This is a genomic window from Lentzea sp. CC55 (assembly GCF_021056325.1).
Lineage (GTDB): Bacteria > Actinomycetota > Actinomycetes > Mycobacteriales > Pseudonocardiaceae > Lentzea > Lentzea jiangxiensis.
Genome location: NZ_JAJCXE010000013.1, coordinates 2,040 through 59,710 on the forward strand (window position 1 = coordinate 2,040; position 57,671 = coordinate 59,710).

The window sequence follows — 57,671 nt, forward strand, 5'->3', positions numbered from 1 at the left end:
CCCGCGCACCACGGCCTCGGCCACGGTCCGCACGGTCGACTCGTCGTGCAGGTGTTCGGAGTAGAACCAGGACAGCACCAGTTCGCCGTCCTCGACGCCGCCGACGACGTCGAGCTGGAACGGCCGCGGGCTGTCGGCTGCCGGGTCGGCTCCGCGGTCGTCCAGGCGGCCGCGAACCAGGCCCTCCTCGGCCGCCGCCACGTCGAACCGGCCGTGGTAGTTGAAGCTGACCGGCGGCAACGCGGACCCGGTCAGGGAGTTCGCGCGGAGCTGGCGCAGCGCCTCGAACCCGAAACCGCGGCCGGGAACGGCCCGCAGCTGCTCCTTCACCGACTTGAGCACCACGCCCCAGTCGCCGGCGGGCACGGTCAGCGCGACCGGGTACTGCGTAGTGAACCAGCCGACCGTGCGCGAGGTGTCGACGCCGTCGAGCACGTCCTCACGGCCGTGGCCCTCCATCGTCACGGCGACGCGGTCCCGTCCGGTCCACGCCGACAGGGCCCGGCCGAGCGCGCTGAGCAGCACGTCGTTGACCTGCGTGCGGTAGACGTCCGGCACGCGGTGCAGCAGGGCGTCGGTGTGCTCCCTGCCCAGCCGCACCGACACCACGCGCGTGGATCCGGCGGTGTTGGGGCCGTCGCGGTCCACCGGCACGTCGCCCGGCACGCCGAGCGCGGCGGTCCAGTGCGGCAGTTCGGCGTCGAAAGCGCCGGAGCGCACGTGCTCGGCGAGCCGGTGGGCCCACTGGGTGAACCGGGTGCCGACCGGGTCGAGGGTGATCCGCCCGCCCGCCACGGCCTGGCGGTAGGCGATCTCCAGGTCGCCGAGCAGGATCCGCCACGACACGCCGTCGACGACGAGGTGGTGCACCACGAGGCTCAACCGCTTGCCGGAGAACACCAACGCGCGCATCACCGGACCGCGGCTGATGTCCAACCCCGCCCGGGCGGCCGTGACCAGAGCTTCTTCCTCCACTGTGGACACGTCGTGGCGTTCCAGCTCGACCACGGCGTCGGCCACGTCCTGGACCCACTCGTCGTTCACGCGGGTGAAGCGGGTGCGCAGGGCCTCGTGGTGCGCCACGACCGCGGCCAGGGCGCGCTCCACCGCGTCGACGTCGGTGTCGTCGGCCAGCTCCAGGTGCACCGACATGGTGAAGTGGTGCGGGTCGTCGGTGTGGGAGTCGAGGTACCACCGCTGGATCGGCGTGAGGGGCGCCGGCCCGGCGATCTCCGGCAGTGCGGTCTTCGGTTCGTTCGTGCGGACGACGGTGGCCAGCTCGGCGATGGTCTGGTGGGTGAACAGGTCCCTGGTGGCCAGCTCCAGGCCGGCCTGGCGGGCCTTCGACACGACCTGGATGCTCAGGATCGAGTCGCCGCCCAGGCCGAAGAAGTTGTCGTGCACGCCGACGCGGTCCACGCGCAGCGCCTCGGCCCAGACCCGCGCCAGCTGGAGTTCGACGGCGGTGCGCGGTGCCACGTGGTCCTGCGACCCGCCGGCGTCGGGGGCGGGCAGGGCGCGGCGGTCCACCTTGCCGCTGTCGGTCGTGGGCAGCTCGTCGAGCGGCACGAACAACGACGGCACCAGGTGGTCGGGCAGCCGGAGCTTCAGCCGCGCCCGCAGTTCGCCCACCTCGGCGGTTCCCACGACGTAGCCGACGAGGCGGTGGGTGCCCGGTTCGACCTCCTGCGCCACGACCACGGCCTGCTCCACCCCCGGCAGGCCGGCCAGCGCGGCCTCGGCCTCGCCGGGTTCGACGCGGTAGCCGCGGATCTTGACCTGGTCGTCCGCGCGGCCCCGGTACTCCAGCACGCCGTCGGCGGTCCAGCGGACCAGGTCGCCGGTCCGGTACATCCGGCTGCCGGGCGGCCCGAACGGGTCGGCGACGAACCGGTCCGCGGTCAGGCCCGGACGGTTCAGGTAGCCGCGCGTCACCTGGTCACCGGCCAGGTGCAGCTCGCCCGGCACGCCGACCGGCTGGGGCCGCAGCCCCGCGTCGAGCACGTAGGCGCGCAGACCCTGCCCCGGCGTGCCGATCACCGGCAGGTCCCGGCCGGTGATCTCGGTCCACACGGAGTCCACGGTGCACTCGGTGGGGCCGTAGAGGTTCACCGCGGTGACGCTGTCGGCCTCGGCGAGCGCACGCCACAGCGGCTCGCCGACGGCCTCGCCGCCCAGGGCGAGCAGCAGCGGCCGTTCGAGCACCCCTTCCGGCAGGAGCTGCCGCAGGTAGGACGGCGTGCAGCTGAGGAAGTCGATGCCGTGCAGGGCGATGTGCTCGACCACGGCCCGCGGGTCGAGCCGGACGTCGTCGTCGAGCAGGTGCAGCTCGTGGCCCGCGGCCAGCAGGAGCAGGCCCTCCCAGGAGGCGTCGAAGGTGTACGCGGCGGTGGCGATGCCGCGCAGCACGGTGCCGTCCCGGGGCAGCAGGCGGGCGTGGTGGTCGGCGACGAGCGCGGCGAGGTTGCGGTGCTCGACCACGACGCCCTTGGGACGGCCGGTGGAGCCGGAGGTGTAGATGACGTACGCGGCGTGCTCCGGCCGCAGCGGCGCCGTGCGGTCGGCGTCGGACGGATCGGTCGCGGGACGGGCGGCCACGGCGGGGTCGTCGAGCCGCACGTGCGGCAGGTCGCCGTGGACGCTGTCGTCCGCCACGACCACGAGCACCGGCCGGGCGTCGTCGAGCACGAACGCGATCCGCTCCGCCGGGTGCTCCGGGTCGACCGGCAGGTACGCGCCACCGGCCTTGAGCACGGCCAGGATCGCGAGCACCAGCTCGGCCGAGCGGGGCAGCGCCAGCGCCACCACCGATTCCGGCCCGACGCCCGCGGCGATCAGGTGGTGGGCGATCCGGTTGGCGTCGGCGTCGAGCTCGGCGAAGGTCCACGACCGGGCGCCGTCGACCAGCGCGGTCGCGTCGGGCGTGCGGGCGGCGCGGTCCTGGAAAACCTCGTGGTAGGCCGGTGCGGGGCCGGCGGTGCCGGTGTCGTTCCACCTCTCCAGCACGTTCACGAGCTCGTCGCCGGTGAGCAGCGGCAGGTCGGCCACGGCGAGGCCGGGGTCGGCGGTCGCGCCGTCGAGCAGCACGCCGACGTGGGCCACCAGCCGCTCGGCCGTGGCGGTGTCGAACAACGCGGTGTCGTAGGTGAGCACCGCCTCCAGCCGGCCGTCGACCTCCTGGAACTGGAACGACACGTCGAAACCGGCCGCGACCGACGGCGGCGGCAGCTCCTCGACCCGCAGACCGGGCAGGCGCGGTTCTTCGCCGCCCGTGTTCTGCAGCACGACCATCGCCTGGAACAGCGGGGTGCGGCTGGGGTCGCGCACGGGGTGCACCTCGTCCACAACCCGTTCGAACGGCACGTCCTGGTGGGCGAAGGCGTCCAGCACCGTCTCCCGCACCTGGCCGAGCAGGTGCCCGAAGCCCTCGCGCGGGTCGACGTCGCAGCGCAGCACCAGCGTGTTGACGAAGAACCCGACCAGACCCTCGAGCTCGGTGCGGTCACGGCCGGAGACGACCGTGCCGACGGCGACGTCGCGCTGCCCCGACCACCGGGAGAACACCGCCTGGCACGCGGCGACCAGCGCCATGAACAGCGTGCCGTCGTGCCGGCGGGCCAACGCCCTGAGCCGCTCGGTGACCTCGGCGGGCACCTGGAAGTGCACCAGCGCGCCCTGCTTGCCCCGGGTCGCCGGCCGGGGCCGGTCGGTGGGCAGCTCCAGCGGCCGCACGCCGTCGAGCGCACGGCGCCAGTGCGCCAGGTGCTCGCGCAACGCCTCCTCGGTCGAGGAGTTCCGCTGCCACACCGCGAAGTCGGCGTACTGCACCGGCAGGCCGGGCAGCTCCGCGTCCCCGCCGCACGTCGCGGCCTCGTAGCAGGCGCCGAGCTCACCGAGCAGCACGCCGTTGGACCAGCCGTCGGTGACGATGTGGTGCAGCACGAGGGAGAGCACGTGGTCGTCCTCGCCCAGCCGCGCCAGCAGCACCCGCACCAGCGGGCCGCGCCGCAGGTCGAACGGCGTGGTGGTCTCGCGGGTCAGGACGTGGGCCAGTTCCTGGTCGGTCACGTCCACCACGGGCACCTCGACGGGCCGCGGCGGGTGCACGACCTGCACACCGCGCCCGTCGACGGTGTCGAAGGTGGTGCGCAGCGACTCGTGCCGCGCGACCAGCGTCGTCAGCGCCGCGTTCAGGGCGTCGACGTCCAGGGGGCCGCGCAGCCGCAGGATCGACGGCGTCAGGTACTCGACGCCTCCGGGTTCGAACTCGTCGAGGAACCACAGCCGCTGCTGGGCGAACGACAACGGCAGGCCGCCGTCGCGCGGCACCACGGGGATCTCGGCCAGCCCGGCCTTCGCCGACTCCGCGACCAGCGCGGCGATCCCGGCGACGGTCGGGTGGGTGAACAGCGTCCGCGGCGACATCTCCACGTCGAACGCGGCCCGCAGTCGCGAGATCACCCGGATGCTGAGGATGGAGTCGCCGCCGAGCTCGAAGAAGTCGTCCCGCACACCGATGCCGGGCACGCCCAGCACCTCCGACCAGATGGCCGCCACCTCGCGCTCCACGTCCGTGCGCGGTGCGACGTGCTCGGTGCGCGCCCCGGTGAAGTCGGGCGCGGGCAGGGCGCGGCGGTCGACCTTGCCGTTGGCGTTCAGCGGAATCGCGTCCAGCTCGACGAACGCCGCCGGCACGAGGTAGTCGGGCAGCCGCTGGGCCAGCCACGTCCGCAGGTCGGACGCGGCACCCGTCACGTAGGCGACGAGCCGCTGATGTCCCTCGTCCTTCCGTGCGATCACCACTGCTTCGCGGACGTCGGGGTGCTGCGTCAGCGCGGCCTCGACCTCGCCGGGCTCGATCCGGAAGCCGCGGATCTTGACCTGGTCGTCGGTGCGGCCCAGGTAGTCCAGTGTGCCGTCGGCCAGCCACCGGACGCGGTCGCCGGTGCGGTACATGCGGTCGCCGGGCTCGCCGAACGGGTCCGCGAGGAACCGGTCGGCGGTCAGGCCCGGACGGCCGAGGTAGCCGCGGGCGAGCTGGGCGCCCGCGAGGTGCAGTTCTCCCGGCACGCCGACGGGGACCGGCTCCAGGTCCTCGTCCAGCACGTAGGCCCGCGTGTTGGGCAGCGGGCGCCCCACGACCGGTCGCCCGGTGCCGGTGATCCGGCCGGACAGGGCGTCCACTGTGGACTCGGTCGGACCGTAGAAGTTGTAGCTGACGGTGCCCTGCACCTCCGCCAGGCGCCGCCACAGGTCCTCGCCGATCGCTTCGCCGCCCAGCATCAGCACCTTCGGCCGGTGCTCGCCGTCCACCAGCCTGGCCTCCACCAATTGCCGTGCGTAGGACGGGGTCAGGTCCAAGAAGTCGATCCGGTGATCACGCACGTACCGCACAAGTGCGGACGGGTCGAGCCGCACGTCCTCGTCCAGCACGTGCAACTCGTGACCGTCGGCCATCAGCACGATGCCTTCCAGCGACGTGTCGAACGAGAACACCGCCGACAACGCCACCCGCAACCGGTGGCCGCGGGCGAAACCCTCCCGGTGGGACACCAGGAGGTTCACCAGGCTGCCGTGCTCGACCACCACACCCTTGGGCCGCCCGGTCGAACCGGACGTGTAGATCACGTACGCCGCCTGTCCCGGATCCACCGGCTCCAGGTCGGCCGGGTCGTCGGACTCGGGCAACTCGCCACGCACCACCAACACCGGGTTCGCGTCCCGCAGCAGGAACTCCACCCGGTCCGCCGGCAGCGACGGGTCGACCGGCAGGTAGACCCCGCCGGCCTTCCAGATCGCCAGCAACGCCACCACGAACTCCACCGACCGCGGCAACGACAACGCCACCGCACGTTCGCGGCCCACGCCCGACGCGACGAAAGCACGCGCCACCCGGTTCGCCCACGCGTTCAGCTCCGCGAACGACAGCGACCGGTCCCCCACCACCAGGGCGGTGGCGTCCGGAGTGGACAGCGCCTGGCTCTCGAACACCTCGACGACCGACTTCTCCGCCACCTCGGTGGCCGTGTCGTTCCACTCCACGAGGACCTGGTGCCGCTCGTCACCGGTCATCAGCGGCAGGTCCGACACCTGTCGTGCCGAGTCGGCGGCGATGGCGTCGACGAGGAGCAGCAGCCGGTCGGCGAGGCGGTGGACCGTGCCGGCGTCGAACAGGTGCGGGTCGTAGGCCAGGTCGAGGCGGAGGCGGTCGTCGAGCACGGCGCTGAGGGTGAGCGCGAAGGTCGTGGTGTCGCGGGCCTGCACCTCGGTCGCCCGGATGCCGCCGACCTCGGCGACGTCGTTGAGCGGGTAGTTCTCGAACACCACGGCGCTGTCGAACAACGACGACCCCGCGGGGACGTCGCTCCACGACCGCAGGTCGGCCAGCGACACGAAGTCGAACCGGCGCGACTCCGTCTGCGCCGCCTGCACCTCGCCCAGCCAGGTTGCGACCTCGGCGTCGGCGCGCACGGCGACCCTGGCCGGCACGGTGTTGATGAACAGGCCGATCATCTGCTCCACGCCCGGCAGCTCACCGGGGCGGCCGGACACCGTCGTGCCGAACACGACGTCGGACTCGCCGCTGTAGCGCGAGAGCAGCAACGCCCACGCACCCTGCACCACGGTGTTGACGGTGAGGCCGTGGCGGCGGGCGGTGCGGCGCACCCGGTCGGTCTGCTCGGCGGTCAGCGCCACCGGCACCGCCGTGGAGGACTCCGTGGCGTGGTCACGCGCGGGCGGGCGGTCGTAGGGCAGGGCGGTGGGCGCGGAGAAACCCGCCAGCACCTCACGCCAGTGGCGTTCGGCGTCGGACCGGTCCTGCGCGTCCAGCCAGCGCAGGTAGTCGCGGAACGGCCGCCGGGACACGACCTCCGGCGCGCCGCCCGCCGTGATCGCCCGGTACTGCTCGCACACCTCGGCGAACACCTGCGCGAGGCTCCACCCGTCCAGCAGCACGTGGTGGAACGTCCAGACGAGCAGCACCTCGTCGCCGGACAACCGGGCCAGGTCGATCCGCATCAGCGGCGCCCGGCGCAGGTCGAGGTCCTGCGCGCCCAACGCTTCCAGCTCGCGTTCACGATCCTCTTCGGACAGTGCGCGCCAGTCGTGGTGCGTGGCCGGCAGGTCGACGTGCGAGCGGATCACCTGCACGGGCCGCTCGACGCCTTCCCAGACCAGGGCGCCGCGCAGCACCGGCGTGCGGTCGACGACGCGCTGCCACGCGGTGGCGAGGGCCCGTTCGTCGGTGACGCCGGTCAACCGCAGGCGCACCTGGTCGAAGTAGGCGGTGGACGACGGGTCGGCCAGGCCGTGGAAGAGCATGCCCTCCTGCAGCGGCGTCAGCGGGTAGACGTCCTCGACCTCGGCACCGGTGCCGGCCAGCCGGTCCACCGCCGCCTGGTCCAGCCGAGCCAGCGGGAAGTCCGACGGCGTGCGGCCACCGGCACCCGACTCGGCGCAGTGCGCCACGATCTCCGCCAGTCCACGCATCATCGCGTCGGCCACGGCCCGCACCGTCGGCTCGTCGTGCACGCGGCCGGAGTACAGCCAGGTGAGTTCCAGCCGGCCGTTCTCCACCAGACCGACGACGTCGACCAGGTACGCGCGGGCGTTGCCGGGAGCGCTGTCCCGGCCGAGCGGGGCGCGGCGAGCGCGGACGAGCCCGTCGGCCCCGGCCGCGACGTCCCACTGGCCGTGGTAGTTGAAGCTGATCAACGGGTGCGGGTCGTCCCGCAGTGCCGCCGCCGGGGAGCCGGGAGCGGACAGGTGGCGCAGCGCCGCGTAGCTCTGGCCGCGGCGTGGCAGTGCGCGCACCTGCTCCTTGACCGACTTCAGCACGGCGCCCCAGTCGCCCTCCGGCACGTGCAGCGCGAGCGGGAACTGGCTGGTGAACCAGCCGACGGTGCGGGAGAGGTCGAGGTCGTCGGGTACGTCCTCGCGCCCGTGGCCCTCCAGGCCGACCAGCACGCGGTCGTGCCCGGTCCAGCCGGCCAGTGCCCGGCCGAGGGCACTGAGCAGCACGTCGTTGACCTGCGTGCGGTAGACGCCCGGCACCTGGTGCAGCAGCGCGCCGGTGTCGGCGGCGCTGAGCCGCACGGTGACCGACCGGACGTCCTCCGCGGGGTCGCCGTCGCGGTCCACCGGGATCCCGGCGGGGGCGGAGGCGGCGAAGCCGGTCCAGTGGTCGAGGTCGGCGTCCAGCTCACCCGCGCGCACCCGGTCGGCCAGGCGGCGGGCCCACGTGGCGAACGCGGTGGTCACGGGTTCCAGTGCGATCGACTCGCCGCGCAGCACCTGGTGGTAGGCGGTGTCGAGGTCGTCGAGCAGCACTCGCCAGGACACGCCGTCCACGACGAGGTGGTGCACGGTGAGGAAGAGTCGGCGGCGGCCGTCATCGAGGCGGAACAGCAGGGCTCGTAGCAGGGGGCCTTCGGCGAGGTCGAGGCTCGACTGGGCGGCGAGGGCGGCCTCGTCGCAGGCGTGGTCGTCGAGGCCGGTCAGCACCTGCAGGACGCCGGTCGGCGCAGTGGGCGCCAAGTCCTGGACCCAGCGGTCGCCGTCGCGGGTGAAGCGGGTCCGCAGCGCGTCGTGGTGCGCGACCACGGCGTCCACGGCGGTCGCCAGCGCCCGCTCGTCCACCTCGGGTGCCAGCTCCACGTGCGTGGACATGGTGAAGTGGTGCGGGTTCGCGGGCGCGGTCTCGAAGAACCACTCCTGGATCGGCGTCAGCGGCGCGGGCCCCGCGACCGGGGCGTCCGGCGTCTGCTCGGCCACGGCGGTCGCGACGGCGGCCAGCTCGGCGACGGTGGGGTGCAGGAAGACGTCCTTGGACGACAGGCGCAGGCCTGCCCGGCGGGCGCGGGCGACGAGCTGGATGCTGAGGATGGAGTCGCCGCCCAGCTCGAAGAAGTTGTCCTCGACGCCCACGCGGTCGACGCGCAGCACCTCGGCCCAGACGCGGGCCAGCTCCCGTTCGACCGGCGTGGTGGGCTCGACGTGGCGGTCGGCCGCCGTGCGGGCCTCGGGGGCGGGCAGCGCCCGGCGGTCGACCTTCCCGTTGCCGCTCAACGGAAGCGCGTCCAGCTCCACGAACGCCGACGGCACCATGTAGTCGGGCAGCTCGCGGGTGAGCCACGTGCGCAGCTCGGCGTGTGCCGGGACCGTGCCCGCCGCGGGCACGAGGTAGGCGACGAGCTGCTTGCGGCCGTCGTCGGTGCGGGCGACCGTGATCGACTGGACGATGTCGGGGTGGCGCACGAGCAGGGCGTCGATCTCCCCCGTCTCGACGCGGAAGCCGCGGATCTTGACCTGGTCGTCGGTGCGGCCGACGAACTCCACGACGCCGTGCGCGCGCCAGCGGCCGATGTCGCCGGTGCGGTACATGCGGGAGCCGGGCGGGCCGAACGGGTCGGGCAGGAACCGCTCGGCGGTCAGGCCCGGCTGCCCGAGGTAGCCGCGGGCCACGCCGGCGCCCGCGAGGAACAGCTCCCCCGGCACTCCGGCGGGAACCGGGCGCAGGCCCCGGTCGAGCACGTAGACGGCCATGCCGTCCAGCGGCCGGCCGATGGGGATGACGTCGGGCACGGTGTCCGTCATCGGGAACGACGTCGCGAACGTCGTGGTCTCGGTCGGGCCGTAGCCGTCGACCACCGTCAGACCGGGGCAAGCCTCGAGCACGCCGCGCACGGCCGCGGCGGGCACCACGTCACCGCCGGTCCACACCTCCCGCAGCCCGGCGAACGCCTCCGGCGCCTCCTGGGCGACGAGCCGGAACAGCCCCGCGGTCAACCAGATCGCGGTCACGCCGCGGCCGGCCGCGTCCCTGATCGCCTCGGCGTCCACGTCACCCGGCCGCGCCACCACGACCTGACCGCCGCGCAGCAGCGGCACCCACAGCTCGTAGGTGGAGGCGTCGAACGCCGACGGCGAGTGCAGCAGCACGCGGTCGTGGGCCCCGCCGTCGAAACGGGAGTCCAGTGCCAGCGCCACGACGTCGCGGTGCCGCACGGCCACCCCCTTGGGCGTGCCGGTGGACCCGGAGGTGTGCATGACGTAGGCGAGCTGGTCCGGGTGCGCCACGACGGCGGGATCGGCCGCGCCGTCCCGGGCACCGTCGATCCGTACGGTGTGGACGGAGCCGACCAGGTTCTCGTTGCGCGCGTCGGTGAGCACGACCGCGATCCCGGAGTCGTCGACGACCCGCCGGATGCGGTCGGCCGGCGCACGACCGTCGAGGGGCACGTACGCCGCTCCGGCCTTGACGATCGCCAGCTCGGCGACGACCAGATCGGCGGACCGCTCCACGAGCAGCCCCACCCGGTCCTCCGGCCGCACGCCGAGCTCGACCAGCTCACGGGCGAGCCCGTTGGCCCGCGCGTCCAGTTCGGCGTAGGTGAGGGTCGCGTCGCCGGAGATCACGGCGGGCGCGTCCGGCGTCCGGCGCACCTGCTCGGCGAACAGGCCGGGGATCGTCGCCTCGACCGGGGCGCGACGGGCGTCGTTCCAGGCCACCAGCACCTGGTCGCGTTCGGCCTCCGACAGCCACGGCAGCTCACCCAGCGGCCGGTGCGGATCGGTCGCCACGCCGTCGAGCAGCCTCACGAGGTGGCCGGAGAAGCGCTCGGCCGTGGCGGCGTCGAACAGGTCGGTGTTGTACTCCACCACCCCGTCCAGCAGGCCGTCGCGCTCCTGGAACTCGACGGTCAGGTCGAAGATGGCGTCCCGCCGGGCCAGTCCGACCCTCTCGACCGCCAGGCCCGGCAGCCGCGGCGGGGTGCGTTCGGCGTTCTGCAGCAGCACCATCACGTCGAACAACGGGTTGCGGCTGACGTCGCGGTCCGTGTGCAGGGCGTCGACCACGCGCTCGAGCGGGACCTCGTCGTGGGCGTACGCCTCCTTGACGTTCTCCTTGACCTGGTCCAGGAAGTCGGCGAAGGAAACTCTGCTGTCCACTGTGGACCTGAGGACGACGGTGTTGACGAAGAACCCGACCAGCCGTTCCAGCCCCGGGCGGTCGCGGCCGGTGGTCACGGTGCCCACGGCCACGTCGTCCTGGCCGGCGTAGCGGGCCAGCAGCGCCTGGCACCCGGCCATCAGCACGGAGAACAGGATCGTGCCGCGTTCCTGGGCGAGCGCGCGCAACGCCGCGGTGGTCGTGGCCGAGACGGTGAACCCGTGCGTCGCACCGTTCGTGGTGCGCACCGGCGGACGAGGACGGTCGGTGGGCAGCTCCAGCGGGGTGGTGCCGCTCAGCCGCCGCGTCCAGTGCTCGACCTGGCCGCGCAACGCGTCACCGGACAGCCGTTCCCGCTGCCAGGCGGCGAAGTCGGCGTACTGCAGCGGCAAGGCGGGCAGTGCGGCCTCCCGTCCGTCGACGGCCGCCCCGTACAGCTCGCCCAGCTCCTCGGTCAGCACGCCCATCGACCAGCCGTCGGTGACGACGTGGTGCGCGGTGACGAGCAGCACGTGCTCGTCCTGGGCCAGCCGCACCAGCAACGCGCGCACCAGCGGGCCGCGCCGCAGGTCGAACGGCCGGGAGTACTCCTCGACCAGCAGCTCGTCCAGGTCGCCGGGCGGCTCGGCCACCGGCAGGGCGAGGTCGAACGGCGGGTGCACGACCTGCACACCCACCCCGTCGGCCTCGTCGAGCGTGGTGCGCAGCGACTCGTGCCGCGCCACGAGCCCGGTCAGCGCCGCGGACAGCGCGGCCACGTCCAGGTGTCCGGTCAGGCGCAGCGCCAGCGCGCTGTTGTAGCCGGAGCCGCCGGGCTGGAAGCCGTCCAGGAACCACAGGCGCTGCTGCGGGAACGACAGCGGCAACGGCCGGGTCCGGTCGGCCGGTCTGATGGCGTCGGCCTGCTGCGAGCGGCCGGAGAGGCGGCGGCGCATCTGCTCGCGCAGGTGCGGGGGCAGCGCGGCGATGCGGTCCTCGATCGACGACGACATGGTGGTGTCTCCTCACAGTTCCTGGGTGGCGCCGTCTTCGAGGGCGAGGCGTTCGAGCTCGAGCAGGATCTTCTCCTCGACCAGTCCCGCGAGGTCGGCGACCGTGCGGGCGGTGAGGACGTCGTGCGGGGTCAGCGGCACGTCGAAGGCCGCACGGCAGCGGGACGTGACGAGCAGGCTGCGCATGGAGTCGCCGCCGAGTGCGATGAAGTCGTCCTCGGCGCCGACGCGCTCCACGCCCAGCACCTCGGCCCAGATCGCGGCCATGACCTCCTCGGTCTCGGTCCTGGGCGCCACGTACCGGGCGGCGGGCGCGGTCACCGACGGTTCGGGCAGCGCGGCGCGGTCGACCTTCCCGTTGGCGCTCAACGGCAACGCGTCGAGCACGACGAACACCGAGGGCACCATGTAGTCGGGCAGGGACCGTCCCGCGAACTCCGCCAGCTCCGCCGGTTCCGGCGCGCGAGCCGGGTCGGCGGGCACCAGGTAGGCCACGAGCCGCTTGCCGCCGAGGTCGTCCTCGCGGACCACCACGACCAGCCCGCCCACGCCGGGATGCCGTGCCAGCACCGCCTCGACCTCACCGAGCTCGATGCGGAAGCCGCGCAGCTTCACCTGGTCGTCGGCGCGGCCGGCGAACTCCAGCACGCGACCGGGCAGCCACCGCACGACGTCGCCGGTGCGGTACATCCGCTCCCCCGGCGTGCCGAACGGGCAGGCGACGAACCTGGAGGCCGTGAGGCCGGGCCGGTCGAGGTAGCCGCGGGCCAGGCCCGCACCCGCGAGGTAGAGCTCGCCGGGCACACCGATCGGCACCGGGCGCAGCCGGTCGTCCAGCACGTACGTGCCCATGCCGTCGAGCGCGGAGCCGATCGGCACGGTGTCCGGCACGTCGTCCTGGCCGGTCATCCGGTACGAGGTGGCGAACGTCGTGGTCTCGGTCGGTCCGTACCCGTCGACCACCACCAGACCGGGGCAGGCCGCCAGCATCCGGCGGACCGCGGCGGCGGGCACGACGTCACCGCCGGTCCACACCTCGCTCACGCCCGCCAGGCAGTCCGGCGAGTCCTGCGCCAGCACGCGGAACAGCCCCGCGGTCAGCCAGAGCGCCGTCACGCCGTGCGCGGTGACCAGCTCGCGCAACGCGGCCGCGTCGAGGTCCTCCGGCGGAGCGACGACCACCCGCCCACCCCGCAGCAGCGGCACCCACAGCTCGTAGGTGGACGCGTCGAACGCCAGCGGCGAGTGCAGGAGCACGGTCCGGTGGGCCGGGCCGTCGAACCGGGAGTCCAGTGCGAGCGCGGCGACGTCCCGGTGCCGCACCGCGACACCCTTCGGCGTGCCGGTCGAGCCCGAGGTGAACTCCACGTAGGCGAGTCCGTCCGGGTGCGCGGTGACCGCAGGCCGATCGGCCGACGTCGCCCCGTCGGGGACCAGGACGTGGCCGTCGAACGGAACGTCCGCGTCGGTGATCAGCACCCGGCTCCCGGCCTGCTCCAGCACCAGCCGCCGGCGCTCCCGCGGCGCCCTGCTGTCCAGCGGCAGGTACGCGCCGCCCGCCTTGAGCACGGCGAGCACCGCGACCACGACGTCAGCGGATCGGCGCAGCAGCACGCCGACGCGTTCCTCGGGCCGCACGCCGAGCGAGATCAGCCGCTGCGCCAACCGGTTCGCGCGAGCGTCCAGTTCGGCGTAGGTGAGCGACGTGCCGCCGGCGACCACGGCCGCCACGTCGGGCGTCCGGTCCACCTGTGCGGCGAACAGCTCCGCGACGGTCGCGTGCGGAACGCCGACCTCCCCCCGTTCCGGGAGGACGAGCCGCCGCTCGGCCTCGCCGAGGACGTCGACCTCGCCCACCGCCCGATCGGGATCGGCGGCCAGGCCGAGCAACGCCGTGGCGAGGTGGCCGGCGACGCGCTCGACCGTGGCGGGGTCGAACAGCGCCGGGTCGTAGCTCAGCCGGAACTCCAGCTCCTCACCGGGGCGAACCCCCACGCTCAGCGGGTAGTTGGTCGTCTCCACGGCGTCCAGGTCGCGGACGGTGACGCCGTGGGTGGCGACCTCGTCGACCGGGTAGTTTTCGAACACCACGATGCTGCTGAACAGCTCCGTGCCGGTCCACGACTGCAGGTCCGCGAGCGACACGTGCTCGAACCGCCGGGCCTCGGCCTGGTCGGCCTGCAGGCGCCTCAGCCACACCGCGACCGGCTCGTCCTCCGCGATCGCCGTCCGCACCGGCAGGGTGTTGATGAACATGCCGGTGATGGCGTCCGCGCCGGCCAGCTCGACCGGGCGGCCGGACACGGTGGAACCGAAGCACACGTCGGTCTGCCCGCTGTAGCGCGACAGCAGCAGCGCCCACGCGCCCTGCACCACGGCGTTGAGCGTCAACCCGTTGCGCTGGGCGAAGTCGCGCAAGCCGGCGCCGGGCAGCTTCATCGTGGTCCACTCGGCCGAGCGGGTGGCGTGACCCGGTTCGGCGGGCCGGTCGAGCGGCAGCGGTGTGGGGGCCTCGAACCCGCGCAGCGCCTGCCGCCAGTGCGCTTCCGCCTCGGCCGGGTCCTGTGTGGACAACCAGCGCAGGTAGTCGCCGAACGGGCGGCGGGACGGGAGCCCGGGTTCGCGTCCGGCGGTGAAGGCCGCATAACAGGTGATCACGTCGTTGAGCACCTGGAACGTGCTCCAGCCGTCGAGCAGCACGTGGTGGAACGTCCACCCGACCCGCACGGCCGTGTCCGACTCGCGCGTCAGCTCCAGCCGCATCAACGGCGCGGTGCCGAGGTCGAGTTCGCCGTCGCCGCGCGGAAGATCGACCTCGCGGCAGACCACCTGCACCGGCCGGTCGACGCCCTCCCACACGACGCGGCTGCGCAGGATCGGCGTGCGTGCCACCACTTCGCGCCACGCACGCTCCAGCGCCCCGACGTCCGTGACGCCGTCGAGGACGAAGGAGAGCCGTTCGGTGTAGAGGCCTTCGTGGCCGTGGGACAGGCTGTGGAACACCATGCCCGCCTGCATCGGCGTCAGCGGGTAGACGTCCTCCACGTCACGGCCGTCCCCGACGATCCGGTCCACCGCGGCCTGGTCCAGGCCCGCCAGCGGGAAGTCCGACGGCGTCCGGCCACCCGCACCCGGCTCGGCGCAGTGCGTCACGACCTCCCGCAACGCCGACGTCATCGCCTCGGCCAAGGCCCGCACGGTCGCCTCGTCGTGCACCTCGGCGCTGTAGTACCAGGTGAGCTGGAGCCGCTTGCCCTGCACCGCACCGACGACGCCGAGCAGGTGGTGCCGAGGCGTGTCGGGCGCGGCGTCCGCACCCAGTCCACCGATCGTGCGGAACGCTTCGCCGCCCGCCGCACCGTCGAACTGCCCGAGGTAGTTGAACGCGACAGCCGGCCGCACTCCGCCGTACCGCGCGCCGTGGCCGATGCCGCGCCGGGGCACCGCGCGCAGCCGTTCCTTGGTCGCCTTCAGCACCTCGCCCCAGTCCCCCGCCGGCACGTCGAGCGCAACCGGGAACACGGAGGTGAACCAGCCGACCGTGCGGGACAGGTCGACGCCGTCGAGGAAGTCGCCGTCGCGGCCGTGGCCCTCCAGGTCGACCAGCACCCGCTCCCGGCCCGTCCACCCCGCCAGCACCCGTCCCAACGCGCTGAGCAGCACGTCGTTGACCTGCGTGCGGTACACGGCGGGCACGTCCTGCAACAGCGCCCTGGTCAGGCCGGCGTCCAGCTCGACCGTGACGCCGCGCACGGAACCGGTCGTACCGGTGCCGTGGCGGTCGACGGGCACGCCGGGGTCGCCGGTCACGCCCGCCCAGTGGTCGGCCTCGTCGTCGAAGCCTCCGCCGTCGGTGTACTCGGCGAGGCGCAGCGCCCACTCGCGGAACGACGTCGTCTTGGCCGCGAGGACGACCTCCTCACCGCGCCGGGCCTGGAGGTAGGCGGTCTCCAGGTCCTCCAGCAGCACCCGCCACGACACCCCGTCGACGACCAGGTGGTGCGCGGTGAGCCGCAGCGTGCGGGACGTGAGCGTGGCCCGCAGCAGCGGTCCGCGGCTCAGGTCGAATCCGGAGTCCACTTCGGACAGGACGTCGGCGGGTCCGACCGGCGGGTTGTGCTGCCGCCACCCGGACTCCGTGCGCTCGAACCGCATCCGCAACGCGTCGTGGTGCTCCACCAGCCCCGCCAGTGCCTTGCGCAACGCCGCCGCGTCGACCTCGTCGGTGAACTCGACCTCGACGAACTGGTCGAAGTGCTCGGGATGCGGCGGTGCGGTGTCGAGGAACCAGCGCTGGATCGGGGTCAGCGGAACCTCGCCGGCCACCGGACCCTGCGGCACACCGGCCGCGGTTTCGGCAGCGGGCACGGCCGCCGCGAGCGCGGCCACCGTGGGGTGGGTGAACAGGTCCCGCGGCGCGAGGCCGTACCCCGCCTGCCGGGCGCGCGACACGACCTGGATGCTGATGATCGAGTCACCGCCCAGCTCGAAGAAGTCGTCCTCGACGCCGACCCGCTCGAGTCCCAGCACCTGCGCCCAGATGTCCGCGAGCACGCGCTCGGCCTCCGTGCGCGGCTCGACGTGCCGGGCACCGGTCGTCTCCCACTCCGGCGCGGGCAGCGCCCTGCGGTCGAGCTTCCCGTTGCCGGTCAGCGGAAGGCGGTCCAGGTGCACGAACGCCGAGGGCACCATGTGGTCGGGCAGGGTCCGCGCCAGGAACGCGCGCAGGTCGGCGCCCCGGCCGCCCACGACGTAGCCGACGATGACGTTGCGCCCCGCGTGCTCGCGGACCTCGGCGACGGCGGCGGTCACGTCCTCGTGCGCTTCGAGCGCGGCCTCGACCTCCCCCAGTTCGATGCGGAAGCCGCGGATCTTGACCTGGTGGTCGGCGCGGCCGAGGTAGTCGAGCCGGCCGTCCTTCCAGCGGGCCAGGTCGCCCGTGCGGTACATGCGGGAGCCTGGTGCCCCGAACGGGTCGGCGACGAACCGGGACGCGGTCAGGCCCGGCCGGTTGAGGTACCCGCGGGCCAGCCCGGCGCCGGCGACGTGCATCTCACCGACGACGCCGGGCGGCACCGGCCGCAGATCCTCGTCGAGGACGTACACGCGCAGGTCCGGGATGGGTTCGCCGACGGTGCCGTCGGCGGGCGTCCACGTGACGTGCACGGTGGTCTCGGTGATGCCGTACATGTTGATCAGCTCGCCGGGACCGGTCCAGGCCGCCAGCTTGCGCACGTCCAGCGCCTCACCGCCGAAGACCACGTACCGCAGGGAGAGGTCGCGCGGTTGTTCGGCGATCAGCTGGTAGAACGCCGACGGCGTCTGGTTGAGCACCGTGACCCGTTCCCGCGCCAGCAGGTCGGCGAACTCGCGCGGCGAGCGCGACACCTCGTGCGGCACGACCACGAGCCGCCCGCCGTGCAGCAGCGGGCCCCACAGCTCCCACACGGAGAAGTCGAAGGCGTAGCTGTGGAACAGGGTCCACACGTCGTCGGCACCGAACCCGAACCAGGCGTCGGTGGCCGAGAACAGCCGGGCCACGTTGGCGTGCGGCACGACGACGCCCTTGGGCCTGCCGGTGGAACCGGAGGTGTAGATGACGTACGCCGGGTTCTCCGGCCGCAGCACCACTTCCGGTGCCGTGGAGGGCATGCCGGACAGGTCCGGCAGCTCGGTCAGCACGGCCACCGGCCGGGTGTCCTCGACCATCCCCGCGACCCGGTCCTCCGGGTAGGAGGGGTCGATCGGCAGGTAGGCCGCGCCGGACTTGAGCACGCCCAGCACCGCCACGACCAGGTCGGTGGACCGCGGCAGCCGCAGCGCGACGTACTCCTCCGGTCCGGCACCGCGTTCGAGGAGCAGGTGCGCCAGCCGGTTGGCACGGGCGTCGAGCTCGGCGTAGGTCAGGTGCTCGCCCTCGCAGGTGACCGCGACGGCGTCCGGGGTGCGCGCGGCCTGCTCGGCGAACAACCGGGGCAGCGTCGCCACCGGGAAGTCCCCGCCGGCCGGGTTCCACTCGACCAGCACCTGCTCGCGTTCGGCGTCGTCGAGCAGCCGCAGCTCGCCCAGCGGCAGCGCGGGGTCCGCCAGCACGTCGTCCAGCAGCATCCGCAGGTGCCGGCCGAGCCGCTGCACCGTGGCCTCGGCGAACAGCGCCGGGTCGTGGTCGAGCTCGACCACGAGGCGCGGCCCGGGCGACACCACGACGGTGAGGGCGTAGTTGGTGGGCTCGTGCGCGTGCACGTCGTGCAGCCGCAGGCCGTGCGCGGCCATGGCGTCCTCGTCGAACGGGTAGTTCTCGAACACCACGATGCTGTCGAAGAGGTTCGCGCCACCGGGCAGGGCGCTCCACCCGCGCAGCCGCGACAGGGGCACGTGCTCGAAGCGCCGCGCCTCAGCCTGGTCGGCCTGCAGCTCCCGCAGCCACGACAGCTGGTCACGCCCGCGGTCGACGGCGACCCTGGTGGGCACGGTGTTGATGAACATGCCGACGGTCGACTCGACGCCGGGCAGGTCGGCGGGCCGACCGGACACGGTGGTGCCGAACACGACGTCGGACGTGCCGGCGTAGCGGGCCAGCAACACCGCCCACGCGCCCTGCACGACGGTGTTCACGGTCAACCCGTGGCGCTGGGCCGCCTCGCGCAGCCGTTCGGTGCTGCCGGCGGTCAGCTCGAAGCGGACGGTGCCACCGGACTGCGCGCGGTGCGCGTCGACCGGGCGGCGGTCGAACGGCAGCGGGGTCGTCTCCGCGAAGCCGTCGAGCACCCGCCGCCAGTACCGCTCGGCCTGCTCGCCGTCCTGCCTGTCGAGCCAGTGCAGGTACTCGCGGAACGGCGGGCGGGCCGCGGCGGGTCCCGGGGTGCCGCGGGTGATGGCCGCGTGGTGCTCGCAGACCTCGGTGAACAGCTGGGCGGCACTCCACCCGTCGAGCAGGACGTGGTGGAACGTCCACAGCACCAGCACCTCGTCGTGCCCCAGGCGGGCGATCGCCACGCGCATGAGCGGTGCGGTGGTGAGGTCCATCCCGGCCGCGCGGTCGCTCTCCAGCAGTGCGCGCAGCTGCTCGTCCTCGTCGAGACCGGTCCAGTCGAGGTGGGTGATCGGCAGGGTGACGTCGGGGCGCACGAGCTGCAGCGGTTCCGCGAGCCCGTCCCAGACGACCTCGCTGCGCAGCACGGCGTTGCGGTCCACGACGCGTTGCCAGGCCTCGCCCAGCACCAGCGGGTCGGTCACGCCGGAGAGCCGGAAGCGGACCTGGTTGAAGTACGCACCGGAGGTCGCGCCGTCGACCAGGCCGTGGAAGACCATGCCCGCCTGCATCGGCGTCAGCGGGTAGACGTCCTCCACGTCACGGCCGTCACCGGCCAGCCGGTCCACCGCGGTCTGGTCCAGCCGCGCCAGCGGGAAGTCCGACGGTGTCCTGCCGCCCGCACCCGGCCGGGCGCAGTGGGCGACGACCTCCCGCAGGGCCGCGGCCATCGCCTCGGCCAGGTCCCGCACGGTCCGCCGGTCGTGCACCCGGTCGCTGAAGTACCAGGTGAGGTCGAGGCAGCCGTGCTCGACCGCGCCGACGACGTCGAGCAGGTGCGGGCGCGGGGCCTCCGGCGCGCTGTCGAGCTCCAGGCTGCCGCGCACGGCGTGCAGCACGCCGCCCTCCACGGCGGACCAGTCGAGGCGGCCGAGGTAGTTGAAGCTGATCTGCGGTCCGCCGGTGCCGGGGTCGTGCAGGGCGCCGTAGCTGATCCCCTTGCGCGGCACCGCGCGCAGCTGTTCCTTGACGGACTTGAGGACCGCTCCCCAGTCTCCACCGGGCACGTCCAGCGCGACCGGGAAGATCGAGGTGAACCAGCCGACCGTGCGGGAGAGGTCGACTCCGTCGAGCACGTCCTCGCGTCCGTGGCCCTCGAGGTCCACGGGCACCCGCGTGCGGCCGGTCCAGTCGGCCAGCACCCGGCCGAGCGCGCTCAGCAGCACGTCGTTGACCTGGGTGCGGTACGCGCCGGGCACGTCCTGCAACAGCGCCCTGGTGGTCTCCGCGTCGAGCCGGACCGAGACGGCCTCGGTCGACCCGGCGGTGTTGGGACCGTCGTGGTCGACGGGCAGGGACGGGTCCACCGAGGCGGTCGCCGCCCAGTGGTCGCGCTCGTCGTCGAAACCACCGCCGGCGGTGTGCCGGGTGAGCCGGTGCGCCCAGTCCCTGAACGACGTCGTCTTCGCGGCCAGCCGGACGGGCTCGCCGCGCACCGCCTGGTCGTAGGCGGTGACGAGGTCCTCCAGCAGGACGCGCCACGACACGCCGTCCACGACGAGGTGGTGGATCGTCAAGCGCAGCAACGGGTGCCGCAGCTCGGCGTGCAGCAGCGGCCCGGTCGCGAGGTCGAACCCGGGGCACGGGCCGGTGGTGAGCAGCTCGGCCGGCTCGACCGGCGCGTTGTGCTGCCGCCACCCGGACTCCGTGCGCTCGAACCGCATCCGCAGCGCGTCGTGGTGCTCCACCAGCGCGGCCAGCGCCGTGCGCAGGACGTCGATGTCCACATCGGACGCCAGCTCCACCGTCAGCACCTGGTCGAAGTGCTCGGGGTGACCGGGGTTCGTGGCGAACAGCCACCGCTGCACCGGCGTGAGCGGCACGTCGCCCGCCACCCGGCCCTGGTCGGCCTCGGCGGGTCCGGCGACGGCCGCCACGGCCGCGAGCGCCGCCACGGTGGGGTGCCGGAACAGGTCGCCGGGGCTGAGCGCCAGCCCGGCCTGCCGGGCGCGCGACACCACCTGGATGCTGAGGATGGAGTCGCCGCCCAGCTCGAAGAAGTTGTCGGCGGCGCCCACGCGCTCGACGCCGAGCAGCTGGGCCCAGATCCCGGCCAGCACGGCTTCCGGTCCGTCGGCGGGCGCGACGTGCGCGGTGGTGGTGGCCCACACCGGCTCGGGGAGGGCGTGGCGGTCGACCTTGCCGCTCGCGTTGAGCGGCAGCGCGTCCACGACGACGAAGGCCGACGGCACGAGGTAGTCCGGCAACGTGCGGCCGAGGAACTCCCTCAGCGACGCCACGTCCGGAGCGGTGCCGGCCGCGGTCAGGTAGGCGACCAGCCGCTTGCGGCCGGTGTCGTCGGCGCGCACGACCGTCACCGACCCGGCGACGGCGGGGTGCGCGGACAGGGCGGTGTCGACCTCGCCCGGTTCGACGCGGAACCCGCGGATCTTGACCTGGTCGTCGGTGCGGCCGACGAACTCCACCGTGCCGTCGGCCCGCCACCGCACCAGGTCGCCCGTGCGGTACATCCGCTCCCCCGGCGCGCCGAACGGGTCGGCGACGAACCGGGACGCGGTGAGCCCCGGCCGGCCCGCGTAGCCGCGCGCCAGGCCCGAACCGGCGATGAACAGCTCGCCCGGCACACCGATCGGGGTGGGCGACAGGGTGCCGTCGAGCACGCGCAGGCGCATCCCGTCGAGCGGGCGGCCGATGGGCACCAGGTCGCCGACCGCGCCGGCGTCGGTCATGCGGTGCGAGGTGGCGAAGGTGGTGGTCTCGGTCGGGCCGTAGCCGTCGACCACGGCGATGCCGGGGCACGCGCGCAGCACCCGCCGGACCGCCGGTGCGGGGACGACGTCACCACCGGTCCACACCTCGCGCAGTCCGCTCAAGCACTCCGGGTCGTCCTGCGCGATGACGCGGAACAGGCCCGCGGTCAGCCACAGCCCGGTCAGCCCGTGCCGGGTGACCAGGTCGCGGATTCCGCCGGCGTCCAGGTCCCCCGGAGGGGCGACCACGACGGTGCCGCCGTTCAGCAGCGGCACCCACAGCTCGTAGGTGGTGGCGTCGAACGCCGGAGCGGAGTGCAGCAGGACCCGGTCGTGCGCCCCGCCCGCGAACCGCCGGTCCCGCGCCAGGTCGGTCACGTCGCGGTGCCGCACGGCGACACCCTTGGGCACACCCGTGGACCCCGAGGTGTGCATGACGTAGGCCAGCTGGTCCGGGTGCACCGCGACGTCCGGCGTCGTGGCCGGTTCGCCGGTCAGGTCTTCGCCGCCCAGCACGACCACGCGTCCGTCGTGGATCTCGCGCACGGTCGCGAGCCACGTGTGGTCGGTGAGGACCACCCCGGCACCGCATCCCTCCAGCAGCACGGCCAGCCGCTCGGCGGGCGCCCTGGTGTCGAGGGGGACGTACGCGCCCCCCGCCTTGGCCACCGCCAGTTCGGCGGTCACCAGGTCGGCCGAGCGGCTCAGCAGCAGAGCCACGGGTTCCTCGGCGCGCAGTCCGTGGCGCAGCAGGTGGTGCGCCAGGCGGTTGGCCCGCACGTCCAGCTCGGCGTAGGTCAGCGAGGTGCCGCCGGCGACCACGGCCTCGGCGTCGGGTGCGCGGAGGACCTGCTCGGCGAAGAGCGCGGTGACCGTGGCCGGGGATTCGCGCCGGGCGGTGTCGTTGAACGCTTCCAGCACCTGGTGGCGTTCCTCCTGCCCGAGCAGGGGCAGCTCGCCCAGGCGCACGCCCGGGGCGATGGCCTGCAGCACGGCCCTGAGGTGGCCGGCCATCCGCTGGATCGTGGCGGCGTCCCACAGGTCGGTGTTGTACTCGACGGACAGGTCCAGCGAGCCGTTGCGCGGCCAGAACTCCACCAGCAGCTCGAACCGCGCCCGCGGCCGCGGCAGGTGGTGCTCGGTGACGTCCAGCGCCTCGACCGTCCTGGGGCGCACCATCTCCTGCTGCAGCACGACGATCGCCTGGACCAGCGGGGTGCGGCTGGGGTCCCGGTCCGGGCGCAGCTCGTCGACGAGCCGGTCGAACGGGACCTCGTCGTGGGCGAACGCGTCGAGCACGGTGTCCTTGACGTCGGCCAGGAACCGCTCGAACGGCGCCTGCGGGTCCACTGTGGACCGCAGGACGAGGGTGTTGACGAAGAACCCGACGAGGTCGTCGAGCTCCGGCCTGCCACGTCCGGCGGACGCGGTGCCCACGGCCACGTCGCGGCGGCCGGTGTAGCGGGCCAGCAGCAGCTGCACGGCCGCCGCCAGCGTGGTGAACAGGGTCGTGCCGCCGTCCCTGCTGACGTCGGACAGGCGCTGCACCAGCTCGCTCGGCAGGGACTCGCGGTGCACGGCGCCCGCCGTGGTGCGCTGCGCGGGGCGGGGCCGGTCGGTGGGCAGGTCGAGCGGTTCGAGGCCGTCGAGGACGCGCCGCCAGTGCTCGACCTCCTCCGCCACGGAGGGATCGTCGAGGCGGCGTTGCTGCCACGCCGCGAAGTCGCCGTAGCGCACGGGAAGCGGCTTGAGGCCGGCTGTCGTTCTTCGGACGGCGGACCGGTACAGCTCCAGCAGGTCGTCGACCTGGAGCCGGACCGACCAGCCGTCGGTGACGACGTGGTGCTGGTCGAGCAGCAGCACGTGGTCCTGCTCGGCCAACCTGGCCAGCACGGCGCGCACCAGTGGGCCGGTGCCCAGGTCGAACGGTGTGGTCAGCTCCTCCGCGCACAACCGGTCCAGCGCGTCGTCCTGGTCGGCGGTGGTGGAAAGGTCCTCCACCCGCAGCGGCACCGCGGCACGGGCGGCGATCACCTGCACGCCTCGACCGTCGACCTCGGCGAAGGTGGTGCGCATGGTCTCGTGCCGCTCGGCCAGTCCGTCGAGCGCGGCCCGCAGGGCGTCGAGGTCGAGAGGACCGCGCAACCGCAGAGCGACACCGGTGTTGTAGTCGGTGGCGGCGGGGTCGAGCTGGTGCTGCAACCACAACCGCCGCTGTGCCGGGGAAAGCGGCAGGACATCGCCGTGCGGCACGGGGGTGATCCGGTCGTCCGCCGTGATGGGCAGGCGGTCGGCCAGCAGGCCGGCGAGGCCGGCCACGGTCCGTGCGCCCATCAGGTCCCCGGTCGACAACGGCACGTCGAGCGCCGTGCGCAGCCGTGACACCACGCGCAGGGCCTGGATCGAGTCGCCGCCCAGCGACAGGAAGTCGTCCTGCGCGCCGACCAGTCCGGGGTCGATCGCGAGCACGTCCGCCCAGGCCTGTGCGATGGCGCGTTCGGCGGGGGTGCGGGGCGCGACGTGCCCGGTCCGCCGGTCGAGGCCCCAGTCGGGTGCGGGCAGCGCCTTGCGGTCGACCTTGCCGTTGCTGTTGAGCGGAAGGCGGTCCAACGCCACGAACGCCGACGGCACCATGTAGTCCGGCAGCGAGCGCAGGAGGAACGCGCGCAGTTCTTCCTCGGACGGTGCCGACGTGGACACCACGTACGCGACCAGGCGCTTGACCCCGTTGTGGTCCACCTGCGCCTGCACCGCGGCCTGCACGACCTCGGGGTGCTTGGCCAGCACGGCCTCGACCTCCGCGGTCTCCACGCGGAAACCGCGGATCTTGACCTGCTCGTCGACGCGGCCGACGAAGTCGACGGTGCCCTCCGGCGTCCACCGGACCAGGTCGCCGGTGCGGTACATGCGCTCACCGGGTGCACCGGACGGGTCTGCCAGGAAGCGGTCCGCGGTGAGGCCCGGGCGGTGGAGGTAGCCGCGGGCGAGTCCGGCGCCCGCGATGACCAGCTCACCGGTCTCCCCGTCGGGGACGGGGTTCAGGTCCTCGTCGAGCACGTGCAGGCGCATGCCGTCCAGTGCCGTGCCGATGGGCAGGACGTCGGGCACCGCTTCGAGATCGGGCAGGGGGTGGCAGGTGGCGAACGTGGTCGTCTCGGTGGGGCCGTAGACGTCCACGACGGTGGTGCCGGGGCACGCCCGCAGCACCCGCCGCACCGCCGCGGCCGGCACGACGTCACCGCCGGTCCACACCTCGCGCAGTCCCGCCAGGCAGGCGGGGTCGTCCTGCGCCAGCACGCGGAACAGACCCGAGGTCACGAAGAGCCCGGTCACGCCGTGCTCGCTGATCGCCTTCCGCAGGACCTGCCCGTCCACGTCGCCGGGAGGAGCGATCACGGCGGTGCCGCCGCTCAGCAGCGGCACCCACAGCTCGTAGGTCGACGCGTCGAACGCCATCGGCGAGTGCACCAGCACGCGGTCGTGCGCACCGCCGGTGAACCGCTCGTCGCGCACCAGGTCCACCACGTCGCGGTGGCGCGCCGCCACGCCCTTCGGCACCCCCGTGGACCCCGAGGTGAACACGACGTACGCCAGGTTGTCCGGGTGTACCGGCACCTCGGGTGCGGACTCCCCTTCGTCGCTCACGACGAGCACGTGGCCGCCGTGCACACGCTCCGCCACGCTCTTCCAGGTCTCGTCGGTCAGCAGCACCGAGACCCCTGCCTCGGCCAGCACGGTCGCCATCCGCTCGTCGGGCGCGCGAGCGTCGAGCGGCACGTACGCGCCCCCGGCCTTGAGCACGGCGAGCAGACCGGCCACGAGGCCGGCCGACCGCTCCACGAGCACACCGACCGGCTGTTCGGGCCGGACTCCCAGCCGCACCAGGGATCCCGCGAGCCGGTCCGAGCGTGCGTCCAGGTCCGCGTAGGTGTGCTCGCCGTCGTCGGCGACCACCGCCACCGCGGCGGGAGTGCGCCGGACCTGTTCGGTGAACAGGCCGACCACCGTGTCCCGCTGCTCCGCGCGGAAAGGACCACCGGCTGACGTGGTGGCGGGCACTGTGTCGTGGAGCGTCATCGCCGTCCAACCTCTTTTTGGGCGCGCAGCAGCGCCACGGGTACAGGGGGGAAGAGGAAAAGGGGTGCGGAACCGCGGCGTCAGGCCACGTCGCGCTCGCGGTGCCGCCGGCCCGCGACCCTGCCGCCGATCTGGATCCGGTCGATCCGGCCGCTGCGGGGATCTCGCAGGAAGCGGCCGGGACGACCGGTCGCGCCGTTGGCCAGGTCCGTCACGGAGAAGACGAACCCGTCGTGGACCGCGAGCCGCGCGGCCGGTTCGTCGTCGACGACCAGGTGCAGCTCATCGCCCTCGACCACGACCGAGAACGCCGTGTCGCCGTTGACGTACGTGCCGGTGCACTCGCGCGGGATCGACGCGCTCGGCTCGGCGTCGATCGTCGCCTCGTCCTCGGTGAGGTCGATGCCGACCGCGCGCAGTTCGGGCAGCAGGTCACGCCACAGGGCGGCGCCGGTCGACGAGTTGGCCGTCAGGGCCACGACCGTGCCGGACCCGGGGTTCAGGCGCAGGTGGCAGGAGGTGCCGTCGGCGGTGCCGTCGTGCCCGAGCCACCCGGTGCCGTGACCGCGGAAGATCGCCAGGCCGAGGCCCCAGCCGTCCGCGAGCCCGAACGGCTCCGCACCCGGCACCGGACGGCACATCTCCGCGAGGTGCTCGGGAGTGACCAGTCCGGGGTCGATGCCGCCGTGCCGGGGGTCGAGGTGCATCTTCGCCAGCTCGACGAGGTCGGCGGCGCTGGCGGCGAGACCACCGGCGGGCGCCTCGACGGGGGCGAGCTCCTGCTCGACGGGACGCACCAGGCGCAGGGCGTGGTTGACGGTGTGGCCGCTGGCCGTGGCCGGGCTCTCCTCCCCGGTGATGAACCCGAGGTCGATGCCCAGCGGTTTGAGCAAGATCGTGCGGACCGCCTCCGCCCAGGTCATGCCCGTCGCCACCTCGATCAGGCGGCCGATGAGGGCGTACCCCGTGTTGGAGTAGGAGAAGCCGGCGCCCGGCGGCTGCACGACGTCCTGCACGGAGGCTGCCAGCTCCACCCGGCCGTTCGGCGGGGCGACGACCTCCGAGGGCAGGCCACCGGTGTGGCTGAGCAGGTGGCGGGCGGTGAGCACGTCGGCGTGGCCGCCGAGCGCCTGCCGCAGTTCGGGCAGGTACTCCACCACCGGCTCGTCCAGGTCGACGTCGCCGTCGGACACCAGGACCATCAGCAGCGTCGCGGTGAACGTCTTGGTGATGGAGCCGATGGGCACCTTGCTGTCGCGCTTGACCGCACACCCGGTGCCGTGCCGTTCCTCACCGAACTCGAACTCCCGGACCTCACCATCCCGCCATATGACGAGCTGTGCACCGGGTACGTGGTTGTCAAGTGCTGATCGTCTCAGCACCTCGCGTAAGTGCTCCACCATTTCCTCTCACGGAACGTCTGGTTCTTCTGATCGATCTTCTGTGCTCCGGCACGGGACGCGGCACGCATACAGGCACCGATAACTCCCGCGCGGGCTTCCGCTCACTTCGCGGCCGCATTCCCCGTCAGCGAGAATTCCCTCCGGAGTTCACGACCGCCGACCAACACCCATACAGCCGACCAACGACGATGTCAGCCCCGAGTTACGAAGTCCCACAATTTGGTCCTGAATCTCATCGGCCATTGATGATGATCGCGAAAGGTCACCACAAATTGTCGCGCTTCACCCGAACGCCAGGTTTGACGGGGCCCGGCAGAGCCGAACCTGGCCGGTTCGGGCGAGGCTCCCGCACGCCGCGAGGTCAGCCGGCGGCGTCGGCCGACATCTGTTCCCGCAGGCTACGAGGCCGCATGTCCGTCCACACGGTGTCGACGTAGTCCATGCACTCCTGCCGCGACCCCTCCTTGCCCTCGCTGCGCCACCCTGCGGGAACCTCTTTCCCCAAAGGCCACAGCGACCGCTGCTCCTCATCATTGATCAGCACTTGATAAACGTCCTCGGCCACAACTCTCTCCTTCTCCCGGCGCCGACAACAGGCACGGTCCCGCCCTCGCCGGAGTCGGACTCGCCGACCATCACCGAGGAGAACCGTGAACACAAACCAGCGGCAGCGCACAACCGGCACCGCCGCAGCCGAAGATAACAGTGTCGTTCCGCCCGTGCACCCAAACACCGCCGAAAGGAGCATTCCATCCACGGCGAATGGGCATCAAAAAACTGTATGTTTAGCGGCCCGGCGACAGGGAACCGGCCCCTTACCCGAGAGTTACTTACTTCTTCGCAATTGCTCGACATGACAACGCGCAGGACAAATGCAATGGAGTTCCGGTGTGCTGAGCGCCACCACGTCCCGCCTCGGCCGACGGCACGACGCCGGTGACAGGACGAGTTCCGGGTGTGCTCGTGGGCTCAGCGGATCGCCTCCGGGACGCGAAGAGTGATCGCTTTCACGCGTAGCGCCGCCCTGGTCGGCCTGGTCGGCCTCGTGCCGGACGTGGTTCCCGGCACGAGGGCGGAGGTGGCGGTCTACCACGAAGCCGTCTGCCCACAGCCGGCCCTTGACCGTGGACGCCGCCGCGAACGCCTCCTTCATGACGAGGCTGCCCGCATTTGCCGCAAGCCCGGGAAAATTCGATTGCCCCGGCTCGTCGCGGACTCAGGCCGGCCGGGAGGAGTTCGACACCTCATCACCCGGTCGGCCCCCTGGCGGGAGCGGCATCAGAAGCGCGAAGGGTGTCCCAGTGTGCGGCGCAGCAACCGATGGGTACGCCGGACCGCTGCACGGCGTGCGTCGACGTTGATGGCGAGAGCGCGCACAACCGGATCGTCCGGGCCTCGCCGCAGACGGATCTCGGCGAGCCGGCTTTCGAACGTGGTCGGCTGACCGTCGGGCCCGGTGGTCATGTCGCTGTACCAGAGCGCGTCGCGCAGACGGCCCTGCACGTCGTCGAACTCCATCAGTTCGTCGAGCAGTCCCACCACCTCCGCGACGGCCGAGGCGCCGGAGTGGTGCGCCACCAGGTTGCACACCTGCCGGGGCACACCGGCTCGCAGCAGGTAGCGCGCCCCGTCGAGCGAGTGCAGGCCCGTTTCGGTCAACTCCTCCGCGTAGCCGATGTCGTGCAGCCACGCCGCCGCGACCAGCACGTCCCGCTCGCCGGCCGGCACGACGCGCGCGACCTGCTCGGCACGGCGCGCGACGCCGCTCGAGTGCGCCCATCGACGCGGCGAGCGCCGGGCCAGCAACCGGTGCGCCGTGTTGCGCGCCCAGCTGGTCAGCGGCGCGCCGGACATCTCCCCGTCGTCGGCCGGGAACTTCCGCACCCGCGCCCGTACCGCGCGTTCCACCAGCAGCGGGACGAAGTCCCGGACAGCCGCCCCACCCAGCCGCGCACGGGCGTGCTCGACCCACTCGTGCACCAGACTCGGAGGAACGCTGTCGTGCTCCGTCACCAGCCGTGACTCCATGCGGCGAATCTGCTCGTCCACCGCATGCCACCGCACCACGGGTTCTGCCGCCGGCACCCCGACCACCTTCCACGACGTCTCAGGCCCAGCGTAGGACAGCCACCGCCGACACGGCTCCAGCCGATCCGACCTCATCACGACGCCGACAGGCGAACACGATGTGCGGTATCAATTGCACAGACGTCCACTTCCGCCGCCGCAGCCCTCGTGTCGTCTTGTGACATCGAATGGGCGAGCGATTACCGGACGGTTCCCGAAGAAGCCGCACGAGTGGGACAAGCGTGCGCGGACCACCCTATCCTGCCTCTGTGATCTGTCCAAAATGTCATCACGCCATGCGCACCTTCGACCGGGACGGGATTCATCTCGAGCAGTGCGACAACTGCAAGGGCATCTACCTCGACGCCGGTGAGCTGGAGCAGATCCTGCTGAGCTACCGCACCCATCTGCAGTCCGCCGGCCACCAGCAGGCCACGCCGACTCCGCCGCCCTACCGACCTGCACCGATGTCGGCGCCGCACCACCCGGCACCGCCGCCGCGCGAGAAGAAGGACGACTTCTGGGGCGACGATGACGACGACTTCTTCGGCACGAGCAAGGATTCTCGCGGGAAGAAGAAGAAAAAGGACAAGTGGGGTTTCCTCGACGACATCTTCGGCTGAGACCGGAGCAATGCACGCCATCAGCACTGCCCCACGGAAGACGAGCGAGAACTCGGTACGCAACGGCGTACCGCGACCCGATACAACTTCGGAAATGCAGGTGCGCGGTGAACCAAAATCAGGGACGTTGTCCATTCTCCGGCCCGCGGCCGGCTCGGGCCGGACGAAGTGCCGGACCGGTCGGCGCAGACGGTCGCACGCGCGTCGTGCGGGCGTTCGGAACTCCTGCCACAGCCCCGTCGGCCCGGTCGTGCCATGAGTAGCCGGGCGGCGGGTCACGCCACGATCATCGCGTCGTGCCTCGCGCAGCTCATCGTCACGGTGGACATGACCGTGCTGTACCTGGCGGCACCCGAGCTGACCGTGCAGCTCGGCGCTTCGAACATGGCGATGCTGTGGATCGTGGACGTCTACGGGTTCACGATGGCGGGCCTGCTGGTCACCTTCGGCAACCTGGGCGACCGGCTGGGACGACGGCGGATGCTGGTGTGGGGTGTCACGGCGTTCGCCGCCACGTCGGTGCTGGCGGCGTACGCACCGACCGCCGAGGTGCTGATCGTCGCGCGGGCTCTGATGGGCGTGGCGGGAGCGGCGATCCTGCCGGCGACCACGTCCCTGCTGCGCGTCATGTTCACCACGCAACGGGCCCGCACGGCGGCGGTGGGCGCCAGCGCCGGCGTCTCCGCGGCGGGGTTCGCGGTCGGGCCGATCATCGGCGGAGTCCTGCTGAACCAGTTCTGGTGGGGTTCGGTCTTCCTGATCAACATCCCGATCGCCCTGTTCATCCTCATCGCGACCAGGTTCATCCCGGAGTCGCGCGCGCCGCAGGGGGTGCGGATGGACCTGGCCAGCGTGCTGCTGTCCGTGATCGGCGTGGTCGCGGTGGTGTACACGATCAAGACCGCCTTCGTCCTGGGCCTGTGGCACCTGGACGTGATGACCGCTCTGATCGTGGGAGTCGTCGCGCTGGGGCTGTTCGCCCGGCGGCAGCTGCGGCTCCCCGTGCCGCTGATCGACCTGCGCCTCTTCCAGAGCCGGCAGTTCACCGCCTCCGTGGGCTCGAACCTGATCGCGGTGTTCACCCTGTCCGCGTTCGGACTGATCATCAGCCAGTACTTCCAGCTGGTGCGCGAGTGGACTCCGCTCAACGCGGGGCTCGCCTACGTACCGGGAGCGCTGGCAGCCGTGCTGGCGGGCGGTGTCCTCGCCGCGTCGGTGATCAACAGGATCGGCCGCGGACCGGCGGTGGCGCTGGGACTGGTGCTCGCCGCGATCGGCTTCGGCGTGCTCGCCACCGTCCAGACGCAGTCGCCGTACATGGTGGTCGTCGCCGCGCAGGTCGCCGTCGGCGCGGGTGCGGGGCTGACCCTGACGGTCACCGGTGACACGATCCTCGGCACCGTGCCCCGGGACCGCGCCGGTGCGGCCGCGGCGATTTCGGTGACCGCGTACGAACTGGGTGGTTCCCTGGGGATCGCCATCATCGGAAGCGTTCTCTCCGGGATCTACCGAGCGCAGCTCCTCGTCCCTCCCGGTGTCCCGCAGTCGGTCGCCGACCAGGTCCAGGAGTCGTTCGGCGCGGCGGTGACCACCGCCCTGCCGGAGCCGGTCGCCACAGCCGTGCGGACCGCCGCCACCGAAGCGTTCCTCGGTGGCGTCCGGACGAGCATGCTCGTCAGCGCCGCCACCACGGTTCTCCTCGCTCTCGTCGCCCTGAGGGTCCTGCGCGGGGTTCCGAAGGTCATCGAACAGGAAACAGCACGCGAACCGGATCCCGCGCTCGGCGCGTGAGACCTCGTTGCTGCCGTTCCAGCGCAACCGGTTCGAATCAGAGTTCCGGCGAGGTGCTCGTCTTCACGCTGTGCGAGCTCGGCGGCGGATCAACGATCGGGGGCCGCGCACCTCGACCGCTCCCCCACCGCCGAGCTCCGCGGCCCTGATCAGGTCGCACATCTGCCGGCCGATCCACTCCCGCTCAGCCCCGCACGCGAGGAAGCTCAGCCGACCGGCTGAGCTTCCTCGCTGTTGCGCGACCGCCTCCGCGCCTTCGGGCGATCGCAACCGCGCACAACGGGAACACCGCCTGGCCGGACGAGTTCCGAAGGAGGCGACCGAATGTGGCGGATCGCCATCAGGGCTGGGTTTTCGACCTCGGGTCTTTCCGGCCGAACGCGCTGTCGGGTGGCCTCACCACACAGGCGGTCGTGCGTCCACTGTTCGCACGCCGACCCGGAACAGCCGCAGTACAACCCCCGCAAAGAAACGCGGACGCCGAGCTGTCGGCGTCCGCGAGGTTCTGGTGTTCGGCCTGTCTCCAGCGGGGAACGAGCTTGACGCCGGGCCGCGCGGGGGGTGGGACGCGGGCCCGGCGTCAAGCGTCTCACCGGGTCATCCAGCCCGGCGATCGGTGAGGTGCAACGCCGGCTGGTCGAGCCACGCCCGCGCCCTCTCGCCCTTCGACGCCCGTTCGGCTCGGGGGATCTGCTCGGCGACGACGTCGCGCACGAGCACGTGCCGGAACCCGTACTCGATCTCGCCGGTCTCGCTGTTGCGCCCCTGCCGACGCAGGAAGTCCCGCTGTTCCAGCAGTTCCAGCGCCTTGGCGACCTGGCGGGGGTCGCGTCGGCCCGTTGCGGCCACCGCGCCGGACGACACGACGTCCCCGGACAGGGCCGCGTCCTGCAGGACCGCCTTCACCTCGACCGGCAGCGAGTCGAGCTGCGCGGTCAGCACCCCGCGGACCGACGGCGGTACCGGCAGCGAGGTGTCGTTCCACAGGTACGTCGTGCGCGGGTCGGCCACCATGCCGGCGTACTCCGCGGCGAACAGCGGGTTGCCGCTGACGCAGGACACGAGTGTCTGCCACTGCTCGGACGACAGCTCCGACGCCGGCAGCAGGGAGCTCAGCAGTGTGCGGGTTCCGCTGTGCGACAGGGGTTCCAGACTGATCGTCGTGGCGTTGCGCTTGCCGCCGAACCACGACGGCCGGCGCTGCAGCAGCTCCGGCCGCGCGGTCGCGATCACCAGCAACGGCACCGAACCGGCCTGTTCACCCAGTTCCTCCACGAAGTCGAGCACCACGTCGTTCGCCCAGTGCACGTCTTCCAGCAGCACGACCAGCGGTTCGGACTCCGCCACCTCCTCCAGGAAGCGCCGCCACGCCGGGAAGTCCGCGGGCACCTCGGCGCCGGGCTCGGCCAGGCGGGCCAGGCTCGCGTGCAGCCGGTCCGCGAGCTCACCGGGACCGACCAGCGCCGCGAGGGCGGCGCGCAGGGTTCCCGGGGCGGAGAAGCCGCTCACGACATCGGACAACGCGCCGTAGCCGTGATCGTCGCTGTAGGCCGTCGCGGTTCCTCGCAACACCTTCGCACCAGAGGACGTGAGTTCGTTCACGAGCCTCGTCTTGCCCAAGCCCGCTTCGCCGAACACGGTCACGAAGTGCGGGCGGCGGCGCGTGCGCACCTCGTCGAGCAGTCCCCGCAACACCGACAATTCGCGCTCGCGTTCCACGAACGGCACAGCGGCCTGCGCGCGGCGGGTCGCACCGCGAGGTGACAGGCACGAGATCACCTGCCAGCCCCCGGCCGGGGTGCCGTCCACCTCCCACTTCGCGGAGTCGGCGGCGTCACGGGTCGCGGTGCACGCACGCACCTCTCCGAACGGTGCCGACTCCATCAACTGACGGCAGCGGTCGAGCAGGACGCCGCTGGCCGTGGGCGCACCCGACGAAGGCAGGCGCACCAGGGAGTCTCCGGTCGCCACGCCGATCTGCACCTCGGCGGCAGCACCCAGCCGGTCGCGGATGGCCACGGACGCACGCACGGCGCGATCAGCGTCGTCCTCCGCGGTCCTGGGCACGCCGAACAGGGCGAGGAACACGGATCCGACGCTTCCGCCGACGAGACCTCCCAGCCGGGACACCTCGGCGGAGACGACGGAAGCCACCTGCCGGTGCAGCGCGTCGACGTCCTCGGGGTCGCCGTCACCGGCCGCGGGACCGAGCTGGGCCGACACCATCACGACGCTGACGCGCTTGCGCTCCGCCATCCCGCCTTCCACCGCGTCCCCCGCGGGGGCGAGCTGGACGGCGGGCGGCGTCACCACGGCGGGCGTGCGCACGGGAGCGGGGTCCTGGCCGACCGCGAGCAGGTGCCTGCCCCGCACCGACGACGGGAGGTCCAGCGCGGGCGCGTGGTCGAGGATCGCGCGCTCCAGGTCCTGCAGCTCGCGGCCGGGCTCGAGACCGAGCTCCTCGACCAGCGCCGCCCTCGTGCGGCGGTAGACACCCAGCGCGTCCACCTGCCGGCCGCACCGGTACAGGGCGAGCATCAGCTGACCGCCCAGCCGTTCGCGGTACGGCGCGAGCTCGACCAGAGACTCGAGCTCGCCGATGATCTCCCCGTGCCTGCCGCAGGCGAGCTCCGCCTCGAAGCAGTCCTCCTGCGCCGCCAGCCTCCAGTCCCGGATGACGGTGATCTCCGGCCAGGTGAGCCCGGTCTCCGCGAGGTCCGCGAGCACCGGTCCGCGCCACATGCCCAGTGCCCTGCGGAGCACCGTCGCCGCGGCGGGCCAGTTGCCCGCGGAGAGCTCACCGCGCCCCTGCTCGGCCAGCCGCTGGAAGCGCGTCAGGTCGAGGGAGTTCTCGTCCACGCGCAGGAGGTAGCCCGGTGCGTGGGTCAGCAGCAGCGGGGCGCCCTCGGGGTGGTGGCCCGAAGCGAAGACGCCTCGCAGCCCCGAGACGGCGTTCTGGAGCATCTTGCGCGCCGTGGGCGGGACGTCCCGCGGCCACAACGCGTGGAGCAACTTGCTCGTCGCCACCACCCGGTTGGCCTGCAGGAGCAGGTAGCCCAGAGCCGCACGCTGCTTGATCCCGCCCAGCGGCACGGGTGAATCGTCGTCGAGGACTTCTAGTGGGCCCAGCAGGCGGAATTGCATGGTTCTGGCTCCATCGGTGGTTGTCCGGACGCAGGGCGGGGGTCAGCCCCCGGAGGTGTCACCGCCCCCAGGGGGTGTCGCCGTCCGCGGCGGTGCGGCCATCGACGGGAGAGGCGGAAGCCGAGTTGACCCGTCCCCAAGGGGTGTCGTGGGACATCACCGAACCCCAGGGCGTGTCTCCGTCGGCGGCGATCCGGGTCAGCGGGCCGCGGTGCCCGAGGCCGTCACCCGAGTGGACATCGTCGGCCTGCGCGGTACCGAGGCAGAGGGTCATCGTCAGAAACGCCGGAACAGCGGCGAGAAACAGGGCGGCAGCGGTGTTCTTGCGGATCATGTCTGTCTTCCTCGCTTGATCGGATCTCGGCTCAAGTCGTCGTGCGGGCACCTTCGAACGGTGTCTGGTGGCGAAGTTAGGAGGACCGCCCATCGCTCTTCTATCGCTCACCCACTGCGTATCAATTGGTCGCGATGGCGCGGCCGACGGCCAAGTGAGACACCCGCATTACTGACTCATCAGTCAGCTCACGACCACCACACACGAGCAGGCGAAATCCGGGAATTCGTTGCGGTACGCGCAACACGCGGCAACGCGGCGCATAACGACCGCGAAATCCCCGTGTTCGCAACCACGTATTCGCGTAGGTGCATGCGCGCCGTCCGGAGTCATTCCCAAATGAGATGGCGGCCGAGATCGTATGCATTGGATGCATTGCTTGTCGATGCACTGCGGCAACTTGACAACTTTCGTCACCCTGACTAACTTCGGGGAAGCAACGGGGCGGGGGCGAAGAAATTCGCGCCGAGACCACCGCTGGGTATGTTTCCACGCTGTTAACCCACCCCTCCGGTCATTCAGGCGAACGCAGAGCAGAGCAGCCGGCGCAGCACGAAGGACAAAGGCACAAAGGGTCGTCAACCATGAGCCTCGCCCCTGACGACGGACTGATTTTCAGACTACTCGGAATGATCGAGGTAATCGGCTCCAAAGAGCAGATGCCGACACCTCCGCGTCGCCAGAGGACCGTTCTGACCGCGTTGCTGCTCGAGGCGAACCGCGTCGTCGGCATGGAACAGCTCATCTACCTCGTGTGGGAGCACTCCCCGCCGTCGACCGCGCGGGCGCAGATCCAGATCTGCGTGTCCGCACTCCGGCGGGAGTTCGCGAGGGCCGGCGTCGACGCCAAGATCGAGACCCGGCAACCCGGCTACCTGCTGCGAGTCGCCGCGGACAAGATCGACATCTCCCTCTTCGAACGCCGCGTGGCCGCCTCCGACCTCGCCGTCCGCCAGGGCCGCCTGGAGGACGCGGCGACGATTCTGCGCGCGGCGCTGGCCCTGTGGCGCGGACCCGCGCTCAACGGGGCGGGCGCCACCCTGCAGAGCAAAGCGCTCCGGCTGGACGAGAAACGACTGGCAGCGCTGGAGAACTGCGTCGAGGTCGAATTGTCACTCGGCCGCCACCACGCCCTCGTCGGTGAACTGCAAAGCGTCGTGACCGAGAACCCGCTGCGGGAGCGCCTGCGGGGCCAGTTGATGGTCGCGCTCTACCGCGCGGGCAGGCAACCCGAGGCGCTCGAGGTCTACCGCGCGGGTCGCGACCTGTTCATCGAACGTCTCGGCCTCGAACCCAGCGACCAGCTACGCAGGCTCGAGAGAGCGATCCTCACCGACGACGAGGTGCTGCGGCTGGATCACGGGGACCGCGCTCCGGTCACGGCGCACAACGTCGTGTCACCGCACCAGCTCCCGGCCGCGACCTCGGACTTCATCGGTCGCGAGGAAGTGGTGTCGCGCGTCCAGGACGTGCTGTCCGGCGACCACATGACGATGCACGTGGTGAACATCTCCGGCAAGGCGGGCATCGGCAAGAGCGCTCTCGCCGTGCACGTCGCCCACCGCGTCGCCGCCGAGACCTACCCGGACGGTCAGTTGTACTGCGACCTGCGCGGTACCCACGCCCAGCCGGCCACGCCGGCGGAGGTTCTCGGGCGCTTCCTCGCCGCTCTGGGAGTCATGGGCTCGTCGCTGCCCGACGGCGTCGACGAACGGGCGGACATGTACCGCAGCATGCTGGCGCACCGCCGGGTGCTGGTCGTTCTGGACGACGCGGCCAGCGAGTCGCAGGTGCACCAGCTCCTCCCGGGCTCGCCGTCGTGCGGCGTCATCGTCACGAGCAGGGCTCGGCTGACCGGCCTCGCCGGATCTCATCTGGTCGAGGTCGACTGCATGAACTCCGACGACTCGCGGGAACTGCTCGGGCGCATCATCGGCAGGCAGCGCCTGGAGAGCGAACCGGTCGCCGTGCCGGCGTTGATAGACGCCGTGGGAGGGCTCCCACTGGCGCTGCGCATCATCGGCGCGCGTCTCGCGGCTCGCCCGCACTGGCCCCTCGCCGCGTTGGTCGGCCGCCTCTCCGACGAACGCCATCGCCTCGACGAGCTCGCGCACGGCGACATGGTCGTGCGCGCCAGCCTGTCGCTCACCTATGACGGCCTCCAGCCAGAAGCCCGCCGGATGATGCGGCTGATGTCGTTGCTCGAGGCGGAGAACCTGCCGAGCTGGACCGCCTCCGCTCTCCTCAACGACGACCACCGCAGTTTCGACCTGGTGGAGCGCCTGGTCGACGCGCAGCTGGTCGACGTGGTGGGCACCGACATCACGGGCCTGCCGCGGTACCGCTTCCACGACCTGATCCGCCTGTACGCCAAGGAGCAGGCTGCCGCGCACGAGGCCCCGGACACGCAGCTGACCTCCGTGGAGCGGGTCGTCGGAGGCTGGCTCGCGATGGCCGAACAAGCACACCGGTGCCTGTACGGCGGCGACTTCACCTTGCTGCACGGCCACGGGAAGCGCTGGCAACCACCCGCGCCGCACCTGGAGCAGGTGCGGCAGGACCCGATGGGCTGGCTGGAGAGCGAGCACCAGAACCTCTGCGCGGCCGTCCTCCAGGCGGCCGACGCCGGCTTGGACGAGCTGAGCTGGGACCTGGCGATAACGCTCGTGACACTGTTCGAGAGCCGCAGCCGCTTCGACGACTGGCAGCAGACCCACGAACGGGCGTTGGAGGCCGTGCGCAGGGCCGGCAACAAGCGCGGCACCGCGGCCCTGCTGTGCTCGCTCGGTTCGCTGCACCACAGCCAGCGGCGCATGGACGCCACCCGCGCCGCGCTGGTGCCCGCCCTGGACCTCTTCACCGAGCTCGACGACACCCACGGGGTGGCGTTGGCGCGCCGCAACCTCGGGCTGCTGGAGTACACCGAAGGCCGTCCCGAGATGGCACAGCGGATCTTCGAGCAGTCGCTGACCGGCTTCGAGCAGGTCGGCGACGTCATCGGCCGGGCCCACGTCGTGTCGCACCTCGCCCAGCTGTCGCTCGACCGCGGCGAGAACGAACTGGCGGCCGCCCAGCTGCGCGACGCCCTCGGCATGTGCCGGGAGATCTCCAGCCCGCGGGTGGAGGCCCAGCTGCTGTACCGGCTCGGTGGTGCGATGCTCGCGCAGGGACGGTACGAGCAGGCGCGCCAGCTCATGACGTCGGTGCTCACGATGGTGCAACGCTCCGGCGACACCGTCGGGGAGAGCTACGCCCTGCACTCGCTCGGCGTGATCCACAGCCGCATGCGCATGGTCGAGGAGGCCGGCGACATGCTGTGGCGGGCGATTCGGCTGTGCGAGGAGAACCTCGACCGCCTCGGGGCCGCGCGGGTCCAGCTCGACCTCGCCCAGCTGGTGTCGCAGTGCGGGGAGGCGTTCCCCGCGATCGCCATCGTGGAGCAGGCAATAGCGACGTTCCAGGAACTGCGGCTCGCGTCGTGGGAGAGCAAGGCACTGGCCGTGCTGGAGAAGATCACCGCGGAGAGCTCGCTGTCGGCCGCGGTCACGTCGAACGGCGGCGGGTTCTAGGTCCCAGGGGCGCTCAGGGGAGTCGACCGCCCACTCGCGCGGCCGGCTCCCCCACGGATCGTGGCGTCGTGCTCCCCCGCCACCGCGTTCACGAATCCTCCGCGAGTGCGCGCTCCTCCAGCTGCTTGCGGTCCGGCTTGCCGTTGCGGTTCAACGGGAACCGTCCGACGACGTTGACCCGGTTCGGCTGTTCGTACTTCGGCAGGATGTTGTTGATCAGCTCACGCCAGTGGGCCGGATCGCGCTTCTGCTCGTCCTCCACGTAGAACACGAGCGTCGAACCGCGCCGCTCGTCCGGCAACGCCACGATCATCGCGATGCAGCCGCGGGCGGCCAGGGTGTGCTCGATGATCTCGGGGTGCAGCGTGTAGCCGTTGCGGTGCACCGCCGTCTTGCGGCCGGCCACGAACAGGTTGCCGTCGGCGTCGAGGTAGCCGAAGTCGTTGGTGGCGTACCACTCCCGTGCGACCGGTGTGACCGTGCCCTGCGGATCGAGGTACCCCTCCATGAGATCCGGGTCCAGCACTTCGATCTCACCGATCTGACCGGCCGGGAGCACCGAGCCGTCCTCCCCGCGGATGCGCACCTCCATGCCCTCGACCGGCCGGCCCGTCCCGACCGGGTTGTCCGGGGTCGCGAACGCGACGTTGCCCATCTCGGTGCTGCCGTAGGAGTCCAGCAGCGGCAGGCCGTACACCTCGGCCGCCCGGTGGGACAGGGCCGGGTCGAGTGGCGCGGCACCGCTGCACAGCATGCGGACCTCGCCGAAAGTGCCGAGGAACGACCGTTGCCGCTCCACGATGTTCAGGATGCTCTTGTAGGTGGCGGGCGTCGCGTCGACCACGGTCGCGCCCACCATCCCGGCGAGCCGCAGCGCGCGGTCCAGCCTGCGGTACGGGGCGATCACCAGCGAGCACCGCACGAGCCAGGCGATGAGGACCATGGAGATCCCGTACTGGTGGTTGAACGGCAGCAACGGGAGCAGGACGTCGTCGGGCCGGTGGCCGACGAGGTCCGCGTTGCGCTGCAGGTTCTTCAGGAACCGGCCACCGTTCTTCACGACCCCCTTGGGCTCGCCGGTCGAGCCGGAGGACCACATGATGATGCTGTCCGGCAGCTCGCACCACGCCGAGAAGTCCAGCGCCGCGTCGACCGGTTTCCGGCCGCAGGCGCCCACGGCGAGCTCGTAGCAGTGCACGACCTCCTGGTCGTGCGAGATGGGGGCCTCGTCGTCGACGATGACCATTTTGACCAGTGAACGAGTGCAGGCTTCCGCCGTCTGGCCGGGCTTCTGCTGGTGGTCGACCAGCACCACGGACGCACCGACGTGCATCAGCGCCAAGAGCGTGCTGAGGTAGGAGACGGAGTTGTCGACCTTCACCAGGACGCGGTCGCCGAGGCCGAGACCCTTCTCGCGCAGCACGTCCGCGGTGCACAGGGCGCGCTGTTCGAGCTCGTCGAAGGTGAAAGTGACATCCGGGGCGAACAACATTGCCGGCATCGGATCAGCTCCTTCAGAACGGCTGTCACAAAACAAGGTGGTGCACGAAACTCCAACTACCGCCCACGGGGCGGTAATCGCGTGATTGGTGGTTCTTCTCAACCGCGACGTGCGGGAGACAGGAAAAAATCGCGTCGACTGCGCGAACTGCTGAAAACTGAAATCACGAGCCTGCGATGGGAAACACACCGCATCACCGGCGCGGCGAAGTCCGTCGGCCGGTCACGCGGTCACCGGCCGCGAACCGGCCGCCGACGCCGAGGGCGTTGTGGCCCGAGGCGCCGACAGCCACCCGCGGTCCGCCTCACTCGGCGAGGCGAGTGCGCCCGGTCCAGCGGAACACCACCTCAGCGCGCTCACCGGGCGCGGCGGCGTCCCGTTCGAAGTGCTCGTGCCCGCCGTAGTGCGGGATCTTCACCTTCCTCTCCTCGCGGTGGACCCGCTGCGCCCGGATCTCCTGCGGCAGGTCGGCGGGGCCGCCGTGCAGCACCGCGTCGACCAGGTAGCCGGAATTGCCGCCGGCGGCGGCAACAGTGTCGTTCGCACCGTTGATCTGCACAGCCTCGGTCATGCTGGGTTCCTTTCGCCACGAGTCGTGAGCTTTGCCTGCGACGTCCTCGCTGCCACGTGCCACGGCAGGAGTTGCGATCGGTCATCTGGAAGATCTCGGCCACCACGAACAAACCCGCGCGGGGTGTGGTCGGAACCGCGTGCGAATCCCGGCCCGGCCGGAAGGGCAGGCGGCTCAGCCGGCCATCCTCATGCGGACGACGTCGAGCACCTCCGCCACCCGGCCCTCGAGGTAGAAGTGACCGCCGGGGTAGGTGACCACCGCGGAGTCCGCGGACAGCTCCTGCCACGCGGCCAGTTCGGACTTCTCGGCGCGGGGGTCGTCGACCCCGCCGAAGGCGGTCAGGGGAATCGGCAGCGGCGGCCCGGGCACGTGCCGGTAGACCTCGTTGACGGTCAGGTCCGCGCGCAGCAACGGCAGGAACATCTCCAGCAGGGAGCGCTCCTTCAGCAGGACGTCCGGGAAGCCACCCAGCGCGCGCAGCTCCGCGACGAGGTCGTCGGTCGGCAGCGCGCGCAGTTCCCTGCGGGTGTTGGGCAGCTGCGGTGCCGCCCGGCCTGACACGAACAGGTGCCGGGGTGGCGGTCCTCCCCGCTCGACGATCCGCCGCGCCACCAGGTAGGCGACCAGTGCCCCGACGCTGTGCCCGAACAGGGCGTAGTCGCCGGTGAACTCCGCGCCCAGCCCGCCGACGATGTCGTCGACCAGCGCTTCGGGATCGTGGTGCGCGGTCTCGCGCCCGCGGGCCGCGCGGCCGGGGAGCTCCACCGGGCAGATGACCAGGTCGTCGTTCCCCGCCGCACGCCAGCCGGCGTAAACCGCCGCGCTGGCACCCGCGTGCGGGAAGCAGAACAACCGGGTCCCGGTTCCCGTGCTGCCGTAGGGCAGCCAGCTCCGGGTGGTGCTCGCCGTGGTCATTCGACGACCACCTTGAGATACGCGGGAGGCGGCTGGATCTGCTCGAGGCCGGACTCCAGCACCAGGCGGTTGTCGTCGCGGACGATCTCGCTGAAGCCCGCGAACGCGTAGGTCACGTACATCACCCGGTTCCGCCCGGTCTCGACGAAGTCCGCCCTCAGCTTGGCGCCGTCCTCCTTCGCCAGCCGCATCACGTGGTTGAGCAGCACCGTGCCGACACCGCGCGCCATCACGCGGCACGACATCAGCATCATCCGGAGGTGCCACGCGGGCTGTCCGCGCTCGACGAGCGCGAGACCGATCTTGCCGTAGCCGCCGTACTTGTCGGTCAGCGACGCGACGAGCAGCAGGTGGTCGGGCGAGGTGCGCAGCGCGTCGAGCTCGTCGTAGGAGTACGTGCGGCCGGTCGAGTTCAGCTGGTTGGTGCGCACGGTCAGCTCCTCCGCGCGCTGCAGGTCCTCCCGCTTGGCCCGGCTGATCGTGAACACCATGTCCAACGTGGACAGGAAGGCCTCGTTGGTGCCCGTGTAGTCGAGCTCCGCCTGGTCACGCACCACAGCCGCGCGGTAGAGCTCGCGGCGCACCCGGGACTCGTCGGTGACGAACCTCGGCCGGAACTCCTCCGAGGCGAGCTCCACGGCGATCCGCGCGGTGTCGACCGTCTTCACCGCGGGCAGCGCGTGCGCGACCTCTTCCAGCTCGAACGGCTGGTCGTCGACGAATGCGACGGCGTCCAGCCCGATGTTGAGCTCCTTGGCGATCCGCTCGACCGACTGGGACTTGGGGTTCCAGTTGATCTGCGGGTACAGGAAGTACTCGTCGAGGCCTTCCGCCTTCAGCCGCGCCATGGCGGCGTCGTGGTCGTTGCGGCTGGCCACGGAGTGCAGCACGCCCAGCTCGTCGAGGCGTTTGATCTCCGCCACGACCTCGGGACGCACGCGCACCTCGCCGTCCTCGAGCAGGGTGCCGTCCCACAGGGTGTTGTCCAGGTCCCACACCACGCATTTGATGCGGCCGCGCTTCGGCTTGGCCGGAGCGGCGATGTCCGTCTGCGTCACTGCGCCACCTCTCGATATGCCTCGGCCGCGATCGTCAGCTCCTGCACCTGGGTGCTGCCTTCGATGACCTCGGTGACCTTGCTGTCGCGGTACAGCCGCGCGACGGGGTAGTCGGGGCTGAACCCGTTGGCGCCGTGGATCTGGACGGCGTCGCCCGCGATCCGCACGGCCGAAGTCGACGCGTGGTACTTCGCCACCCACGTCGCCATGATCGTCGCCGGGTCACCCGCGTCCTTGAGGGCGCCCGCCTTCTCGCACAACAGCCTCGCCGCGTCGCGGGCCGTCACCATTCCGCTCATCATCTGCCGCACGTGCGGCAGGTCCCGCAGCAGGACACCGCCGGCCGACCGGACCGACGTGTAGGCGGCGCACGCCTCGATCGCGGCCCGGATGATGCCGACCGAACCGCACGCCACGCTGTAGCGGCCGAGGTCCAGCGCGTTGGTCATGACCGTCCCCGCCGCCCAGCCCTGCGGTCCGAGCAGCGCCGACGGCTCCAGGCGCACGTCGGTGAACTCGATTTCGGCGAGCATGCTCGCCGTCGTGCCCATCACGTGCGGCAGCGGGGTGACCCGGACGCCCGGACGGTCCGACTCCACCAGGAAGGTGCTGGTGCCGGCACCGGTCGTCGCGAACACCATGAACACGTCGGCGACCTGACCGCCGGTGATCCACTTCTTCCTGCCGTTGAGGATCCAGCCGTCCTTCTCCCGCACCGCCGTGGTGCCCTCCGCGGTGGAGTCGCTGCCGCTGTGGTCCGGTTCGGTCAGGCAGAACGCGCCGAGCTTCTCACCGCGGGCGAGGGCCCGCAGCCACTGCTCCTGCTGTGCCGGCTCGCCCCACCGGTGCACCGACGCGCTGACCATCGAGTGCACGGTCAGGAGGCTGCGCAGGCCCGAGCACCCCCGGCCGATCTCCTCGTGCACACGCCCGACCGAGACCATGTCCATGGCCTCACCGCCGAACTCCGGGGGGAGGAACGGCGCCCACAGGCCCAGGTCGGCCACGCGCGACAGGACCTCGCGCGGGATCCACTCCTCCCTCTCGAAGGTGTTGGCGCGGGGCGCGATCTCCAGATCGACGAACCGGGCGACCTCCGCGAGGTCAGCCGGTCCACGCCGCGTTTGCGCTTTCATCACCGCTCCGCTCAGCCCACGGCGGCGGACGTCTGCCGCGCCACCAGGTCGGCCATCAACGACACGGACCGGAAGTTGCCCAGGTGCAGCTCCTCGTTCGGGATGCGCGTCCCGAACGCCTTCTCGATGAACATGACCAGCTCCATCGCGAACAGGGAGTTCACGAAGCCGAGCGCGAAGATGTCCTCCTCGTCGGAGAACGTCACGTCCGGGAACTTGGTCGTGATGAAGGTGCGGATCTGGGTGCGGGCGTCGTTCGACATTGCTGGACCTTTCTCGTGTGGAACGCGGGAACCGAGGGGGCGAGATCAGCCCATGCTCTGGTAGGTGTAGAAACCCTGGCCGCTCTTGCGCCCGTGCAGACCGGCGTCGGTCATCTTCTTGAGCAGCGGGCAGGGGCGGTACTTGCTGTCGTTGAACTGCTCGTAGAGCACCTCGACGCTGTACAGGATCGTGTCGACGCCGATGAGGTCGGCCGTCTCCAGCGGTCCCATGGGGTGGCCGAAGCAGCTGCGGAACACCTCGTCGACGGTCTTCGCGTCGGCGACGCCCTCGTGGACGAGGAAGGCCGCCTCGTTGACGGTCAGCATGAGCACGCGGTTGGACACGAACCCGGAGGCGTCGTTGACCGGGATCGGCTTCTTGCCCATCGACTCCAGCAGCGCGCGCACCGTCTCCTTGGTCTGCTCACTCGTGTGGTAGCCGGGGATGAACTCGCACGCGGGCTTCATCGGCACCGGGTTCATGAAGTGCACGCCCATCACCTTGTCCGGGCGCGAGGTCAGCGAGGCGATCTTGGTGATCGGGATCGCCGACGTGTTCGCCACGAACACGGTGTCCGCCTTGCAGACGAGGTCGAGCTGGGCGTACAGCGCGCTCTTGAGGTCCCAGTTCTCGGTGATGTTCTCGATCACCACCTCGGTCTCGGCGAGCAGTTCGAGCGAGGTGCCGACGGTGATCGACGCCAGCACCTCCGCGGCGTCGACCTGCGGGCCGCCGAGCATCCGGCTCATCCGGCACTCCAGCTCGATGCGGGCGAGCGCCTCGTCCAGCGCGTCCGGGTTGTTGTCCACCAGGACCACGGTGTGCCCCTTCTGGGCCAGGTCCTGTGCGACACCGGTGCCCATCACACCGGCTCCGACAACTCCGACGTTCGTCATCGCTACTCCTCGACTGCATTGCTCGTGGGGGAAGAAATCGTTCGGGCACACCGGCTTCGTCGCGTGCGCGGACGCGACGAAGCCGGGCTCGGCGATGTGGCGTGCGGTCAGCCCGCCGGGCCGTCGCCGGCCGCTCGGGCGCCCCTCGGAACCGTGGTCGCGGACCCCGGGGCGGTGGGCTCGAGCCAGTAGCGCTCACGCTGGAAGGCGTAGCCGGGCAAGGTGGTCTTCCTGGCCCCGCGGCCGGACTGGTAGGCGTGCCAGTCGACGTCCACACCGGACAGCCAGAGCCTGCCGAGCGCTTCGGCCGCCGACTCGGTGTCCTGCTTCGGGTCCGCTTCACCGGGAAGGGTTGGCACGAGGTGCGCCCAGGACTTCTGGGGGAAGTCCGGATGTCCTCGGAACATCGACCCCAGCGACTGCCCCGCACCGAGTTCGACGAACGCGGTGTCCGGCCAGTGCGCGGCCAGGTGGCCGATCATGGTGGCGAACTGGACCGGACGGCACATGTGCTCGGCCCAGTAGCCGGGGTCCCCCAGCTGCCTCTCGGTGATCGGCAGCCCGGTGACGTTGGACAGGTACGGCGTCTCGGGCGCACGGGGGCTGAGGTTCTGCCTGGCCCAGGCGGTGAGCTGGGCCGCGGCCGGCCGCAGGGAACGCGAGTGGAACGCGTGGGTGGTCCGCAGCGGCCTCGCGGGCACCCCCGCCGTGGCGAGCTTCTCGGTGAGCTGGCCCACGCCCTCGGCGGGACCGGACACGACGATCATGCGGGGACCGTTGACCGCGGCGACGTCGAGGGAGAAACCCGCGAGATCGCCCACCAGCCCGGTCAGTTCGGTCTCCGACAGCGGAACGGCGGCCATCGCTCCGGCGGGCAGCTCCGAGATCAGCTCGGCCCTCCTCGCCACCAGGGCGGTGGCCTCCCGCAGGGTCAGGCTGCCCGCGAGCGCCGCCGTGGCGAACTCGCCGACGCTGTAGCCCGCCATGACCGAGGGTTCGACGCCCCAGGCCGTCAGCAGCCTGCCGAGCGCGTAGTCGATGGCGAAGACACCGGGCTGGACGACGACCGTGTCCGCGGACCCGCCGGTTCCGGCCTCCGGAGCGCGGCCGAGCAGGGCGGCCAGACCGCCTCCGCCCGCCTTCCGCGCACCGACGAGACCGGCGACGGGGTCGAAGCCGAGGTGCCCGCGGAACAGCTCGGCGCACTCGTCGACCGCCGCGCGGAAGACCGGTTCGGTGGCGTACAGGCCACCGGCCATGCCGTCGTACTGCTCCCCGACCCCGGCGAGCAGGAAGCCCGCTCGTCGCGCGCTCACGTCGGTCTCGGCGAGCACACGCGTCGGCGTTGTCAGCGCCTGCACCGCGTCGGCGCCCGACGAGACCACGGTCATCCGCCGGTGCTCGAACGCCTTGCGGCCGACCTGCAGCGTGTAGGCGGCGTCCACCGGGTCCGCCCAGCGCGCGGCGTCCGCGGCCAGGTTCGCGGTCGCGGCGTCGGCCGCCTCGGCCGTGCGGGCCGACCAGACCAGCAGCTGGTGCGGACGCGCCGCCGGCCGCACGTCGTCGTCGACGGGGCCTTCCTCGATGACGACGTGGACGTCCGCGCCGCCGTAGCCGTGCGCGTTGACGCCGGCCAGCCGTGGGCGTTCGCCGCGCGGCCAGTCGGTCAGCTCCGCCACCACCGCGAGCCGGTCGCCGGACGCGGCCAGGCTCGGGTTCGGTGCGGAGAAGTTCACGGCCGGCGGCAGCTTCTCGTGGTGCAGCGCGAGAGCCGCCTTGATCAGGCGGGCGATTCCGCCCGCCTGGTTGATGTGACCGAGGTTGCCGTCGGTCGAGCCGAGCGTGACCCGCTCGACGCCGTCCACGCCGAAGACCTCCTGCAGCGCCATGACCTCCACGGCGTCACCGAAGGGGGTGCCCATCGCGGTCACCTCGACGTGGTCGATCTCGGCGGGCTCGACGCCCGCGACGGCCAGCGCCTCGGCCATCACGGCGGTCTGGCCCGGCACGCCGGGCACGCCGAACCCCTGGCGGCCTTTCCTGCCCTCGTGCAGCGCGGCCCAGCCGCGGATGACCGCGTAGATCCGGTCGCCGTCGGCCTGCGCGTCCTCGAGCCGGCGCAGCACGACCACACCTACGCCGTCACCGGGGATCTTGCCGTTGGCGCCGGCGTCGAGGACGCGGCTGACGCCGTCCTGGGAGAACTCACTGCCCTCGTGGTGCAGGTAGCCGGGGTACTGCGGGACGATCACCGAGACCGCGCCCGCGACGACCAGGTCCGACTCGCCGGCGAGCAGGCTGCCGCAACCGGCGGCGACCGCGGCGAGCGCGGTCGAGCTGCAGCTCTGGACGCTCACCGACGGTCCGGTGAGGTCGAGCGCGTAGGACACCCGCGACGGGAGCAGGTCCTTCTCGTTCTGCAGCACGAGGTGGTCGGGCCCGTAGGAGAGCACGGCCCGGTCGTTCTGCAGCAGGTTGGACAGCAGGTAGGTGCTCGGCGCACCACCGGCGAACACCCCGACCAGGCCGTCGAAGCGGCTCGGGTCGACACCCGCGTCCTCCAGCGCGTGCCACGAGCACTCGAGGAACAGGCGGTGCTGCGGGTCGGCCACCTCGGCGTCGGACCTGCTGAAGCCGAAGAAGCCGGCGTCGAAACGGTCCACATCGGACAGCAGGCCCGACGCGGCGACGAAGGCGGGGTCGTCCACCAGCTCCTGCGGCACGCCGGCCGCCAGCAGCTCGGCCGGGCTCATCCTCGTGATCCCGTCCCGCCCCGCGCACAGGTCGGCCCAGAACCGGCCGATGTCCGGAGCACCGGGGAAGTTCCCGGCCATGCCCACGATCGCGATGTCGTTGGCGGTGTCGCGTTCCGGGCCGGTCCCGAGTTCGGGACTGGTCTCGCGTTCTCGTGTGGTCACCTGTTCCTCACCTTCGGGTCCCGGTCTGGCGCCTGCGCAGGGCTCCGGCGCGCGCACGGCGCCGTTCACCGCGGGCGGACGCGTCCCCCGCCACGTCCGCGAGGTCCGGACCCGCCGCCGCCTCCGGTGCGGCGAGCAGGGTCGCGAACTCGGCGATGGTCGGCTTCTCGAACAACGTCGCCGGCGCCAGCTCGACGCCGAGCTCCTTGCCGATGCGGCCGATCACCACCAGACCGATCAGCGAGGTGCCGCCGAGGTCGAAGAACCGGTCGTCGACGCCGACCTCCTCGAGTCCCAGGCAGGCCTGCCAGATCTCGGCCACCTGCCGCTCGGCGGGCGTCCTCGGAGCCACGTACGGGGTGCGCAGCTCCGGACGGGGGTAGCGCTTGTCGCCGGTCAGGTCGACCGCCGCGCCGCCCACCAGGGCGTCGAGGGAGTCGAGCTGGGCCAGTGCGGCCAGTGCGTCGGAAAGTTCCAGCGACAGCACGGCCACCTGCGTCTCACCGGAGGCCACGATGCGGGACAGCAGTTCGGTCCCCTCCTCGGTCGGGATGCCGAACTCCTCGCGGAACCGCTTCGAGCTCTCCTGCATCTCGGCCGAGCCGGCGAGGCCCGCGGACGTCCACGGGTCGAGCTGCCACGGTCCCCACGCCACGGACACGACGCGCTTGGCGACCCCGCCCGTGTTGGCCTCCACGAGCGCGAAGGAGTCGAGGAACGCGTTCGCCGCCGAGTAGTCGGTCGCGCCGACGCCGACGGTCAGGCTCGCCACCGACGAGTAGAGCACCAGCAGTTCCACCGGGTCGTCGCGCAGCGCGTCGGCCAGGGCCAGCGTGCCCGCCACCTTCGGCGCGAGCACCGCGGCCGCCTGCTCCTCGGTCTTGGTCTGCAGCAGGCCGCCACCGGCGACGCCCGCCGCGTGCACCACGCCGTGCAGCTCACCGAAGTGCGACCGCACGTCCCGCACCAGCGAGGCGACCTGGGCGGGGTCGCTGACGTCGGCCTGGGCGACGAACACCTCGGCGCCCAGCGCGCGCAGCTCCGCCACGGCCATGAGCACGCCGCTGGTCTTGTCGTTGACGCCCTTCTCCGCGATCCAGGCGTCCCAGGTCTCCTCCGGCGGCAACCCCTTGCGGCCGGCCAGCGCGAGCCTGGTGCCGAGCGGGGCCAGTCGCCGCGCCAGCGCCAGGCCGAGCTCGCCCAGGCCGCCGGTGATGAGGTAGACCCCGCCGGGACGCCAGGCGTCGGAGTCGGCGACCTCCGGCAGCTCCACCACCTCGAAGTCGCGCACCCAGCGGCGGCCGTGCCGCCACGCGACCACACCGACACCGTCCACGGTGTCCGAAGTGGACGCGGCCAGGGCGTCGACCTCCCGCAGCGCCTGGAGGGCGTGGTCGCCGTCCGTTCCGAGGTCGGCGTACTGCGACCGGACCAGGGGGTACTCCGCCGCGATGGCGCTCGTGATGCCCGCGATGGTCGCGGCGTGCGGGTCCTTCGCGTCGCCGGCGAGGACCTCGAACCCGTTCGCGGCGAGGCTGACCAGCTCGACCCGCCTGCCCGCGCACTCCGTGCCGATGGCCTTGCCGAGCCGCATCAGGCTGTAGAAGCCGCTTTCCTGACCGGTGTCGGTGAGACCGTAGGCGTGCACGATCCGGACCGGCTCGCCGGTGGTGCCCGCGAGCAGGGCGCGGTAGTCCTCCTGGTCCTGCGGCCGGGTGTGCGCGTGGACGACCTCGTGCCCGGCTTCCCGTGCCAGCGCGGCGAACCTGTCGGCGAACCCGCCCGGTTCGGCGAGGAGCACCAGCGGTCCGGCCGGGGCGGGCAGCGGCCGGCTGTTGTCGCGCCGCCAGGTGGGCACGTGGGCTTTGAGGCCGTCGTACGACGGCATCCCGGTGTTCGCCGCGGTGGCGGGTGCCGCCGGACCGGTGGTGCCGGTCGCCGCGACCTCCGGCCAGTAGCGCGTGCGCTGGAAGCGGTACGCGGGCAGGGGGACGAACACGCGTTCCGCGTCGGCACCGCCGGCCCAGTTCACCGGCACGCCGTGCTCCCACAGCGCGCCGAGCGCGGCGAGCCACGACCGGCGGCCCTGTTCCAGCGGCAGGCTGACCACGGGGGTCGTGGTGTCGGCGCCCGAACCGGCCTCGACGAGGACCTCGGCGTGGCGGCTCAGCACCGGCAGGCCGTCGGCGATCCGACCGGGCTCTCCCGTCCAGCAAGCGGCGTCACGCACCTCGGCCGCGGTCAGCGCGGCACCGGTGCGCGGGGACACCACGGTGATCGCGGGCTCCGCGACCTCGGCGGGCACCGTCCCGTCCAGGGCCAGCGCCAGACCGTCGGCCAGGGACAGCATCCCGCCGACGACCGCGGCGACGCACTCCCCCACCCCGGCGCCGAGCACCACTGCCGGAACCAGGTCGCGGGAACCGAGCAACCGGGCGAGGGCGTACTCGACCGCGAACACGGCGGCCCGCTCGTCGGCCTCCGCAGCGCCGTGCAGCGCGCCCAGCAGGTCCACCCGCCCGTGGAGCAGGCCGGCGCACTCGTCGATCGCGGCGCTGAACGCCGGTTCGGTGCGGTACAGCTCCTCGGTGGTGCCGCGCCAGGCGCCGGGGTCCGCGGGCAGGAGGAGACCGAAGCGGCGCTTCTCCCCGACGACCGAACCGGTGACACCCGCCCGCAGGGACGCGATGGCGTCCGCGGTGTCGCGCACGGCGAGTGCGGACCGCACCGGCAGGGCGCTGCGCCCGGACTGCGTGGTGTGCGCGACGTCGGCCAGTTCCAGCTCCGGGTGCGCCTCCAGGTGGTCGGCCAGCGCCGCGGCGTTCGCACGCAGGCTGGACTCGCTGTGCCCGGACACCGTGAGCAGCTGCCACGGCGGTCCCGGTCGCGGCACCGGCCCCCGCGGTGCCTGCTCCAGTACGAAGTGGACGTTCGACCCCGACCAGCCGAACGAGCTGACGCCCGCTCGCAGCACGCCGCCGGCGTCCGCGGGGAAGGGCCTCGCGGCCTGCACGGGCCGGACGGGACCGTCCAGCGTGACGACTGGGTTGGGGGTGGTCATGTTCAGGTTGGCCGGGATCTCGCCGTGCTCCAGCGCGAGCACGGTCTTGACCAGACCGGCCATCCCGGCCGCGGCCAGGGTGTGGCCGACGTTGGACTTGACCGCGCCGACGTACAGCGGCTCCGGCGCGGAGCGCTCGCCGAAGACCTCCTGCAGGGCGGTGAACTCGATGGCGTCGCCGAGCTGCGTGCCGGAGCCGTGCGCCTCCACGTAGCCGATGTCGTCGGTCCGCACGCCTGCGTCGGCGTGGGCGGCGCGGATGACCGCGATCTGCGCGGCCCGGTTGGGCGCGGTGAGACCGTTGCTGCGGCCGTCCTGGTTGGTCGCCGTGCCGCGGATCACCGCACGGATGCGTTGTCCCGCGGGGACGTCCTGGGTGCGGCGCAGAACGACCACGCCGCCGCCCTCACCGATCACGTACCCGTCGGCGGACTCGTCGAAGGTCTTGGTGCGGCCGTCGGCGGCGAGCATGCTCATCTTGCAGGACTGGACGAACACCTCCGGGTTGATCATCGTGGAGGAGGCGCCGACGATCGCGACGTCGCACTCGCCGCGGCGCAGGCTCTGCACGGCCAGGTGCATGGCGCTGAGCGCGGAGGAGCACGCGGTGTCCACCGTCAGGCAGGGGCCGCGCAGGTCGAGCTGGTGCGCGATCCGGCCGGCGGCCGCGGACAGCGAGCTGCCCAGGCCGAAGTACGGGTCGTCCCCGGCCTCGGCACCGTCGGCCTCCAGCTGGCGCATGCTGTACTGGATGGTGTCGATCAGCCCGGCGAACACGCCGGTGCGGCTGCCGCGCAGCTCCTCCGCGGTGAGCGAGGAGTCCTCCAGCGCCTCCCAGACGAGCTCCATGAGCAGCCGGAAGCTCGGGTCGGTGCGGCGCGCCTCCTGCGGCGAGAGCCCGAAGAACGCGGCGTCCCAGCCCGCGATGTCGGTGACGAACGCGCCGTGCTGCGTGTAGGCCTTGCCCGGCGCGGTGCGGTCGAGGTCCAGGTAGTCGGCCGCGTTCCACCGGTCCGCCGGGGCGAGGCTGACGAGGTCCTTGCCCTGCATGAGGTTCTGCCAGTAGTCCTCGACCGTGTCGCTGCCGCCCGCGAAGCGGCACGACATGCCGACGACGGCGATCTCCTGGCCCTGCGCGGTGTTCGCGCGCGGGGTGGCCGTCGTCGCCGAGGACTGCTCCTGCGGGCCGAGCTCGGCGAGCAGGTGTGCGGCGAGCGCGGCGGGGCTCGGGTGGTCGAAGACGATGGTGGGCGGCAGCGCCAGCCCGGTCTCGGCGTTGAGGCGGCCGCGCAGCTCGACCGCGGTGAGCGAGTCGATGCCCAGCTTGGTGAACAGCTGCTGGGCGCTCACCTCGTCCTCGTGGCCGAGCACGGCGGAGGTGTGGGTGAGCACGAGCTGGTGCAGCACGCGTTCGCGTTCGGCCGGGGGCATGCCGGCGAGCCGCGTCCGCCACGACGTGGTGACCTCGGCACCCTCCTCGGCACGCCGCGCGTCGGCCTCGGCGATCGCCACGACCTCGGGCAGGTCGGCGAGCAGCGGGCTCGGCCGCAGCGCGGCGAACGGTGGTGCGAACTTCGGCCACTCGAACGCGGCCACGGTCAGCGCGGTCTCGTCCCTGCCGAGCGCGCGCCGCAGCGCGAGCACGCCCAGTTCCGGTGCCATGGCCGGCACACCGAGGTCGCTGAGCAGCTGGTCCGCCTGGCCGCTCACGCCCATGCCGACCTCGCCCCAGCGACCCCAGGCGACGGAGGTGGCGGGAAGACCGCGGAACCGGCGCTGCTGGGCGACGGCCTCCAGGTAGGCGTTCGCCGCTCCGTAGACGCTCTGCGCGGGGTTGCCGACGGACGCCGCGATCGAGGAGAACAGCACGAAGGCGTCCAGGTCGAGCCCGTCGGTGAGCTCTTCGAGGTTCCGCGTTCCGCAGACCTTGGCGCGCAACGCGTCCACGTAGGACTCGCGGCCGATCGTCTCGATCTGCCCGACCTCGAGGACTCCCGCGAGGTGGAACACGGCACGCAGGTCGTCGCGGACGTCGTCGACGACGGCTCCGAGCGCGTCGCGGTCGGCGACGTCGCAGGCGACGATGGAGACCCTGCTGCCCAGGTCCTCCCGCAGGGACTCCGCGCCCGGCGCGTTCCCACCGGTCCGGGAGACCAGCACCACGCGGTCCGCGCCCGCCTCGGCCAGCCAGCGGGCGACCACACCGCCGAGACCGCCGGTGCCACCGGTCACCAGGACGGTGCCGCGCGGCTTCCAGGAGCGCGGTGCCTCGGCGTTCTCGGCGTGCGCCAGGCGACGGCCGAACACGCCGGCCGCGCGGATCGCGACCTGGTCCTCGCCGCGGGGGCCGGCGACCACGGCGCCGAGGAGCGCGCTGACGCGATCGGACGGCTCGGCCGGAACGTCGACCAACCCGCCCCACAACCGCGGGTGCTCCAGCGCGGCGGCACGGCCGAAGCCCCAGAGCTGGGCCTGCACCGCGGAGGCGGGCGCCTCGTGCGGGCCGGTCGCGACCGCCTGGCCGGTGACCGTCCACAACGGAGCGGTGATCTCGCGGGCCGCCAGTTCCTGCACCAGCGACAGGGTCGCCTCGGCACCGAACGACAGGCCGTCTGTCTCGTGCTCGTCGAGCCCGACCAGGGAGAGCACGCCGTCGAACGCCGGGACACCGTCCACCGCGGCGGCCACCGAGGCCCGGTCCGGCCCGGCGAGCACCACGTGGTCGACCTCGGCTCCCCGCAGTGCCGCCGCAGCGGCTTCGGTCCAGTCGCCGGAGCGCGGCGAGGACACCAGCAGCCAGCGCCCGGACGCCTCGGCCGGTTCCGGCGTGAACTGCTTCCAGTGCACGCGATAGCCCAGAGCGTCCACTTCGGACTCGTTCGCACGGGAGCTGCGCCAGCGCGCGAGCGCCGGGAGGACGTCGCCGAGAGGGGCCTGCGCGTTCGGCAGCTCCAGCTCGGCGGCCAGTTCCTCGGCGTCGCCGTTCGCCACGACGGACCAGAACCGGGAGTCCTCACCGCCGGTGCCGCCCGTGACGTCCCCGGCGTCTTCGAGCCAGTAGCGCCGACGCTGGAACGGGTAGGTCGGCAGGGGGACGACACGGGCGCCGGTGCCGTCGAGGTAGGCGGCCCAGTCGACGTCGATGCCGGTGACGTGCAGGGCGGCGAGCGCGGACACCAGGGTGCGGACCGGTTCGCGGTCCTTGCGCTGGGCGGCGGCGAACACCACGCCGTCCGGCAGTGCGGAGCGGCCCATCGCGGTGAGCGGGGCGTCCGGCCCCAGCTCGAGGAACGCGGTCACGCCGCGCCGGCGCAGGGTCTCGACGGCGTCGGCGAAGCGCACCGCCTCGCGGGCGTGCTCGACCCAGTACCGCGGGTCGGTCAGCCGCTCGGCGAGCTCACCGGTCAGCGTGGAGACGACAGGGATGGCGGGCTCGCCGTAGGTGAGGTCACGGGCGATCTCCGCGAACTCGGCCAGCATCGGGTCCATGAGGCTCGAGTGGAAGGCGTGCGACACCTTCAGCCGCGTGGTGCGGCGGTCGGAGAACCGCCCGGCCACCGCGAGGACGGCCTCCTCGGCACCGGACAGCACCACCGCGCGGGGGCCGTTGACCGCGGCCAGGCACACGTCGTCGTCCAGGTGGGGGCGGACCTCGTCCTCGGTCGCCTCGACCGCCACCATCGCCCCACCGGCGGGCAGCGCCTGCATCAGGCGGCCTCGGGCGAGCACCAGCCGCGCCGCGTCGGGCAGGGACAGCACCCCCGCGACGTGGGCGGCGGCCAGCTCACCGATCGAGTGCCCCGCCAGGAGGTCGGGAACCACACCCCACGAGCTGACCAGGCGGAACAGCGCCACCTCGAAGGCGAACAGCGCGGGCTGCGCGAACTCGGTGCGGTTCAGCCGCTCGGCGTCGTTGCCGAACACGACCTCGCGCACGCCCGGCAGGTACTCGCACACCTCGTCGAACGCGGTCGCGAAGGCCGGGAAGGCGTCGTGCAGCTCGCGGCCCATGCCGAGCTGCTGCGAGCCCTGGCCGCTGAACAGCACGGCCAGCTTCCCGGTGGTGGCGAACCCGGTGACGGCCCCGGCGTCGCCGTCGGCCACCGCGCGCAGTCCCGCGGTCAGCTCGTCGGGGCCGGCCCCGACGACGACCGCGCGGTGGTCCATCGCCGCGCGGGCGGTGGCCAGCGACAGCGCGACGTCCACGGGTTCGTCCCGGGTGGCGTCCACGCTCGGCAGCAGTGCCGCGGCCTGTGCCCGCACCGCGGCGGGAGACGCCCCCGACAGGACGTAGGGCACCACAGCCGGCGGCCGGACCTCCCGCGGCGGCAGCGGCTCCTCCGGCACCTGCTCCAGGATGACGTGGGCGTTGGTTCCGCTGATGCCGAACGAGGACACCCCCGCCCGGCGCGGCCTGTCCGTCTCCGGCCACGGCCGCTGCCGCGAGAGCAGCGAGATCGACCCGGCCGACCAGTCGACGTGCTCGGACGGGCGGTCGACGTGCAGGCTCGCCGGGAGGACCCCGTGCCGCATCGCCTCGACCATCTTGATGACGCCGGCGACGCCCGCGGCGCACTGCGTGTGCCCGATGTTCGACTTGACCGAGCCGATCCACAGCGGCTCGGCGCGGTCCCGGCCGTAGGTGGCGATCAGGGCCTGCGCCTCGATGGGGTCGCCGAGCTTCGTGCCGGTGCCGTGCGCCTCGACCGCGTCCACGTCCGACGGGGACAGCTTCGCGTTGGCCAGCGCCTGGCGGATCACGGCTTGCTGGGACGGGCCGTTCGGGGCCGTCAGGCCGTTGGACGTGCCGTCGGAGTTGACCGCGCTGCCCCGCACCACCGCCAGCACCGGGTGGCCGTTGCGCCGTGCGTCGGACAACCGCTCCAGCACCAGCACGCCGGCGCCTTCCGCCCAGTTCGTGCCGTCGGCGCCGGCGGCGAACGGCTTGCACCGGCCGTTCGCGGCCAGCCCGCGCTGGCGGGAGAAGTCGACGAACGGGCCGGGGCTCGACATGACCGTCACACCGCCCGCCAGGGCGAGGGTGGACTCCCCCGTCCGCAGCGAACGGGCGGCCAGGTGCAGCGCCACCAGCGAGGAGGAGCAGGCGGTGTCGACGGACACGGACGGCCCCTGCAGCCCCAGCACGTAGGAGATCCGGCCGGACACGACGCTGCCCAGGGTGCCGGTGGCGAGGTAGCCCTCGTACTCCTCCGGCACCGCGGTGAGCCGGGTGGCGTACTCGGTGTTCGTGACACCGGCGAAGACGCCGGTCGCGCTGCCCTTGAGGGAGGTCGGGTCGATGCCCGCGCTCTCGATGGCCTCCCACGCCGTCTCCAGCAGCAACCGCTGCTGCGGGTCGGTCGCCTCGGCCTCGCGCGGCGAGATGCCGAACAGCTCGGCGTCGAACTCGTCGGCGTCGTGCAGGAACCCGCTCTCGCGGACGTAGGTGGTGCCCGGCCGCTCCGGGTCCGGGTGGTAGAGGCCTTCGAGGTCCCAGCCGCGGTTGGTGGGGAACGGCGAGATGGCGTCACCGCCGGTGCTGACGAGGTCCCACAGCTGCTGGGGCGAACGGATCTCGCCGGGGAAGCGGCAGCTCATCGCGATGATCGCGATCGGCTCGGTGTCGCGTTCCTCGGACTCCCGCAGCTGCCGACGGCTCTCCCGCAGGTCCGCCGCCATTCGCTTGAGGTAGTCGACGTACTGCTCTTCGGTGGGCATCGGTCATGGCTCCTATGACGGCCGGCTGGTCAGCGCGTGCCGAACTCGTGGTCGATCAGCGCGAGGATGGTGTCCGGGGTCGCGGTGTCGAGATCGCTCCCGGAGCTGTCCGAGCGCTTGGCCGTCCACACGGACAGCAGGCGCTGCAGACGCCGGTCGACCTCGGTGTCGTCCGGATCGGTGCCGGCGAGCATCGCCTCGAGCCGGCCTATCTGTTCGATCAGCGCGGTGCTCGCCGGCTCGCCGTCACCGACCAGTTCGGTGTGCAGGAACGCCGACAGCGCGGCCGGGGTGGGGTAGTCGAAGACCAGCGTCGAGGACAGCCGCAACCCGGTGACGGTGCTCAGGCGGTTGCGGAACTCGACCGACGTCAGCGAGTCGAACCCGAGGTCGCTGAAACCGCGGGCGGGCTCGACGCTGTCGGCGCCCGTCCTGCCCAGCACCAGCGCGGTCTCCCGCCGGACCAGGTCGAGCAGCAGCTCGTTCGCCCTGGCCGGCGGCAGGCCGGCGAGCGTGCGCAGGAGCTCGTCGTCCTGCCGCGCGGTGGCGGCCTTGGCCCGCACCCGGCCGGGACCGCCGAGCAGACCGCGCAGCAACGGGGACATGGACGCGTCCGAGGCGTTGGCGCGGGCCGTGGCGCGGTCGACCTTCAGCGCGAGCAGGACCGGGTGCGCGGTGGCGACGGCGGTGTCGAACATCGCCATGCCCTCGGAGGACGTGATGGGCGGGAAACCACCGCGGCGCAGGCGTTCCTCGCCCTCCTCGCCGAGGCGGCCACCCATGCCGCCCGCCCACAGGCCCCACGCGATCGAGTGGGCGGCCAGACCGTCGCCGCGGCGGCGGGTGGCCAGGGCGTCGAGGAAGCTGTTGGCCGCGGCGTAGTTGGCCTGCCCCGCGTTGCCCAGCACCCCGGCGGCCGAGGAGAACAGGACGAACCAGCGCAGTGGCAGGTGCCGGGTCAGCTCGTGCAGGTGCCCGGCGGCTCGGACCTTCGGGGCGAAGACGCGGTCCACCCGTTCCGGGGTGAGCGCGTCGACCAGGCCGTCGTCCAGGACGCCCGCCGCGTGCACGACACCGGTCAGCGGGTGCCGGTCCGGGATCGCGCCGAGCAGGTCCGCCACGGCGTCGCGGGAGGCGAGGTCGCAGGCGACGAC

General features: G+C 72.3%; 20 protein-coding genes (1 of these 20 only partly in view). 3 read left to right on the plus strand and 17 right to left on the minus strand.

Going from position 1 to position 57,671, the window contains the following annotated elements:
• The 5 genes from L6E10_RS08375 to L6E10_RS08395 all read right to left on the minus strand — a co-directional run.
• On the minus strand, positions 1 to 11,946 hold an 11,946-nt coding region (locus L6E10_RS08375; RefSeq protein ID WP_236218438.1), incomplete at its 3' end, for a non-ribosomal peptide synthetase.
• Between the two features lie 12 nt (positions 11,947 to 11,958).
• The gene (locus L6E10_RS08380) at positions 11,959 to 25,545 is read right to left on the minus strand and encodes a non-ribosomal peptide synthetase (RefSeq protein ID WP_236218440.1); all 13,587 of its coding nucleotides are present in this window, start codon (positions 25,543 to 25,545) and stop codon (positions 11,959 to 11,961) included.
• Between the two features lie 80 nt (positions 25,546 to 25,625).
• Positions 25,626 to 26,948, minus strand: coding sequence for a serine hydrolase (locus tag L6E10_RS08385; RefSeq protein ID WP_236218441.1), 1,323 nt, complete (start codon positions 26,946 to 26,948; stop codon positions 25,626 to 25,628).
• A 361-nt stretch (positions 26,949 to 27,309) separates the two neighbouring features.
• Positions 27,310 to 27,513, minus strand: a complete 204-nt coding sequence (locus L6E10_RS08390) for an MbtH family NRPS accessory protein (protein ID WP_236218443.1) — start codon at positions 27,511 to 27,513, stop codon at positions 27,310 to 27,312.
• A 713-nt stretch (positions 27,514 to 28,226) separates the two neighbouring features.
• Entirely contained in the window at positions 28,227 to 28,997 is a 771-nt protein-coding gene (locus L6E10_RS08395; protein ID WP_236218445.1) for a three-helix bundle dimerization domain-containing protein, read from the minus strand.
• Positions 28,998 to 29,311: 314 nt separating this feature from the next.
• Here L6E10_RS08395 and L6E10_RS08400 point away from each other — a divergent pair, with 314 nt between their 5' ends.
• Together L6E10_RS08400 and L6E10_RS08405 are read left to right on the plus strand one after the other, a co-directional pair.
• A complete protein-coding gene (locus L6E10_RS08400; RefSeq protein WP_236218447.1) occupies positions 29,312 to 29,638 on the plus strand; it encodes a zf-TFIIB domain-containing protein in 327 nt (108 codons plus the stop codon).
• 255 nt (positions 29,639 to 29,893) lie between these two features.
• A complete protein-coding gene (locus L6E10_RS08405) occupies positions 29,894 to 31,429 on the plus strand; it encodes an MFS transporter (protein ID WP_236218449.1) in 1,536 nt (511 codons plus the stop codon).
• A 597-nt stretch (positions 31,430 to 32,026) separates the two neighbouring features.
• On the opposite strand, the gene L6E10_RS08410 is transcribed toward L6E10_RS08405, so the two are convergent.
• Both L6E10_RS08410 and L6E10_RS08415 read right to left on the minus strand, forming a co-directional pair.
• Positions 32,027 to 34,573 carry a BTAD domain-containing putative transcriptional regulator gene (locus tag L6E10_RS08410; RefSeq protein ID WP_236218451.1) on the minus strand — a complete coding sequence of 849 codons (2,547 nt, stop codon included), beginning with the start codon at positions 34,571 to 34,573 and terminating at the stop codon, positions 32,027 to 32,029.
• 58 nt (positions 34,574 to 34,631) lie between these two features.
• The gene (locus L6E10_RS08415; RefSeq protein WP_236218453.1) at positions 34,632 to 34,907 is read right to left on the minus strand and encodes a hypothetical protein; all 276 of its coding nucleotides are present in this window, start codon (positions 34,905 to 34,907) and stop codon (positions 34,632 to 34,634) included.
• Positions 34,908 to 35,536: 629 nt separating this feature from the next.
• On the opposite strand from L6E10_RS08415, the gene L6E10_RS08420 reads away from it, so the two are divergent.
• The gene (locus L6E10_RS08420) at positions 35,537 to 38,476 is read left to right on the plus strand and encodes a BTAD domain-containing putative transcriptional regulator (protein WP_236218455.1); all 2,940 of its coding nucleotides are present in this window, start codon (positions 35,537 to 35,539) and stop codon (positions 38,474 to 38,476) included.
• A gap of 88 nt (positions 38,477 to 38,564) precedes the next feature.
• On the opposite strand, the gene L6E10_RS08425 is transcribed toward L6E10_RS08420, so the two are convergent.
• The 10 genes from L6E10_RS08425 to L6E10_RS08470 form a co-directional block, all read right to left on the minus strand.
• On the minus strand, positions 38,565 to 39,977 hold the full coding sequence (locus L6E10_RS08425) for a class I adenylate-forming enzyme family protein (protein ID WP_236218456.1): 1,413 nt from the start codon (positions 39,975 to 39,977) through the stop codon (positions 38,565 to 38,567).
• A gap of 304 nt (positions 39,978 to 40,281) precedes the next feature.
• The gene (locus L6E10_RS08430; protein ID WP_236218458.1) at positions 40,282 to 40,548 is read right to left on the minus strand and encodes a DUF5988 family protein; all 267 of its coding nucleotides are present in this window, start codon (positions 40,546 to 40,548) and stop codon (positions 40,282 to 40,284) included.
• 174 nt (positions 40,549 to 40,722) lie between these two features.
• Complete coding sequence (locus tag L6E10_RS08435; RefSeq protein ID WP_236218460.1) at positions 40,723 to 41,466, minus strand: thioesterase II family protein; 744 nt, start codon at positions 41,464 to 41,466, stop codon at positions 40,723 to 40,725.
• On the minus strand, positions 41,463 to 42,524 hold the full coding sequence (locus L6E10_RS08440; RefSeq protein WP_236218462.1) for an HAD family hydrolase: 1,062 nt from the start codon (positions 42,522 to 42,524) through the stop codon (positions 41,463 to 41,465). The genes L6E10_RS08435 and L6E10_RS08440 overlap by 4 nt, the downstream gene beginning before the upstream one ends.
• A complete protein-coding gene (locus L6E10_RS08445; RefSeq protein WP_236218464.1) occupies positions 42,521 to 43,660 on the minus strand; it encodes an acyl-CoA dehydrogenase family protein in 1,140 nt (379 codons plus the stop codon). The genes L6E10_RS08440 and L6E10_RS08445 overlap by 4 nt, the downstream gene beginning before the upstream one ends.
• Before the next feature lie 11 nt (positions 43,661 to 43,671).
• Positions 43,672 to 43,923 (minus strand): acyl carrier protein, encoded by a 252-nt coding sequence (locus tag L6E10_RS08450; protein WP_236218466.1) that lies wholly within the window; start codon positions 43,921 to 43,923, stop codon positions 43,672 to 43,674.
• A 45-nt stretch (positions 43,924 to 43,968) separates the two neighbouring features.
• Positions 43,969 to 44,820, minus strand: a complete 852-nt coding sequence (locus tag L6E10_RS08455; RefSeq protein WP_236218468.1) for a 3-hydroxyacyl-CoA dehydrogenase family protein — start codon at positions 44,818 to 44,820, stop codon at positions 43,969 to 43,971.
• Positions 44,821 to 44,927: 107 nt separating this feature from the next.
• Positions 44,928 to 47,738, minus strand: a complete 2,811-nt coding sequence (locus L6E10_RS40715; protein WP_236218470.1) for a type I polyketide synthase — start codon at positions 47,736 to 47,738, stop codon at positions 44,928 to 44,930.
• Positions 47,739 to 47,745: 7 nt separating this feature from the next.
• Positions 47,746 to 56,517, minus strand: coding sequence for a type I polyketide synthase (locus L6E10_RS08465; RefSeq protein ID WP_236218472.1), 8,772 nt, complete (start codon positions 56,515 to 56,517; stop codon positions 47,746 to 47,748).
• 29 nt (positions 56,518 to 56,546) lie between these two features.
• Positions 56,547 to 57,671 carry the 3' portion of a type I polyketide synthase gene (locus L6E10_RS08470; protein WP_236218474.1) on the minus strand. It continues 5,220 nt past the right edge of the window, so 1,125 of the gene's 6,345 nt are visible here — the last part of the coding sequence; its start codon lies beyond the right edge, outside the window; its stop codon occupies positions 56,547 to 56,549.

Bases quoted from the DNA above. Each gene is read 5' to 3' on its own strand.
- L6E10_RS08425 (WP_236218456.1), bottom strand. From the start codon at position 39,977: ATGCCGGCAATGTTGTTCGCCCCGGATGTCACTTTCACCTTCGACGAG.
- L6E10_RS08400 (WP_236218447.1), top strand. From the start codon at position 29,312: ATGCGCACCTTCGACCGGGACGGGATTCATCTCGAGCAGTGCGACAAC.
- L6E10_RS08380 (WP_236218440.1), bottom strand. From the start codon at position 25,545: ATGACGCTCCACGACACAGTGCCCGCCACCACGTCAGCCGGTGGTCCT.
- L6E10_RS08450 (WP_236218466.1), bottom strand. From the start codon at position 43,923: ATGTCGAACGACGCCCGCACCCAGATCCGCACCTTCATCACGACCAAG.
- L6E10_RS08455 (WP_236218468.1), bottom strand. From the start codon at position 44,820: ATGACGAACGTCGGAGTTGTCGGAGCCGGTGTGATGGGCACCGGTGTC.
- L6E10_RS08445 (WP_236218464.1), bottom strand. From the start codon at position 43,660: ATGAAAGCGCAAACGCGGCGTGGACCGGCTGACCTCGCGGAGGTCGCC.
- L6E10_RS08415 (WP_236218453.1), bottom strand. From the start codon at position 34,907: ATGATCCGCAAGAACACCGCTGCCGCCCTGTTTCTCGCCGCTGTTCCG.
- L6E10_RS08430 (WP_236218458.1), bottom strand. From the start codon at position 40,548: ATGACCGAGGCTGTGCAGATCAACGGTGCGAACGACACTGTTGCCGCC.
- L6E10_RS08385 (WP_236218441.1), bottom strand. From the start codon at position 26,948: ATGGTGGAGCACTTACGCGAGGTGCTGAGACGATCAGCACTTGACAAC.
- L6E10_RS08420 (WP_236218455.1), top strand. From the start codon at position 35,537: ATGATCGAGGTAATCGGCTCCAAAGAGCAGATGCCGACACCTCCGCGT.
- L6E10_RS08410 (WP_236218451.1), bottom strand. From the start codon at position 34,573: ATGCAATTCCGCCTGCTGGGCCCACTAGAAGTCCTCGACGACGATTCA.
- L6E10_RS08435 (WP_236218460.1), bottom strand. From the start codon at position 41,466: ATGACCACGGCGAGCACCACCCGGAGCTGGCTGCCCTACGGCAGCACG.
- L6E10_RS08465 (WP_236218472.1), bottom strand. From the start codon at position 56,517: ATGCCCACCGAAGAGCAGTACGTCGACTACCTCAAGCGAATGGCGGCG.
- L6E10_RS08405 (WP_236218449.1), top strand. From the start codon at position 29,894: ATGAGTAGCCGGGCGGCGGGTCACGCCACGATCATCGCGTCGTGCCTC.